Genomic DNA, 57,075 nt, shown 5'->3' with positions numbered 1-57,075 from the left:
ACCCACCGGTGACATCACCTCTGAGCACTTGATTCCGGCGAGCGCAACCGCCACCGCCGAACTTGCTGCCCGCGAACCCGGCATTTTTAGCGGGGTTGAGGTTTTCAAAGCTGCCTTTGAGATTTGCGAACAAGGCATCAGCGTCGACATGAAAATCAAAGATGGCGAAGCCTTTGTAGCGGGTCAGAGTTTGGCGATCGTTAGTGGTTCTGCCCGTGCGGTGCTGCGAGCAGAACGCATTGGCCTGAACTTTACCCAGCGCATGTGTGGCATTGCCACCCAGACCGCCCGCTATGTTGCAGCAGTTGCCGGCACCAAGGCCAAAATTCTCGACACCCGCAAGACCACTCCCCTGCTGCGTGAGTTTGAGCGCCAAGCGGTTCGCGATGGCGGCGGCACAAATCACCGTTTCTCGCTTTCAGATCAGGTTCTTGCCAAAGACAACCACCTTGCTGTGCTTACTGCCGGCGGCAAAGACCTCACCACCGAGTTGTTGCGCATTCGCAACGAGATTCCGGCGAGTGTGAAATTTGAGGTTGAGGTAGATCGAATCGACCAGATCGCTGCGGTGCTTGCCGGCGGCGTCGACATAATCATGCTCGATAACTTCACCTTGGATGAACTGCGCGAGGGCGTAGCCATGATTCAGGGCCGAGCCATAGTCGAAGCATCTGGCGGGGTAAACCTTCAGACCGTTGCTGAAATCGCAGCCACCGGAGTTGATGTCATCTCGGTTGGCGCGCTAACCCACAGCGTGCGTTCACTTGACCTGGGCCTCGACGTAAAGATCGACGCCTAAACCATGATCTACCTCGACCACGCAGCCACCACCCCGGTTAGACCCGAGGCGTTGCAAGCTGCTTGGCCTTGGCTAACCAGCGAGTTTGGCAACCCATCGAGCACCCACGAGTTGGGCTTTCGCGCCAATGAGGCCTTAGAGTCAGCTCGCGCTCAAGTGGCAAAGTGGCTTGACTGCCGCGCTAGCGAAGTTGTGTTCACCTCGGGCGGCACAGAGGGTGACAACCTAGCCATCAAGGGCCTGGCATTGGCCAACCCACGAGGTCGTCATCTGATTAGTGCGAGAACTGAACACGAGGCTGTGCTCGAGGCTCTCGACTATCTAGAACGCCAGCATGGTTTTGAAATAACCTGGCTGCCGGTTGCCGCCGATGGTGCGATTGCGCTTGCCGACCTAACCGCAGCCTTGCGACCCGACACAACTTTGGTAACACTCATGCTCGGCAACAACGAGGTTGGCACCGTTCACCCAATCGCGAGTTTTGCTGCAGCTGCCCATGAGGTGGGTGCGCTATTGCACACCGATGCAGTGCAGTGCGTTGGTTGGGTTGATTGTCGAATCTCGACGCTCGGCGTAGATGCGCTAACCATCTCGGGGCACAAATTTGGTGCGCCTAAAGGTTCTGGGGCGACGTTCATCCGTGCAAAATTTGGAGTCGAACCATTGATTCACGGTGGCGGCCAAGAAGCCGAGCGCAGATCAGGCACCGAGAATGTTGCTTGGGCGGTAGCTTTGGCGAGCGCACTTGCGCTGCACCCTTGGCCAAATGAAGCTGCCAAGCAGATCGCAGACCTTAGAGACACCTTTGCAGCGGAAGTGCTGAAGGCAGTGCCCTGCGCAGTTGCCACCGGCAGCATGACCAAGCGCCTGGCAAACATTGCAAGCTTTTGCTTTGAGGGCTTGAGCGGCGAGGCTATTTTGCTTGAGCTTGAACGCCGCTCGGTCATAGTTTCGAGCGGTTCAGCCTGTGCGGCCGGGAGCGATGAGCCATCACATGTTTTGACCGCAATGGGGTTTGCGGCCGAGATAGCCCAGACCGCAGTTCGATTTAGCCTGAGCCACCAAACCACTGAGGCTGAACTTGAATCAGCGCTCAAAGCCCTGGTTGAATCAGTCGCTGCGGTTGGTGGCACTAGTAAAATTGCAGAATGACCAAACGCAATCGCCCATGGGGTTATCAAGACGTAAACGAAGCTGCTGAACCAAACTGGCAGCTACACCCTGACACCCAGGCGATTCGCGGAGCCCTTGCTCGCACCGGTTTCGGCGAGACCAGCGAGGCGCTGTTTCTCAACTCTGGCTTCACCTACGATTCTGCTGAACAGGCCGAGGCTTCTTTCAAGGATGAAACCGAGCACTTTCTTTATTCACGCTTTGCCAACCCAACCGTTGCTCAGTTCGAAAATCGACTAGCAATTCTTGAGGGAGCCGAAGCCTGCTTCGCGACTGCTTCGGGTATGGCCGCGATGTTTGCATCCGTGGCATGTTTGGTCAAGTCTGGCGACCGCGTGGTGGCCTATGCCGCAATGTTTAGCTCTTGCTATGTGGTTTTGACCGAGATTCTGCCTAAGTGGGGCGTCAACACCGTCTTGGTTGAAGAGAACACCCCTGAGGCTTGGGCAAAGGCTCTAAGCGAGCCGACCACAGCTGTATTTATTGAATCGCCTAGCAACCCGCTGATGGAGATCACCGACATTCGCATGGTCAGCGATTTGGCTCACAAGGTTGGCGCAACCGTAATTGTTGACAACGTAATGGCATCGCCGGTTCTACAGAAGCCACTCGAGCTTGGCGCCGATGTGGTTATGTATTCAACCACCAAGCACATCGACGGCCAGGGCCGTGTTTTGGGTGGAGCAATTTTGGGTAGCCAAAAGTACATCACCGAGAGCGTGATTCCGTTCACTCGTCACACCGGCCCATCGATGAGCGCATTCAACGCTTGGGTAATGCTTAAGTCTCTAGAGACCATGAGCATGCGAGTTGAGCGCATGTCGAACACTGCAACCGCAATTGCTGAGCACTTCGAGAATCATGCGGCAATCAACCGAGTTGCTTACCCGTTCTTGAAGTCGCACGTTGGCTATGAGCTGGCTAAGCAGCAGATGAAGGGTGGCGGTTCAACCGTAGCCATCGACTTCAAGGGCGATAAAGCTGCCGTGTTCAGATTCATGAACGCGCTTCAGGTGATTGACATCTCAAACAACCTGGGCGACAGCAAATCGTTGATGACTCACCCGGCTTCGACTACTCACCGACGCCTGTCGGCTGAGATTCAGGCTGAGATGGGAATTACTCCGACAACTGTGCGCCTTTCGGTTGGCCTAGAGCACCCAGATGACCTGATCAAAGACATCGAGACTGCCCTAAAGGCAATCTAAATACTGCAAATTCGCGCTGGGTTGCCGGCCTTCTGGTCGGCTGGTTAGGCGATTGCCGCAATGCGAGAAATAGCCTCGCTGATGTTTTCGCGACTGGTTGCATAGTTGAATCGCACAAAGTGTTCATAACCTGCACCCAGGTCAGCGCCCGGCACAACAGCAACGCGCGCGTCATCGTGAATGCGCTTGGCTGGTTCAGTGCCTAGGTTCAAAGAAGTGACATCCCACCACGCTAGATAGCTGTTGTGAGCTTCAACCACTGTGACGCCGGGCAGCTTCGCCGCCACCTCAGACTTCATGAATTCAAAATTTCCCTGGATGGTCTCAAGCGCTGAATCAAGCCACTGCTCACCGTTAGTGAATGCCTCGGCCATAGCGAAGGCCCCGAGAATCGAGGTTCGCCAATGCATGTCTGGTGGCAAAACCGAAACCTTGGTTGCCATCGCTGCACTTTGGGTCACCAAAATCGCAGCCTTCAAGCCCGCAAGGTTCCATGACTTGCTCGCCGAGGTAATTACGATTCCGGTTGCTTCGGCATCTGCACCGCAGGCAAGATACGGTGTGAAGTCAACGCCGGCGTAAGTTAGCGGGCCGTGAATTTCATCGCTAATCACGATTACGTCATATTTGACCGCCAACGCGGCAATGGCAGTTAGCTCAGCGCGGCTGTAAACCTTGCCCAGCGGGTTGTGAGGGTGACAGAGCAAGTAGAACTTGGCGCCAGCCGCAAAGGCCTTCTCGAGCCCGTCAAGGTCAAGGCTCCAGTCGGTGCCGCTCTCAATCAAGGGCACATCAACCTGCGAAAGTTTGGTTTCGGCAATCCAACCAAAAAATGCGCTGTAAACCGGGGTGTTCACAACCACCTGGTCGCCTGGCTTGCCGAGAGCTCTAAAGACCTCAACGGCGGCAACGCCGACATCCGTGGCTAATTTGACCTGCTTGGCATCAACGGCCCAGCCCCAGCGCTTGGCGGCAAAGGCAACAAAACTCTCAGCAACCTCTGGCACCGGGCCAAGGTAACCAAGGTCTGAGCGATTGGTGAAGTCGACGATTACATCACGGATGCCTTCGGCGATCTGAAAATCCATCTCGGCAACGTGCATTGGCAAAACATCGGGCGCAAAGCGGCGCCACTTTGAGCTGTGACGCTGGCGCAATTCTTGGATGTTTGCTGCGATTACCTGTGAGTCAGACATAAGCCAATTATTGCAGTGGGTTTTGAAGGCTACGTTGAGTTACTAAATCAGTGGTCGACCCTGAACGTCGGTGACGCTTCGGGTTGCATAAAGAATGATGTCGATCAGCGCCCAAATGCCAAATCCACCAAAGGTGAGCAGCTTGCCTACGCCGAGGCCGATGTGACCGGTGTAGAAGCGGTCGACACCGAGCGTGCCCAGAAAAATTGAAAGCAACAGGGCGATGATGTATTCGCGCTGAGGAGGCAGTGACGCATCACCTGGAACAGAGGCGTCCGGGGCGATCGGCTGTGCTACAGCAGCTGTTGAAGGCTGGGATGCTGGCGCTGCAGCAACTATTGGTCGAGGGGTGCCACAGTTGGTGCAGAAGGCAGAATCAGCGATGTGCTGAGTACCACACTGGCCGCAAAAAGAAGGTGCGCTGCTTGTAGTCATGAATCCCCCAGTCTCAAGCCCTTTCGGGCGGAATTAGTTCAAATGTACAACAGCAAACCTGAAACTGAATTTGCGAGATAAAAAAGACCCCGCCTGCAGTTGCAGGGGGATCTTGGGTGGTGCACCCCCCGGGACTTGAACCCGGAACCCACTGATTAAGAGTCAGTTGCTCTGCCGATTGAGCTAGAGGTGCGAGTTGAACTTTTCAGCGCAACGAGAGTCAACATTACCACATCGAATAGACTGAAGACTATGTCTGATGAGAAAAAATTAGTTGCTGGCGACAAGGCTCCAAACTTTAGTGTTTTGAATCAAGATGGCAAAACAGTTTCACTCTCTGACTACGCAGGCCAAAAGGTTGTGCTCTATTTTTACCCGGCTGCATCGACCCCGGGCTGCACCAAAGAAGCCTGCGATTTCAACGACAACCTGAACCCGTTCAAGGCTGCAGGCTACACCGTGCTTGGAATTTCGCCTGACTCACCGGCAAAATTGCGCAAGTTTGCTGACAACCAAGAATTGAACTTTGACTTGCTAAGCGACCCAGAGCTTGATGTTCACAAGGCTTTCGGTGCCTACGGCGCCAAGAAGCTCTACGGCCGCGAATATGTGGGTGTGCTTCGCTCGACTTTTGCAATTGATGAGAAGGGTGAAGTCACCCTCGCGCTTTACAACGTGAAAGCCACCGGTCACGTAACCATGTTGCGTTCAAAGCTGGGCATCTAAACCCAAACGCTTTTATTCTGGGTCGACGCTCTTCATGGTGGCGGCGACAACATCCTTTTTAAAAAGAGTCACGATAACGGTCGCTGACGGAATGATAAGCCCCCAGCCGATGGCCTGGTTGCCAAATTGCCCGCTGAAGCTGCCGGTGGCTACGGCCAGTTGAATGAGCTGCCAAAAGAAAGCTGCGCTGCGAGCCCAACGCTTAGAGCGCCAAAGCGAGATGGCCACGAAAATCACCAGAGCGGCTGCCCCGGCAACCATTGCAAAAAGGGCAATCATGGTGTTGAAACTGCGACTTTGACCTTCAAGAATTCCTAAACCAAGCACTGCGGCAAGGTAGGCAACAAATAAACCTTCGGCAAACACCACAAGGATGACAAGCCAGAGGCCGGTTGGGCGCTTTTCTGCTGATTTAGTCATGTTTCCTCAATATTGGGTATTGCCAAACGGCGGTCGGTGTGAAACTATTTTCAAAGGAAAAGTTCGAGTGAAAACGCTTCTCTAGCGTAAATCACCAAAGCGAAAACGCTTTAATCTTCGTCTGGCAAGAGTGCCAAAAGGTTTACTAAAAAAAGGAATACCGCACGTATGAATATGCAGTGGCTAAACGAATCTCGTTGCCTTACCGAAGACCCAGAACTTTTCTTTCCGGTTGGCAACACCGGCCCTGCAGTAGACCAAATTGAACAGGCTAAGTCTGTTTGCCGTGAGTGTGGCGTAGCCACCCAGTGCCTCGAATATGCAATCAAAGAAAACCAAGACACTGGTGTTTGGGGCGGCCTTAGCGAAGATGAGCGCAAGTCACTAAAGCGCAAATATGCTCGTGCTCGTCGCGCCGGCTAAAGCCTAGAGAATTCAAAAACCCGCCTTGCAAATTGCAGGGCGGGTTTTTCTTTGGGTCAAAAACTAAAGCGGCAGCGAAATCACTACTCGAGCGCCACCATCACTTGGTGAAGACCAGAAAATTGTTCCCCGAAGTTCACCCTCAATTAGCGTTCGGATAATCTGTGTGCCCAATCCAGCGCCAACCTGGCCGCCTTCGAGACCCTTGCCGTTGTCAGAGACGGTGATGATCAGTTGTTTGGCGTTACGTTCGGCGTTGACGGCAACCACACCACTTCTGTCGGCCAAGCCGTGCTCAACCGCGTTGGTAATCACCTCGGTGAGGGCCACAGCAAGCGGTGTCGCTAGCTCACTCTTTAGCTGGCCGAACTTTCCGTCGAGTATGGTTCGCACCGAGGTGTTCATGCTCGAAGCAACCTCGGTGGCCAGCATCAAAATGCGGTCGAAAACCTCGTCGAAATTCACGTCTTGGTTGAGGCCTTCTGAAAGAGTGTCGTGCACCAGTGCAATTGCAGAAACGCGTCTCATCGCCTGCTGCAGTGACTCTTTAGCCTCTTGGCTCTTGCTTCGTCGAGCTTGAATTCGCAGCAAACTCGCTACGGTCTGCAGATTGTTCTTCACTCGGTGGTGAATTTCACGGATGGTAGCATCCTTGGTAATCAATTCGCGCTCTTGGCGACGCAACTCAGTTACATCGCGACAAAGCACAATTGCACCGGTTCGTTCGGCACCTTTGCGAAGCGGAATTGCGCGCACGGTCAATGTGACGTTGCGCGATTCCATGTCGGTGCGCCAAGGAGCGCGCCCGGTTAGAACCAACGGAAGCGATTCGTCAACGTTGCGATTTTTTAGAACTGGAGTCGAGGCGGTGGCCAGCGATTGACCTTCGAGCTCGCCTTTGATTCCAAGTCGGTTGAATGCCGAAAGACCGTTTGGGCTTGCAAAAGTGACCAAACCGTCAACGTCAAGACGCAAAAGGCCATCGTTCGCACGAGGTGCACCGCGGCGAGGGCCGGTTGGATTGCTGAAATCGGGATAGTTTCCTTCAGACATCATGGTCAACAATTCATAACCACAGGCCAAGTAATTCAACTGCAAGCGGTTAGGAACCTTAACCTCACTGAGGTTGGTGTGCCTGGTCACCACCGCGATAGGCGACTTTGATACCTCTTCAGACTTGGTCGAAAGTTTTCTGCGAACCGGAATCGCCGTGAGACGGGTGGTCAAACCATCTTCGGTTGAGGTAGTTCTGTCTTCGACAACTCGGCCATCTTCGAAAGCTGACTTGACCTGTTGGGCCCAGTCTTTTCGAATTTGCGAGCCAGTGATGTCTCGATAAAAAATTGTGGCATCGCTCGATGGTCGTGCGTGACCGGCGGCAATAAAGCCACCTTTTGAGTCAGGAATCCAAAGCACCAGGTCAGCAAAAACTAGGTCAGCAACAAGCTGCCAGTCAGCCATGAGCAACTGCAGCCACTCGATTTCAGCATGGCTGCTTTGCCCCTGATGGGCCTTTACTAATTCGCTAAGCGTAGACACCTAACCGAGTTTAGTCAGGCGTTTGTCTAAGTTTGATCGTTGGCCCAGCAACTGAGTTCTCGCAAACAACTCAATTGCCTGCTTGGCTGCCGAACCTCGTTTGGCTAGCGATATCGGCCGAGCATTTTTAAGTGCCAAGTCAAAAGCCGTTGAATCATCTGGGATGAAACCGTCGGGTGAAACTTGGCCCAGTCTGGCGAGAGTTTCAGAAATTTGCTGTTTGGCATTTGCACCAAGAACTGATGATCTAAGGCGATTCACGAGTGTATAAACCTCGCCTTTTGGTCGAAGGTCGGTTAGCTCGGGCAGCTGCTGAAGATAGCGCGAAATACCTACCTGATCGGCGATACAGATTCCAATAATTTGGTCGACCGTTTTCAAGACCGATTGGGTAAGTGCGTTTCGCTCCTGCCCACTCCCCTGTTGCCTCAGGCCGACCTCGAGGTTCGAAGCCAGATCGCAAATGATGAAATCAAATTCTTCACGAATACTCTCAAGCAAATTCTCAAAGCGCTCAGCCGAAACCTCAGGCCAGCGACTGGAAGAAGAGATGCCGGTCATCAGGCTGAATTCTTGGCTACCCACGGGCACTCGAACCGAGAATCTCTCAAGTTCAAATTGGTTGAATCGGTCTTGTGAAGCTATCCGGCATGCGGCCGCCAAACCTGCGGAGTGATCGACTAATCCAAGCATTAGCGCCAGGCTCGGCGAATAGATATCAGCGTCTATCAGCAGCACCCGTTGTTTGGCCGCGGCTAACTCGGCGGCCAGTCCAAGAGCGATAGATGACTTTCCGGCTGAACCGCCCGCAGACCAGATGCCAATAAGTTTGGCGCTAGCCATCGGCAAGTGTCGGTCGCAAAATAATAGAGAGCGCAGACTCATTCGCTATCGCCGCAAGCACGGGCGAAACCGCATCAGCCGGAACACTCAGTTCTACCTGAGCCACACCATTAGCCATCACTCCAGTGGGTTCGGTCACGTTTGAAACCTCAGCAGCGAGAATCAAAGCGTAAGGCGCGCCAAAGGTTCGGTCGACATTCTTTTCGGCCACCCAGACATCAACCGAATCACCGGGGCCAAGACCCTTGGGAAGAGCCATTGAGGGCGTGAAAACCACCGGCACCCTCGCGTCGATTGCCGTGCCAGCAACATTGCTCTTGGCAATTAATTGACCTTCACCAACCGGCACCAAAACGTATGCGCCATCTGGAAGGTCATTGGGTGCCAGGTATTCGCCCTGACTAACACCGAGGTTCATCTGCACACTTTTCAGTTGCCCCGATTCGATCTGAGCCCCGGCTGGCAAATCTACTGCCGCTACCATGACCGTCGTTGTCACCCGTTCAGACTGCAAGGTAAACCAGAGCAGGGCTGCAGCTGAGAGCATCATTAGCCCGGCAGCCAAAAATAGCCTGAATTTTCTGCCTCCGGCACGCAGGGCCACATTGTTTTTTCTCATGGCTTTAGTTCAGACCATTTGCAAAATCGCCACCGAAATTATCCACAGACTCAACTCTCAGCACTTCAAGGCCCTCAATCGGTAGCGCCAACTCTGTTGTTTCGGTCTGCACAAATAGAAGTTCATCCGAGTGTTTTATGAATTGCCCAGCATGCAAGGCAGCATCTCGCACCAAGGCCAACCGCCAACTTATCGGCCCAAACTTTGGCAAAAGATCGAGCATGGCATCGAGAGGGCGATTACTAAACCGAATCTTCGGCAACTCGGGCTGATCGCCGACCTTGAATTCCACGCTCGCTAGGCTGGCTGTTTTATAGACCACCCAGACCGGTCGAAACAGGTCCATTCCAGCGATGAAATCTTTGCCCAGCAGAGGTGCGATTAATTCTTCACGGATACCCCTTGCTGTCAAAACTTCTACTACCCGAACCTCGGCATCAACCGTCGCAGCGTTCTTTTGACACTGCTGGCTGTCGCTAGCTGCTGGTGGTTGAGCACTCAACTGCGCGGCATATTTGGCTTCAAGATCTTCGAAAACTGCATCAAGGTTCATTCGGCGATTTTGGTTCAAAAATGAACACTTTCGAAAAGTTATCCACAAGATACCTCAAACCATTGCGCACGGATGCCATCGAGCAATAGCGTCAGAATTCCTACAGGAGTTGTGGGTTCAAAAGGACGAAGGGGAAAGTCCATGGCAAGAGAGATTCCAAACCGGGGCGACCCGGAACGCAAAAAGCGCAATGTGCGCAATCTGATTGAGTCAGCAGAGTTTTTTGGTGCCCAATACACGGGCACAGCAGACCTGCCGAATCCAGAGCAAAGTCTTCAAATCTTGGCTACGGGGGTTGTCGAGGTTATTTCAGGTATGAGGCAGGTAGATCAACTGGCGCGGTTGCTGTCAGACGATGTCTATCAGCGGCTTTCTAAGCGTGCCATCGAAGCCCAGCAAAGCAGAGACGCAAAAGGGCAAAAGGCACATCATCAAATGTTTGCAGTACAAAAGATGATGAGCACCTCACCGCGCGACGGAGTAATCGAGTCGGTTGTAGTTCTAAACGGCCAAAAACGCTCTCGCGCAGTCAGCATTCGACTTGAAGGAATCAACCAGCGCTGGCGAGCCACCGCTTTATCGATCCTTTAATTTCTACTTACGAAAGAACGCGCTGCCCTGGCCACCAGTCTCAGGTTTTGAGTTGGTTGGGGCAGCGTTTTCATTTGCTGAATGCTCCTCTGGTGCGCCGTCTTCGTTCGGTGCGATGTAGGTTAGCTGCTCTGCGCTTGGGCGTGGAGTCTGCTTCACCTCAACCTCTAGGTTGAACAAGAAACCGGTGATTTCTTCTTTGATTGCACCCATCATCTGCTGGAACATGCCGTAGCCCTCGCGCTGGTATTCAACCAACGGGTCGCGCTGGGCCATGGCGCGAAGGCCAATTCCCTCTTTTAGGTAGTCCATTTCATAAAGGTGGTCGCGCCAACGGCGGTCAACAACTGAAAGCACCACTCGACGCTCCAGCTCACGCATTGCACCTTCACCAATGGTCGCGGTTCGAGCAGCGTAGGCGATTCGAAGGTCGCTGATGATTTCTTTGGTCAACCAAGCTGAAGTCAAGCGTGAACGGTTACCCGCCTCTGCCAAAACTTCTTGAATCTCTAGGCCGATTGGATAAATGGTCTTTAGTTCTGCCCAAAGAGCTTCTAGATCCCAGTCTTGACCTGCGTGGTCAGAAATGTGACCTTCAACAATTGCGGTGATTGCGTCAGACATGAACGATTCAACTCGTTCGCCGATGTCGTCACCTTCAAGAATGTGGCGTCGGTCGCTGTAGATAGCCTCGCGCTGACGGTTCAAAACATCGTCATACTTTAGAACGTTCTTGCGAACCTCAGCATTGCGACCCTCAACCTGTGATTGTGCACTGGCAATTGCACGGCTAACCACTTTTGATTCGATAGCCATGTCGTCAGGCACACCAGAGCGGTTCATCAGGGCGCTGGCAGCACCTGAGTTGAACAGACGCATTAGGTCGTCAGTCAGCGAAAGGTAGAAACGTGACTCACCGCGGTCACCCTGGCGACCGGCGCGGCCACGAAGCTGGTTGTCGATTCGACGTGACTCGTGGCGCTCGGTGCCCAGAACATAAAGACCGCCAACTTCAAGAACCTTTTCGGCCTCGACGCTAACTTCTTCTTTGATCTTGGCAAATTCGGTAGCCCAAGCCGCTTCGTACTCTTCTGGGGTTTCGTCGGCGTGAAGACCGCGCTTGTTCAAAGCCTCAACGGTCATGAATTCGGCGTTTCCACCAAGCATGATGTCAGTGCCTCGGCCAGCCATGTTGGTAGCCACGGTTACAGCGCCAAGGCGACCAGCCTGGGCCACGATAGCAGCCTCACGGGCGTGGTTTTTGGCATTCAATACTTCGTGACGAACTCCGGCCTTAGCCAAAAGCTTCGAAAGGTATTCACTCTTCTCAACGCTGGTGGTACCAACCAAAACCGGCTGGCCAGCCTTGTGGCGTTCGGTGATGTCGATTACCACCTGATTGAACTTGACCTCTTCGTTCTTATAGATCAAGTCAGGCTGGTCGATTCGAACCATTGAGCGGTTGGTCGGAATTGGCACAACACCCAGCTTGTAGGTGCTCATAAACTCAGCAGCTTCGGTCTCGGCGGTACCGGTCATGCCCGATAGCTTCTTGTAAAGACGGAAGTAGTTCTGCAGGGTCACGGTAGCCAAAGTCTGGTTTTCAGCCTTGACCTCAACGCCTTCTTTGGCCTCAATAGCCTGGTGAATACCCTCGTTGTAGCGACGACCAGCAAGGATGCGGCCAGTGTGCTCGTCAACGATCAGAACTTCGCCATTCATAACCACATAGTCTTTGTCGCGCTTGAACAAGGCTTTGGCCTTGATCGAGTTATTCAAGAATGAGATCAATGGAGTGTTAACCGACTCATAAAGGTTTGAGATACCGAGGTAGTCCTCAACCTTCTCAATTCCTGGCTCAAGAATTCCGACGGTGCGCTTCTTTTCATCAACTTCGTAGTCAATAACTGGCTGCAGTTTTTCAGCAATCTTTGAGAACTCGCCAAACCAACGGTTTGCCTCGCCTGAGGCCGGGCCAGAAATAATCAGCGGGGTACGGGCCTCATCGATCAGAATCGAGTCAACCTCATCGACAACTGCAAAGAAGTGGCCGCGCTGAACCATGTCAGACTGCTGCCAAGCCATGTTGTCGCGAAGGTAGTCGAAACCAAATTCATTGTTGGTTCCATAGGTGATGTCAGCAAGGTACTGCTCGCGACGCTCAGCTGGCTCCTGGCCAGAAATGATGCAACCGGTGGTCATTCCAAGAGCTCGGAACACGCGGCCCATTAGGTCACTCTGGTACGAGGCCAAGAAGTCGTTCACGGTAACCACGTGTACACCGCGGCCCGCGATGGCGTTTAGGTATGCCGGCAGGGTTGCAACCAGAGTCTTACCTTCACCGGTTCGCATCTCGGCAATGTTGCCAAGGTGCAGAGCAGCGCCACCCATTAGCTGTACGTCAAAGTGACGCAAACCCAGGGTGCGCTTTGATGCCTCACGAACGGCAGCGAATGCCTCAGGCAAAAGATCGTCGAGGCTTTCGCCCGCTGCATAACGCTCGCGCAAAACTTCAGTTTCGCCACGAAGCTCTTCGTCACTGAGGTGACTGAAGTCTTCTTCTAGGGCGTTTACGGCGTCAGCATAATTACGCAAACGGGCAAGGATGCGGCCCTCTCCAGCGCGAAGAAGTTTTTCGATGATTGATGCCAAAATTATGCTCCATACCGTTTGTTATTACTTCGTCAATCTTAGCCCGAGGGCCCAACCGGAGACCGGTTGGGCCCTGCAGTATGGCTAATTCTCAGTAAACGTTAGGAAAGGGTAATAACGCCGTAATTCCAGCCTTTGCGACGGTAAACCACGCTCGGCTTTGAAGTTTCTGAGTCTAGGAACAAGTAGAAATCGTGACCAATCAGCTCCATGTGATACAAAGCGTCATCGACAGTCATTGGGGTTCCCGCGAATTCTTTGCGGCGAATAACCACTGGGCTTTCACCCAGGTCTACCTCAGCTTCAGCCTGGTCAGCAACCTTCGCTTGACCAAGTAGCACGTCGGCGTCAACTGGTCGAATGTCGAGTTCGGCAAAGTCGTGTGCCGAAAGCTCGCTGGTGCCGATTGATCCGTGGTGACCGTGGTGAACTTTGCGACGGTCGGCTGCACGACGAAGTCTCTCGGTTAGTTTTCCGAATGCGATGTCAAAGGCAGCGAATTTATCTCCTGCGTGAGCCTCAGCGCGAACCACGTGGCCGGGTTCAAAAACTGTTAGCTCTACCTGATCTTCGGGGCCGGAGGTTCGGCTGTGATCGTGACGCGTCACCTTGATGTCAAAAGATTGAGCCTTGTGAGACAACTGCTCAACTTTGTGGGTGCGGTCTGCAATATATTCGCGGAATCGGTCTGAGACGCTTAGGTTTCTTGCCGAGATGTTAATTTCCATGATGACCTCCATCGTCGGGCGACATTGCCCGTGAAACAAAAGTTATACCCAAAATCAATTTCATGTTGCCAATTTTCGTTTTGTCTCAGCAAATGTGCAGAAAAATTTCACGGATGCCCCTGCCGCTTCACACGCCCGAGCAGCCTCAAGCAGGGTTGCGCCGGTGGTGCAAACATCATCTATCAGCACGACGGCCAAGCCTGCGAGGCTAAAGCGGCTTTGCATCGCTCCGGCAAGGTTTGCCGATCGCTCGGCAATATTTAGCCCAGATTGATCTAAAACCTCGCGTTGATAACGCAATGCGTTGACTAGGCCGACCGAGGTTCCAGACCTTCGCAATTCAGCCACCATGGGTGCAGCAATTTCGCGAGCTGGCTGAAAACCTCGCTTGAGTGAGGCTTCCCGTCTGCTTGGAACCGGAACCAGCACCAGGCGCTCTAGCGGCCCCAGATTCGCCGCTTTCAAACCAAAGAGAAACACTTGGCTCATCAAAGCGCTGAAGGAGCGAAAAATGCTGGTCTGCCCGTGTTCTTTGAACTGCTCAATCATGTTGGCCACCACGGCTGAATAGTCTGCGAGCGCAAAACCTGTCAGGCACGAGCGTTGCACCACAAGAGGCTCACTCGAATAACTCGATAGGCATGCCTCGCAAACCGGGCTTCCAGAGCGATCGCAAAGCGCGCAGCGGGTTGGCAAAAACATGTCGAGAAATTCATCCAAGAGATTCACAGTTCAAGACTGCTGAGAGTTCTCTGCAGTGAAGCCTTGGCGGCTAATCTGTGGAGAAGCTACATGCCCGGAAAATGCATGGCCAGAACATTTGAGCTGACCTTTGACCAGAACGCCGAGCGGTACTGGAAGAACTCGTTTTCATCGGTTTGAATGAAAAGCGAACTTACCGGGTTAGAACCGATGATGGCCTTGGCGTGCAACACCTGCGGCAAAGCGCGTGACAAACCACCAATGGTCAGAATCTTCGGCGTGGTGTATTCGCCAATGCCCTGGTCAAGAATCGCTAGCGAAGTTAGCCCCACCCAGCTGACCGAGGTGACACTTGAGATTTCGCCATAAGGCTTTACCGGTAGACCAAAACTAATTGGCTTGCCGAATTGGTCACGGATAATCGACATCACATAGAGGCGTCGGTTTGCACCGGTGCCAGCAATAACAGCTGCGCGACTACCCTCGGGGCTGATTGAGAATTGCGAACGCTCTAGGCCGTGCAGCCAACCAGATGCAAATTGCACCTGCTTGCCGAGCGAGTCAAAAACGAAAACCGGGCTATTGGCTGCACTTGGCATTGCCCAGGCAAAATTCTGACGGTCAATGGCTGGGGCCAAGAAGTCGGTTCCGGCAACTAGGCGATCGGTCTTGGCTCCAAGAATTCCGAATCTGCGGCTATAAATTCCGTCTGAGGTTCTAAGCAGCAGATACTTTTCGTCATCGGTGAGGGCAAACTCGGTGCTGTCTAGCTGCTGCAGAATCGGTTTGGCACCGATTACATCCGTGCTCGCACTCAAGTCGACGTGCTTGAGGTTGCCGTCAACCAAAACCACTGGGCTGGTTGAGCGAATCGCTGGTACCAAAGAATTAATGTCCTGGATGTCCTGAGGCGTCTGCTCAATCAAAACCTGAACGTTGTAGACGCTAGACAGGGGCAACAGGGTCTCACGAATCTGGGCCTCCATGTATGGGCGCTTGCCTACGGTGGCCTTTAGTGCAGCAGCACTTAGATCAACCGAGGCAAGACCTTGGTTCACCGTCACAGCGTTCACAGCCAATTCGGTGCCAGCTGGAATGGCAGAGGTGACCGCTGGCGCCAGCCAGGTGCTTGGACCGTTTAGCAGAGCATCAACAAGTCGTGTTGTGGTCGATGCTCTCGAAGGAAACCAGCGAACATCTGGAACCAGGTATTCAAATTCGTTGTCGTAGAAATACACCGAGTAACTTCTGAAGATAACCTCGAACACCGGCTCGATAACCACCGTTAGGTTCGGGGCAGATGAGATGCGCCATTGCCCATCTTCTTTGATGAATTTGAAGTTCAAGTATTCAGTTGAATTAGCCGGCAGCGACTCAAACTCGCCCTGGTCACCAATTTGAGCTGAAACCGAAATGCTGGCGCTGGCACTGTTGTCTGAGTTAACCGTTAGCAAACGACTTCCGGCTTGAATCAGAGTTCGCTGACTCGGCTTCCAGTTAGCACGAAGGTCTTCGCTCAAGAACTCGCGCGCTGTCGAATAATCGTTCTGCGGGCCAGTGCCGGCATTCAAGAAACCGGCAAGAATTTCATACTTGGTGGCATCTTCAACCGGCCCAGTCGGCGAGTAATACAAAAAGTCGCTCTCGAGAGCAGGCTGAAGGTCTTGGCCAGTTTTGATCAATCCGTTGGTTGGAATCTGTGCGCAACCGGTCAAAAACGAAACGGCTAGAACAGCAGCTAAAAATTGCTTCAGGTGCTTAAACATTTTTCACCGCAGCTTTCTTGCCCTTGCCCTTTGGTGGCAGAGGCAATGGTGATTGGGTGAAGACGGTGCCCTTGCGTCTAGGGAGGGTCAATCTAAAGCATGCGCCCTCTCCCGGCTTAGCCCACACCTGCAGCCAACCGTTGTGAAGATTGGTATCTTCTAGCGAGATTGCCAGACCGAGACCTGTTCCACCGGTGGTTCGCTTTCGCGCTGGGTCTGCACGCCAGAAGCGGTCAAACACTCGGTCTACCTCGGTTCGGGTCATGCCAATACCGTGGTCAGTCACGCTAACTGCGACTGCCGTTTCATTCATTCCAACGGCAACGTCAATTTGCTTACCTTCGCCATGCTCAATCGCATTAGCCAGAAGGTTTCTAAGCAGGCGTTCGATGCGGCGACCATCGATTTCAACGTCAACCTCGCCACTAGGAATCTCAATTGTGATTGCCGAACCCTTGCTGGCAGCAAGTGGTTCGATGCCAGCGATTGCCATGCCGACTACACCGTTTAGGTCTTGAACTTCAAGATCGGCTTCAACCGCACCGGCGTCATACCGAGAGATCTCAAGCAAGTCGTTCAACAAAACCTGAAAGCGATCGATCTGGTCATGCATCAACTCGGCAGAACGTTTGGCGGCGGGCTCGAGCTTCTCGCGACTGGCAAAAATTACCTCACCGGCCAACTTGATTGTGGTCAGAGGTGTGCGCAATTCGTGCGAGACATCTGAGACAAATCGCTGTTGCATTTTTGAAACGCTGGCTAGCTTGGTGATCTGCATCTGCAGGCTGTCGGTCATCTTGTTGAACGAGTGCCCAAGCACGGCAATAACGTCTTCACCGCGCTCAGGCAGGCGACGCTCGAGGTTTCCCTCAGAAATCTCTTCAGACACCTGAGCGGCAATCTGCACTGGCTTGACCAGCCAATTGGTAACGAAATAGGTAATCAAACCAATCATGAAGAGCAAGAAGACACCCGCGAAAACCAAGGTTCTCTGAACAAAATCAAGGGTGTCTTGTTCGCTTTGCAGGTCAAAGATTAGATAGAGCTCATAAGCCCCAGCTCGAGGTATCTGAATTTGCGCGCCAACCACAACACCGGGATGAGTAGCACCATCGATGGTCGAAACCGGAATCGACTGATAGGTCAGTCGGCCCTGAGAAGAACGAACTTCATCTTTGAAGTCATCGCTGATCAGGTTGACGTCAAGGTCGGTCGAAATTGGGCTCTGCAACACTAGGTCGTTGATTTGACCCGGGGTTCGAAGAATTGCTACCTGGCGAGTGTCGTTGGTATCGGTTGATTCAAGTTTCGGCACCACCGAGTTCAACATGGTTTGAAGTTCGACTTCTTCGGCAACCGTGGTGGCCGAGAAGGTGTTTTGAACCTCTACAACACCGGTGGCTGATTCATTTAGAACCTGCTTCAAACGAGTTTCATAGAGCCCATTACCGATTGAGTAAGAAAGAAAGCCGCCGATAATGAGCAAGGCAATGCCACTGAACACTACGGTCGAGAAAACCGCGCGAACCTGAAGAAAGCGACGGAACAAACCGAGCGCCCAATTGATGGCACCCCGAATAGTCAATTAGTTCGTGCCAGCCTTATAACCGATTCCGCGAACGGTGGTCACGATCTGTGGGTTGTCTGGGTCGATTTCAACCTTTGAACGCAAACGCTGAACGTGCACATTCACCAAACGGGTGTCAGCTTTGTACTGGTAACCCCAAACCATTTCGAGCAACATTTCGCGAGTGAATACCTGACGCGGCTTTAGTGCAAGGGTTAGCAACAGGTTGAACTCAAGCGGAGTTAGCGAAAGCTTTTCTGAACCGCGGCGAACCTCGTGACCGACAGTGTCGAGAGTCAATGGTCCGATGGTCACTGAACCCTCGTCGGTACTCTCACTTGCAAGCGGGCGCAGGCGCGCCTTGATGCGAGCAGTCAAAACGTTTGGTTCAAATGGCTTGACCACATAGTCATCGGCACCAGCTTCGAGGCCGCGAACAACATCTTCGCTTTCGGTCTTGGCGGTCAGCATGATGATTGGGGTGCCAGACACTGAGCGAATCTCGCCACAAACGGCAATGCCGTCTTTGCCCGGAAGCATTACATCCAAGAGAACTAGATCAGGAGCAATCTCGTTGAACTTGTCTAGGGCACCCGAGCCAGCATCGTGGTAGCTAACGTCAAAGCCCTCAGACTCGAGAACGATGCCAACCATTTCGCGAAGAGCATTGTCGTCATCGACAACCAAAATCTTGTGCGCCATGCTTTACCCCTGGTTCTAATTAGTAGCGGTAGTGATCAACCTTGAACGGACCATCGACAGAAACACCGATGTAGGCAGCCTGTTCAGGCGACAACTGAGTTAATTCAACACCAAGTGCGTCTAAGTGCAAACGCGCAACCTTTTCGTCAAGGGTCTTCGGCAAGATGTGAACGCCCAACGCATAGCTCTCGGTCTTGCCAAAAAGCTCAATTTGAGCCAACACCTGATTGGCGAATGAGGTGCTCATCACAAAGCTCGGGTGTCCGGTGGCGTTTCCGAGGTTCATCAATCGACCCTCGCTCAGAATAAGAACTGAACGACCATTAGGCAGTCGCCACTCGTGAACCTGCGGCTTGATTTCAATTTTTTCAACCCCTGGGATGCGGTTGATGCCGGCCATGTCTACCTCGTCGTCAAAGTGACCAACGTTGGCAACAATTGCCTGGTGCTTCATCTGAAGCAAGTGTTCTGGGCGAATGATCGCGGTGTTACCGGTAGCGGTCACAAAGATGTCGATGGTTTCGATGACCGACTCTAGCTTGGCAACTTGGAATCCATCCATGACTGCCTGCAGTGCACAGATTGGGTCAACCTCGCTCACAATCACGCGAGCACCCTGGCCGCGCATTGCCTCGGCTGAACCCTTGCCAACATCGCCATACCCGGCAACGAAAACGGTCTTGCCGCCCATCAGAGTGTCGGTTGCACGGTTTAGTCCGTCTGGCAGTGAGTGGCGAATGCCGTACTTGTTGTCGAACTTCGACTTGGTGACAGAGTCGTTCACATTGATGGCCGGGAACAAAAGTTCGCCTCGTTTGTGGAACTCGTAGAGGCGGTGAACGCCGGTGGTGGTCTCTTCAGTGACACCCTTTATCTCGCTCGCGATTCGAGTGAAGCGAGTTGGGTCAAAAACTAGCGACTTGCGCAGCAATTCAAGAATCACGCCATATTCTTCGCTGTCAGAAGCCGCGGTTGCCGGAACAGCTCCGGCGATTTCGAACTCGCGACCCTTGTGAACTAGAAGGGTTGCATCGCCACCATCGTCGAGAATCATGTTCGGGCCGGTGTAGCTCGCCCCTTCGGCAGCAGCTTCTGCTGACCAGTCAAAGATGCGGTCGGTGCACCACCAATACTCTTCAAGGCTTTCGCCCTTCCAAGCAAAAACCGGTGTGCCCTCAGGTGCGTCTGGGGTGCCGTTAAGCCCGACAACAACAGCTGCGGCAGCTTCATCCTGGGTTGAAAAAATGTTGCAAGAAGCCCAACGAACCTGAGCGCCAAGCGCAACCAAGGTTTCGATCAGCACCGCCGTCTGCACGGTCATGTGCAACGAACCAGTTATTCTCGCGCCCTTCAGCGGCTGACTAGGTGCAAATTCTGCACGGATAGCCATCAGGCCCGGCATCTCGTTTTCGGCTAGACGAATCTGGTGACGGCCGGCGGTAGCCAAGCCAAGGTCAGCAACTTTGAATTCGAAGGCGCGAGGTGACAAATTATTCTGCTTTCTGCTGGATGAGCCCGAGGACTTCATCACGAATCTGGATCATGTCGGCCTCATTTTTGGCTTCGACATTTAGACGTAGCAATGGCTCGGTGTTCGATGAACGAACGTTGAACCACCACCATGAACCAGCTTCGGCAGGCTTGCCTTGCGCTGTGATGCCGTCGAACTCGTCAAACTCGGCACGGCCGGCAAATGCCTGCTGAACGCGAGCCTTGGCGGCTGCAACATCAGAAACGGTCGAGTTAATCTCGCCGCTTAGGTAATAAGGGTTGTACTGCTTAGAAAATTCCGAAAGCGAAAGCTCTTGAGAACCAAATTCGGCAAGCACGTGCATTGCCGCCAGCATTCCGTTATCGGCACCCCAGAAGTCTCTGAAGTAGTAGTGAGCCGAGTGCTCGCCACCGAAGATTGCGTTGGTTGCTGCCATCTGGTCTTTAATCAACGAGTGACCGACCTTGGTCTTCACCGGCTTGGCACCGTCTTCAGCAATGACTTCTTCGACAACTCTTGAAGTTAGTAGGTTGTGAAGCACGGTAATCGGCGCACCCGGGTTCGTAGCCTTTTCGCGAGCAATTTCTCGACGAGCAACGATTGCTGCAACTGCCGATGGAGTAACTGGTTCACCCTTTTCGTCAACCACAAAACAACGGTCAGCATCGCCATCGAAAGCGAGGCCAATGTCGGCCTGGTGCTCAAGAACGGCCTTCTGAAGGTCGACCAAGTTTTTAGGGTCTAGCGGGTTGGCTTCGTGGTTCGGAAAGCTTCCGTCTAATTCGAAATACATCGGGATGATCTCGAGTGGCAGACGGCTCAAATCTGATGCGGTACCCAATACGGCTGGCACAGTCATGCCGCCCATGCCGTTGCCGGCATCAACCACTACCTTGAGTGGTCGAATGTTGTGAAGGTCAACCATCTCGCGCAGATAACTGGCGTACTGAACCAAGATGTGCAGGTCGCGGTAAGAACCAGGCTGGTCCACCTCTTCTATGCCGGTCTCAAGATAAACCGCAGCGCGGTCTCGGATGTTCGCCAAGCCGGTGTTCAGGCTTACTCCTCGAGCACCAGCGCGAGAGAACTTGATGCCGTTGTAGGTGGCCGGGTTGTGGCTTGCGGTGAACATGGCAGCCGGTGCGTTTAGAACACCAGAGGCAAAATATGACTCGTCGGTTGAACAAAGGCCGATCGAAACAACATTTGCTCCGCGAGCGCGAGCGCCCGTTGCAAATGCGTCAGCAAACTCAGGCGATGAATCGCGCATATCGTGGCCGACGACTACATCTTGGCCAGCAGCCTCAAGTTCATCTACAAAGCCTGCAGCTAGAGCTGCGACGATTTCTGGGGTCAGCTGAGAGCCAACCAATCCGCGCACGTCGTAGGTTTTTACGAGGGCATTCCAGTCGATTGACATGAAACTCCGTATCTATAAGGGCAGAACTTCTAGGATACCAATTCAATACACTGGAGGGCATGGTTGATAAGTCGCTGGGCAGAGGCAAGAGCCGTGATCGACATAGTCGAGGCATTCGCCAGCCACTGTTGAGCCCCCTATTTCGCAACGGGGCAAGAGGCCAGGGCTTTGAACAAATTGTGGCCAGCACCTGCGAGTTTTTGAAGAGCGCTTGGCCAGAACAGCTTTCGAATCTGAGTTACAAAATCTATGATGCACCAGCATTTAGCGAAGGCGTTGAGAGTGTTCGCCGTTGGTCGATTAGAAAAGACGCAACCCAAATCATCATCTATCGACTACCCATAGAGCGCATGGGTCATTTCAAGCGCAGCGAAAAACTTCACGAGCGCATGCACATCGAAGAATACGTTTTCACAGCTGCTGCAGCACTTATCGGCAAAGAGCCCTGGGAACTGATCCCTGGCGCTGACGAACGCTAAACCAAGCTAGCGAACGGTAACCGAAACCTTGCCGCCAGCATTTTTTTGATCAAGCACTGGGATGTTTGCAACCGCTCCATCAACATCAACAATCACCGTTGCATATCGAACAGAATCACCCGCGGTGAAACCGTAGTCACTGCCGCCAGTGAGTTTTTCTACCGAGACCTTGCCGGTGGTTTTGTCATAGATGCAGATCTTTGAAATTCCCGGGGCGGGGATCGAAATCATCCGGGCATTATTGAACCCCTCGGCCGCAGACAGCCAGGTGAAATCAGGGGTTCGACTTGCAACAACTCGCGAAAGGCGAACCGAGGCGATAACCGGCTGATCAGAATTGATTAGGGCAACATAGTCGCCGTCAACCAAACCGGTGAGCTTGAAGTCAACCACTGTTCCGCCGGGGACTTCTTCATGAATTACCGTGCCAAAAGTTTCAGCAGTCGCGCCCATAATTTGAGCGGTGAAGGTTGCCGGCTTGGTTCCCGGCACAAAAATTCTAAGGGTTGGGCGAAGGTCACCATAGCTGGCGTCAGACTTCACCAATCTGGTAACTAGCGCTGAACCACGAATAAACACGCCAGACACAACGGCGTCAACACTGGCATCAGGAGAAGGCGAAATAAAGTCAACACCCGCCGCCGCTAGCCCGTGAACCACGCGTTGCTGAACCCAGGCAGCAATGGCACCGCCGTGAGCCGAAATATGTGTGGTGAAAGTTGCGGTTTTAGGAATCAGACCAGCAAGTGGCAAAACAATGGATTGTCCGGCCGACACAGCAATTCCTTTGAGCCCTGGTGCGTCTACTGAGCCGCCCTCGCTAAAAATCTCGAGGTCTACAGTTGCATCGGTGGCGCCAGCGTTACGCAAAATCAAAAGCGCTTCGTGCCCGGTGGTGGTGTCGCCACCGTTAATCCACATCTCGCTCGATGGTCGCTGGCAAGCTGCCGCCGCCAAACCCGAGATCGTCGAGGTGTTAGCCAGTTGAATCTGATTAACGTTCAACAGAGTTGAACCTTGCTGGGCATCGCCGGTCGAATCGCTCACCGTATAAACGCCATCATTCGAAACTAATTCGGTAGAGCCAGCCTGGCTGTAGGCGCTAGAGATGATTGGTGAGCCAATTTGAACGAATGACCCAAGCTTTGTGCCAGAACTACCACCAGATTGATACACGCCACCGGGGCAAACCAAACTCAAATCTCGCGCCTTGACCTGCACTTCGGCCGCCGACTGTTTCACGCCAACATTTAATTCAAAACTCGGTGCAAGTATTGTGCCAGCGGTGAGTGCGGCAACCACTGATGCAAGGCCAAAAATCTGCTTAATCATTCTTCGCCAGCCTCAACAAAAATTTCACTCGCGCCAGCGGTGCGCTTGCGAGTTGATCCGGTTGGTAAGGCCAGCAAAATAAATACCAGTAGAACGGCAAATTGAATTCCCTTGGTTACCGACCAGAACTTGGTTTCATCCACCGCAGGCAGATCAGTTGCCGGATTCACCACTCGCCACAGTTGGCCAAATTCGGTACTACCGACGGCCTCGAGCTCTTTGATCGAGTTCAGACCGATCGCCAATTCAGCAACTGCAGAACCCGAAGAAGCCGGAACCAAGATGTAGCCCACCTGAGCCATTTTGAGCGCCAGGGCTAACTCAGTTCCGTTGGCTGACGCCAGGTTCGCAACCAAGGCCGAAAGTTCGGCAGTCTTGTTTGATTCCAAACTGTCTAGAGCAAACAAATAGTTATTGCTCAAATCATCCAGGCTCAAGCCACTGCCGTCTTGTAGCTCGGCCCTGAATAAAGACTGGCCTGACTCTTGAGTCTCGGCACTGATTACGAGCATCTTGAGCTGGCTGCCCTGCTGCTGTTCAGCTGCAACAATGGCTGGCACAACTCGGGCATCCGTGAATTTAATTTCAGGCTTGGTCACTGCCAAAAGCACCAGCGAAGGAACAATCGTGATTATTGCCAGCGTGCCCGCAAACCAACGTCGAGCCGCAATCGAACGCACCTGGTCAAGTGCAAGTGCCAGCATGGTTGCAAAACCAAGACCCGCGGCTGCCGTTAGTGCCGCCGAAGAACCTTGAACACCGAGGGGTTCAAAATAAACGCCCTGGATAAACCAAGCTAGCGCCAAGGCAGCCACCGAAAGCGACGAAATTACAAGCCCCGTCGCTAACCGTTTTTGCAATAGCGCTAAGAGCCCAATCAGAATCACAGGAACAATTGCCCAGCCAGAGAATTGCCCAATCAGTGGCAGCTCGAAGCCAAAGGTTGGCCCACCCAACACAAGCTGCCAAAAACCTACCGGCTGGCTATCGATGGCGAGCCCAGGCTGAGCAAGCGGAGCCAGCAGCCTTTGGTGGGTTAGGTGGAACAAGAATGTAGGGCCAAAAACAGCGGCCAGTGGCGCTGGAATCCAAACCAAGAAACCGATGCGGCGAATGCGAACCACAGCAACAACTGCCAACACCACCAACATGAAAACACCAAGGATGGGCGAACTCGCCCCGCCGATGAACATCAAAAGGCCGGCAATTGCAACCCATGACCAAGTCTGAGCTGCTGACTTAGCCGAAGCAGATTTACCCAAGTTGGTGATTCGAGCCAAGGCCAAAACAAACCAAGGAAGGCTTAGAACGGCAAAGAGAGTAGGCAGGTCAGCTTGATTTTGCGCCAAGGCAATCGAAGGCCACAGCGCAAATGCCAGCGCACTGAGAATTCTCACGGCCGCAGATTCAGTCACCAGTGCAACCACTCGCCAAGCCCCGATGAACGCCAGTGCCTTAGCTAAAAACAGAATCAAAACCAGTGCCAAAGATGGCGCCCAGAAGGTTATCGAACCAACCAGAGCTAGCACCCAAACGAACGGATCACTAGGGCCATAAAACCCGAAACCTAAATCTTGGTAACTGGCTCCGGCCTTCGAAAACAGCTCTAACCATGATGCACTTAGCGGGAGTGCCCCTTGCCCGGTCACAGCGATGTCGGTAGGAAAAAAGAAAAAACTCAGTGCGGTCAAAAGTGCGGCAACCCAGAGGCCGCCTCCGGCTCCAAAGCCGGTTGTGCTGACAGCCGAAGACCCTTCAAGCTCGCCACGTTCGAAAGCCTCGAGAGTTACTCGGGTCTGCTCAGCTTCGACCTGCGCTCGGGCTGCCGATCGCACCTGCAGCCAGCTAGCACGCAAGGGCAAGAACTTCTTAAAGGGAACCACGGCATGCGAATAAGCTTTGCGTCGGCTTAGCAACCTTGCCGGGCCGGTAACAAAACCCCAGGTGGCACCAGCGAGTTCAAGCCAGATGCGGTCGGGGCGTTTTTTCAGAATTCGCCAAAAGGCTCGAAACAAACCGAGGAGTGGCAACAACAGCCAATAAGTCAGTGCAGAAAGCAGCGGCGAATAAACCAACCTGAGATGAATCGCTGCCCGACGCTTAGCAGTGCGAGGCGAGGTTCTCAGCCACCTGCGCGGTCGCTCACCTTGAAGCGATAGGCCGGCGTGTGCCACTTTGGCATCAGGCACAACCACAACTCGGTGCCCAGCGGTGCGCACACGAATTGAGTAGTCAAGATCGGCAGCTAGTGCCGGCGCATTGGCGTCCAGGCCGCCAAGTTCATCAAATACGTCTAGGCGATAAAGCGCTCCGGCCGTGCCAACAGCCATCACGTCATCTACGTCATCGTGCTGCCCTTGGTCTAGCTCTCCGCTAACCAAAGAAAATAAATCACCAGATCTAGTTAGGGTCAGGCCCTGCTGCATCACAATCTTGGGGTTTGACCACTCGACCTGCTTTGGCCCGGCAACAGCTACCGATGGTGAAAGTTCAATTGCCCTTAGAAGATTTTCAAGCGCACTTACCTGAGGTGCGCTGTCGTCATGCAGCAACCAAAGCCAGCTGCTCTCAGGGTTTATTTCAGCTCGAGCCGAATTCAGAATTTCAGCTAGTCCAAGTTTTGTAGAAACTCGAAGAGGTGCATCAAAGCCAGCGTTCTTGGCTACTTCAGAAGGTTCATCCGAGTTAGAACTGTCGACAATAATCACTTGCTGCAGCGGCACGCTCTGCTGAGCAAGGGCTTTTAGGGTTGTCGCAAGATATTCCGGTTGATCGTGAGATACGACAACCGCGGTAACAAAAAGTTCCATGACCTGCGGCTAAACGCGCTTAGAACTAAGCGAGCTTCTTTAGCTTGCGACGCTCACGCTCAGAAAGGCCACCCCAGATACCGAAACGCTCGTCATTGGCAAGTGCATAGTCAAGGCACTGAGCCTTTACATCGCAACCTGTACAAATGCGCTTAGCATCGCGGGTTGAGCCACCCTTTTCAGGAAAGAATGCCTCAGGGTCGGTCTGTGCACAAAGTGCATCTGCCTGCCAGGCTAGTGGGTCACTTTCAGGATCTGAGTACGCCCCCGCGACACCTAGTCGGATTGGGTCGACGAACCAGTTTTCTGGAACACGATTACGACTATCCATTACTTTTTCCTTAACCGACTGCTCGAGCGAACGCGAAGAGTCTTTCAAATACTTCCTTGCATGTAATTACACTCTTGTCATTCGGTCTGTGTCAAGTTGAAAGTTGCAACCCTAAAGGCTGTATTTAGGCTTTATAACGGGGTTTACCCAGTGTTTAACGAACGCTGCCGAGCGCCAAATAGGCGGTTCCCGCACCAGCAAGGCTGAAAAGCTTCGCATCTGCCGACAAAAAGGCTGCTTCGCCTCGTTTTATAACAATTCGTTCATCCAAGCTCGAACTGATTGAAATTTCTCCAGCCGTGCAGAGCGCCACGCAATCCCCCGCCAAATTCAGATCGGCTAAAACTACGGTTCCGTCTAACTCGGCTCGATAAAGCATGAACTCATCAACTTCACACGGATAACTGGTCAGCCCGTTTGAGATCTCAATTGGCTTGACTAGAGGCAGTTCGCCGGCAACAAAATCAACGACTTTTTCGAGCTCGTCGATATCCAGGTGTTTGGTGGTTAGACCGCCTCGCAGCACGTTATCTGAAGATGCCATGACTTCGACACCGAGCCCACCGAGATAGGCATGGATGTTGCCTGCCGGCAAAAATAGTGCCTGCCCCGGTTCAAGATAAACCTGGTTCATCAGCATTGCGACCACCACGCCAGGGTCACCCGGGTACTGCAGATTCAGCTCTTCGGCCAAGCCGAATTGGGCTTCGTTCTCGGCAAGTGCCGCAAGTTCAGCGTTGTAGCCGTCTAGGTTTCCGCGGCGGTGAAGAATGTCTGAGAAAACCTTTTGCAAACCATTTGGCTCGGCCAGAAGATCGAGCCACCGCTTGCTCATACTCCTAAAACCGTCGCTAACGGCTGGGTGCTCAGCCAAATCAGCCAAGAAGAATTCGATTTGCTTGAGGGGCTTGAAACCACAGAGCGCTCTGAACTCGGTAAGAGCAACGATGACCTCAGGCTTGTGCTGGTCATCCTTGTAATTTCTGGCACTTGAATTCAGCGGTACGCCAGCAGCATTCTCGGCTTCGAAACCAAATCGCGCTTGTTCAGCGTTTGGGTGAGCTTGAATCGAAAGCGGGGCATCGGCCGCCAAAATTTTTAACAAGAACGAAAGTTGTTTTCCGCCCAGAGCTTCGCTGAGAGATTTATTTGGCTCATCAACTAGAAAAGCCGGTGAGCCAGGATGAGTGCCATACCAAATCTCAGCCATAGGCAACTGTGACTGAGGTAGCCCAAAGTAGTCAGAAATCAAGGTGCGCGAACCCCATGCATAGTCGCGTGCGACGTTGCCTATCTTCTGGAGCATCTTTTACCTTTCACCTGCGCAACTAAGCCTAACTTCGCGAGTGCGATTTAGACTTGAACCGGCACCCCTAAGAAAGTGGCAATGAACGCTCTTACCAAACCTATTCGCGTCGTCTTCAACACGCGCGAAAAAGGCTATAAGTCAAAGACTTGGCTTGCCTCGGGTGCTATCTTCACCTTGATGGCCGGCGATGCTGTTCGCTACTCAATTGGCTGGTGGGGTTGGGGATTTCTTCTCGGTGCCCTAGTTTTCGGCTTTGTAGCACTCATGGTCAGAAACCGATCAGAAGTAGTTCTAAGCGAAGTTCCTTGGCCACTCTGGGCGCTGCTCGGATACATGGTGCTCAGTTCAATTTGGTCGGCCTACGCAGCAGTCACGGTGCTGGCCTCAATTCTTCAAATCGCCACCACCGGATTCGGCTTCTTCTTAGCTGCACTGTTTAGCTGGCGTCACCTTCTGAGAATATTTGCCAACGTCATTCGCTTTATTTTGGCTACCTCCTTTCTCATGGAGTTCATCGCAGCTGCAATTTTGCATGGTCCAATCGCACCGATCTTCAAGAATTACCAGGGCGACGTTCCTCCGGCACCGGCGTTCTATTGGGTGCAGGGAAACCTGTTTAACGGCGACCGCATCCAGGGAATTGTAGGAAACTCAAACCTTCTCGCCTACGTGGCCATGATCGGGTTTGTGGTCTTCGCAATCGAATTTGCAATCATCGGCACCAAGCGCTGGGTTAACCTTCTGAGCATCTTGGCCGCAGTCTCGGCGATCTTGCTGGCCAAGTCTGCCGGCATCGGTTTTGCCATGGCAGCCATCGCAGTGTCGGCCGTCGTGTCAATTGCAGCAGAGGGTAAAGACCGCGATACTCGCCACCGCTATTACCGAGTTGCCTGGGCGAGTGCCGGAACGGTAGCAATTTTGGTTCTGGTGTTCCGAGCCGAAGTCTTTGAGTTTTTTGGCAAGAGCCCCGACATGACTGGCCGCAGTGGAATCTGGAAGCTCGTGCTAGGTCTGATTCAAGAGCGGCCTTGGCTCGGTTGGGGCTGGACAAGCCACTGGGTGCCAGGCGTGAAGCCTTTCGAAGGCCTAGTGGTAATCAATCACGTGCCTTATTACCAAGCGCATAATGCCTACCTTGATGTTTACCTTCAGCTAGGAATTATCGGCGCTCTACTTTTTGCAACGCTGCTGTTGCTAACTTTCATCAAGCTCTGGCGCCTTGCGGTGCGTCACACGGTTGCACTTTATCTATGGCCAGTTCTTGTTTTCGTAGGGCTTGTAGTTTGGAGCCTGACCGAAAGTCGCATGCTGATTGAAATCGGTTGGGTACTACTCAGCTTGTTCGCGATCAAAGTGAATGAGCCAGAAGAAAAACTTGAGCCCCGCGGGAGATCATCCAAGCGCCTCAGAATTTATTCGTTCACAAAGTTTTTCAAGCCGGCACAAAAGCCAGAAAAATAACTAGCGAATAATCAGCAGCTGACCAACACGGATGCTGTTGATGTTAGTCACAGTTGGGTTCAGCGCCTTGAGCTGAGTCACGGTCAGACCATATTTAGTTGCTATCGAAGAGAAAGTCTCACCGCTGGCAACCACGTGTGTGTTGGTCGGGGCTGGAGTAGCTGAAACCGTGCTGGCAATTGCAATCTTCGTTGCAAAATAAGGCCCAACTTTTACGGCCGGCAACACTCCCGCACCACGACCCTGGTATTGAGCGGTGGTCACTTGGGTGCGCTTGCCATCGTCTACCAGCCAAAGCTTTGATGGGTCAGTGGTTTGAATGTAGGTACCAACTTGAACCGTGCTCTTGGCCAGGCCTGCGCAGCCTTGGCTAGAAAGTGTTGCAGTGACGCCCGGATACTCTGCAGCCAGATCATCAGCGATTGGATAAAGAACTCCGGTGACTGCCAAATAAGTTTGGGTTCCACACTTGATTTTGACTCGGTTAAATGTGGCGGTGCGCGAGTAACCGGTCAACTTGCTCAGAGTGACTGACTTAGGTGAAACCAAACCTAGAAGCGCAGCTTGACCGGCACTTGGAATGCTGATCGCGCGACCCAGCGTGTCAATCAAGAAGCTTTCACCGGTGTCAGATGTTTTGACGAATGTTCCCGGTGTGTAAAGCGGCCCAGCTTCAGCAAACATCGCCATAACCGAAGGGTTCAAAGATTCAACACGGATGCTTGGCACCAAACCCTCAAATCTTGCCCGATCTGCGGTGGTAACCAAAAGACGCTTCTTGCCGTGATCGATCAAGAAGGTGTTGGTTGAATTAGTTGCCTTGGCAAAGGTGGTTGCTGCGATGGGTGCGGTGCTCGCTGTCGGAATGTCATCAATCACGGCCTGAGACATGACGGGCACCGAGGTCAAAAGCTGTGAGCCAACGGCAACCGGTCGCTTGCCATTGGCAGTGAGAATGAACTGGTTTCCGGCTTCGTTAGCAAATATTGGCTTTAATTTTTGGTCGCTCAATACTGGCGCGATTGCTGCTTCATTCATTTTTCCGGTCGATGCGGTGAACCAGTTCGATATTGTGAAATCAGCTTTAACTTCTGGCGATACTTCATAAACCTTGGTGCCGTCATAAAGCATGGTTCGACCAGTGCTGTTAGTGACAAAAGTTGAACCGGCACGGATGATCGGGTTACCCCAAGGGAGTTCTCCGAAGGCCGAGATTTTCACCTTTGAGAGCGCAGGCAGCGGGGTCGAAGCAATTGAGGCTTGGTCAAGAATTTGCCTCTTCTTGCCATCTTCGATCAAAAACTTGCTGCCGTCAGCGCCTGCGACATATTCGGTCATGGTGCCGCCGCTCGGAAGAGCTGAGAACTGAGAACTGGTTAGCCGAACTGCCTTAGTTGCGTCATAACCAAACTCGGCCACCTGGGCCACGTTGGTGAAGGCATATCTCTTGCTTCCATCAATGAAGTAATAGGTGGTGCTTCCTCGAACCAGGCGACTCATATTTCCCGAGTCGATGAATGAATTCAGGTAAGGCTCTGAAACGGTACCCACCGGCCCAAGCGATGCGTAGGCGGTGACCGCCTCGTCATCTGCGATCAAGTACTTCTTGTTCTCGACAATCAGATAGGTGCCGCTGGTCTCGCTTTTGAGCAAGAAACCGCCACCAACAGTGCTGCCAAACCAGTCGGTGTAGAAGCGCCAGAAATTGCGGTTGCCATAGGCACTGCAGTTGTCACCCTCGCCATAAAGGTTGTCTAGCGCAGGTTGGTTCGGAGTGTAAGGCGTGTAGTAATAAAGGGCTGCCGTTGCCTGGCTTTTCAATCTGAAGGTGCGATAACCGCAAGATGACATGTTGGCTTGATAGTCGCGCTTGATGTCGGTGCCAACTCGAAGATAGGTAAATGAGCCTCGAGGATCGCCGTACCACTGCAGCTGACCTGCGCCTTTATAAAGTTGCCAAAAGAAACCAGCATCAGCCTTAGAGCAACCGCTAGGGGTGTCAGGGCAACTCATTCCGAGAGCAAAGTCATACATGCGTTGGCTTGGGTTTGACGACTGAATCAAGCCCTGTTCTTTTTGCAGGGTGACGATCAGCACGCGCGGGTTTATGCCACAGGCCCGTGCAACGTAATAAATAATCTGCGCCGCGGTTTGGTCGGTTCTGGCTGGCATCGAAGCGCATCGACCAGACTCACCCGTTACCGCCTGGGTGTCCATCTTGAAATCTTTGATGCACTTTGGGCCAATCAAATTGTCGGCACAGGCGGCAGGTGCTTTGCTCACCAAAAATGCCTGAATCTGAGACGGATTCATCGTTCCAAAGTCATAAAAAACGCTGTCGCTGATGATTAGCCCTGGGTCAAATTGTGAAGCGACTGCAGCTTCTGATTTGGCCTCAGGCTCAGCTGCCATGAGCGCGGTTAAGCCGGTTGCAACCAACAGCGCGATGGCTATTAGTGCAACGACTTTCTTGAACCGCTTTTGCATTAGGGAACTGTGACCTCAACAGTTTGCGATGAGACCGAATACCCAGGCGATGCATAGCTAACCGTCAGCTTGGCGGCGCCCTTCGGTAATCCGGTCAATGGCAAATAAATCGGGTAGCACTGAGTTGAACTGGCATTTTCTTCTGCCTTAACAGTCAGCGTCTTGCTGGTGCTGCCACTAGAAAAATTGAGGGTGCACTGGCCACCGTTTTCGGCAACGTTGGTAACCTCAGCAATCACATAAACCGAGCTGCCGTCGGTTCCATAGTCGATGAATGAAACAGTTGCGGGCTTTAGGTCAACCGAAGGTGAGGGGGAAGCAGATTCGCTTGGGGTTTCAGAAGGCGTCGCCGTGGCACTTGCCGAAGGGCTCTGCGAATCACTCGGGCCCTCAGAGGTTCCCCAATTTGGATATAGCAGGGCGCAACCTGACAGCAGGGTAACTAGGCCTAGTGCAGTAGCTGCGGTTAAAACCTTTTTCATTACTGCTCCTTTTCTGGAGTCACAATCATTGCCGTTTTAATCGTTTCACGAATTGCTGTGAAATCTGGGTGAATCATGTCAAAGTCAGGCGGCACGATCGGCACAGATTTAATGCCTTTCGCGCGGGCTTTGGTTGCAAGATCAAGATAATTGGCCAGCATTCCGCTCGGAATATCGGTGCGAACCAATTTTTTGCCAGCAGAGGCAATCTCTTGGAACCTAGTCAGAATCGTCTTCGGGTCCATCTGTGCGAGCATCGCATCTTCGACCTCGTGCTGGCGACGCATGCGGTCATAGTCATTGGTTGAGTGACGCGAACGCGCATACCAGAGGGCATGGTAGCCATCCATGTGTTGTTGCCCTACTTCGATCCAGCCCTTTACATCTGAGAGATCGTCGGCTTGTCCACCGATTGGCAATCGCTGCTTCACATTGATGTCAATGCCGCCGAGTGCATCAATCAAGGTTGAGAATGCCGACATGTCTACCAACACATAAGACTGAATCTCTAAGCCGGTGACCCATTCAACTGCATCCCGGGTAGCCTCGGTGCCGGGGGTTGAACCCTGCTTTGTGGCATTCGGGTAAAGGTCAGCGTGATTGTCTTCAACATCCTTGTAAATGGCGTTGATTAGACACTCCAGGCCGCAGTCCCAACCGTTCGGATAAACCTCAAGCATTGGCGACCCTGCAGAAAAACTCACGTGCTGCATGTTGCGCGGAATGCCGACGTTAATGGCGTCACCAGTCTCGGCGTCGATGCTGATCACCGAAATACTGTCAGGGCGAATTCCGAAACGGTCAGCTCCGGCATCGGCACCAAGAAGCATGATGTTGAAGCGGCCATCCACCGGAGTGGTTAATCCGCCCTGATTGAAAATCGTGCCAATCAAATTTGACTGGACTCCAGCAAGGTTGCCCGCGTAGGCAAGCCCTGAAGTTCCAAGGGAGGCGGTTAGAAGAATTGCTGCAAGGGCTATCCAGCGTTCTCGACTGTAGAGGCGGCCTAACTTAAGTAGGCGGAGGGCATCCAGAGTCAGCACGGCAAAGATTGCAGCATAGGCAAAAAGAATTACAGCGAACAAACCCATGACAAACGGCACGGTCGCCAGCCAAAGCACCCAGGTTTTATTGATTAGCCCAAGGATGAGAAGCAAGAGCCCCAAGGCCCAGAGGCTTAGAGTCGCGGTCAAACCAAAGCGCGCGAGCTTTCGGTTTCCGGCAACGAGTTGCGCTGATCCAGGAACAATGAGAGCAAGCACAATTAGCCACCAGGCCCGGCGATTCATCTGCTCGGGGGTGGCTCGATCTAAGTTCTTGAATGGGCTGGCGGAACGCGGTTGCGCATTTCTCTGACTCAGCCTTTGGTTCAGATTTGAGATTTTAGCTTCGCATTCTTCTCAGCAACCTGGTGCTTTAGGTCCTCGCTAAAGGTAGCCATGGCATCTGAGATTTCTGGATCAAACGCACCGATAATTCGTGCGGCCAAAATTCCGGCGTTCTTGGCGCCGCCGATTGAAACTGTTGCTACTGGAATACCGGCAGGCATCTGAACGATCGATAGCAGTGAATCCATGCCATCAAGCTTTGCCAACGCAACTGGCACTCCAATAACCGGAAGGGTAGTGACCGAAGCCAACATTCCAGGCAGGTGAGCTGCGCCACCGGCACCGGCAATAATGACTTTGATTCCGCGACCGGCAGCTGCCTTACCCCACTCGATCATCTTTTCTGGAGTGCGGTGAGCCGAGAGCACTTCAACCTCAAAAGCGATGCCGAACTCTTTAAGAATTTGAGCGGCGTCAGACATGACCGACCAGTCTGAGTCTGAACCCATTACAACACCAACGATTGGTTGTACTGAAGATGATGCAGACATGGGGCTCCTAGCGATTCGGCGACCCCTAAATTTTACCGAATGGGGGTGATTTATCCCCGTAGCAAAACGGCTGCAGCACCTTTGGCTTCGGCGAGCGCGTGCGCAGCAGAATCGCCAATTACGGTGACGTGGCCCATCTTGCGGCCGGCTCGAGCCGACTTGCCGTAGGTGTGTACCTTAGCTTCGGGGTGAGCCGCAAGGGCAGATCCGTAGGCCTGAATGAAGTCATTCTTGTCGTCGACACCCAAAAGGTTCACCATCACCGCGTGCTTGGCATGTGGCTGGGTTGAACCAAGTGGCAAATCTAGAACCGCTCGGATGTGCTGTTCGAATTGGCTGGTAACCGAACCCTCAATGCTGAAATGGCCTGAGTTATGCGGGCGCATTGCCAACTCATTGATGAGAATTCTGCCATCGCGTGCTTCAAACATTTCAACTGAAAGCACTCCGGTGACGCCGAGGCCTTCTGCCACTGCCTTTGCAATCTCAGCAGTTGTGTCGAGTGTTGCCTTTGAAACCTCAGGCGCAGGGGCCAAGACCACCGAGCAGACACCATTTTCTTGCTGTGTCTCAACCAGCGGCCAAGCGAGAAATTCTCCTGATGGCCTGCGCGCACTCAGCTGCGCTAGCTCACGAACAAAGTCAACTTTTTCTTCAGCCAGCAAACTGCCACCAAAATTAGCCAGATTAGCCAACCAGTCGGCTGCATCCTCGGCCGAACGAACAACTCGAACGCCCTTGCCGTCGTAGCCGCCAATCGGAGTCTTCAAAATTGCTACGCCATCGTGGGCCTCAATAAAAGCACTAAGTGTTGCGGCATCTTGAATCTCAGCCCAGTCAGGCATTGGCATACCCAATGCACCAAGGCGCTTTCTCATGCTCAATTTATTCTGAGCAAACGCAAGTGCTTTGCTTGGCGGTTGCACCGATACGCCTTCTGCCTCTAGCGCCTCGAGCACAGCAAGCGGAACATGCTCGTGATCAAAGGTGATTACATCAACGGTCTTAGCGAATTCACGAACCACAGATAGCTGGTTGTAGTCGCCCACCTGGGTGGTTGCAAGAGCTGCAGACGAACCCTCGGCTTCAGCCAACACCTTGATGTTGATACCAAGGTTGATGGCCGGCGGGGTCATCATTCGGGCAAGCTGGCCGCCACCAATAACGCCTAGGCGCAGTTCAGTCATTCCGATTCCAATCCCTTTGGTTCTATATTGACGCAGCTAGGCGGTCAATTTCTACAGCAATCATCTTGGCTTTGGGCATATCAACCACGGTTTCTGTGCGGCCATCCTTGGTGAAGATCGTGAAGGCCCTTCCCTTGGCTAACTCAACCTGAGTAATCTGGCTGAGGCTGACCTCGAATCGTTTTTGCCCCATCAGACCCGAGCGGTAGATCACTCTTGAGGTGGTGACCTCGAGATAAGTGCTCAGGTAGCGAAGAACAGGAACTAACCAAAATAGAAATGCGACCGCACCCAAAATTGCGTATTCGCTGATCAGCTGCCACTGCTCGCTGAATCTATTAGCCAAGAATGCGAAAACCGCGGCGTCGAGCCCCAAAATGGCCGTGGGTACGAACAACTTGCCACCACGAGGGCGCAACTTAGCAATTCGTTGTTCTGCAAAAAAAGTCATTGTTCTAATTGTGTCTCAAGTGAACGATATCGCCAGCAGCCACTGGCATTACCTGATTTGCACCGTCTGGCAACAAAATCAAACGGCCACTGTCATCGATGCCAACCGCCTCGCCAATCACCTCTGAATCACCCGGCAAAATGGCCCTAACCTTGCGGTTCAGGGTTCCGCAGGTCTCGATCACACTAAAGCGAATTCCGCTCTTGACCGCGTCGCCAGAGGCACCAACAAATCTCGAATAATGACTCTTGAAGTTCACCAAGTAACGAGCCAGAACTTCATCCAGGTTCAAAGTGTGCGCCTTTTCAATGGCCAAGGATGTCGCATTCTCGATCGGAAGTTCTTCTTGAGTCTGCAAAACATTGAGTCCGGCACCGACCACTACACCGCTTAGATCTGGCACTAATTCGCTAAGAATTCCAGAAATTTTGCGTTCGTTGATCAAAACATCGTTGGGCCATTTGAGGGTTGGCTTGGTTGGAGCGATCAGATCAGAGACCGCCTCGGTCATCGCAAGACCGGCAATTAGCGGCAGCCAAGAAAACTTTGAGGCCGACATTCCGGTTGGCTTGAGCAAAATTGAAACGAACAGTGAACTACCCTCAGGAGCCAACCACTGTCTGCCCGAACGGCCGCGACCAGCATTCTGGTAGCCAGCCACGCGAACTGAAAAATCAGGAAGGCTCGCGGCTGTTGTAATCAGATCAGTATTGGTTGATCCCGTTTCGGCAACATATTCAAAATGAGCCGATTCTTGGCGACTGCGAGCAAAATCCATGTCTTCTAGGTTAGTCTCTGTAGATTTTGCACAGCCATTTCTGCAATTCGCAGTAGCAAACCTTCAAAGGATTCAAGCCAACTTCAAACTAGAGTGTGTTTTATGAGTTTTGAGAACACCTTCACGAGTGCAATTCGTCTCAACCCAGACATTGCTACCACCAAGGGCAAACTAGAAGACCTACGCACCCGCTACCACGAGGCAGTTACTGCCGCGGGCGAGAACGCAATTGCCAAGCAGCACGCTAAGGGCAAGAACACCGCCCGCGAGCGCATTGAGATGCTGCTCGACCCGGGCTCGTTCGTTGAGCTTGATGAATATGTTCGCCACCGCTCAACCGCTTTCGGCATGGATAAAAACCGTCCATACGGTGACGCAGTTGTTACCGGCGTTGGCACCATTAATGGTCGCCAGGTTGCACTCTTCTCACAAGACTTCACAATTTTTGGTGGCTCACTCGGCGAGGCTGCCGGCAACAAGATCATCAAGATCATGGACCTTGCTATTGCAACCGGTGTGCCAATGATCGGAATCCTTGACTCGGGAGGCGCCCGCATCCAAGAGGGTGTAATCGCTCTTGGCAAGTACGGTGAGATTTTCAAGCGCAACACCATGGCTTCGGGTGTGATCCCTCAGATCTCGATCATCATGGGCCCGGCTGCCGGCGGTGCGGTTTACTCACCTGCTCTGACTGACTTTGTAATCATGGTCGACAAGACCTCAAACATGTTCGTAACCGGCCCAGATGTCATCAAGACCGTTACTGGCGAAGACGTTGGCATGGAGGAGCTTGGTGGCGCACGCACCCACAACGAGCGATCAGGTGTTGCTCACTATCTAGCCGAAGACGAGTCTGACGCGATTGATTACGCCCGCGCATTGCTCAGCTACCTTCCTGAGAACAACTTGTCTGAAACCGTGGTCTACGCACCCGAAGGTGAACTAGAAGTCACCGATGCAGACCGCGCGCTTGACACCATCATCCCTGACTCACCAAACCAGCCTTATGACATGCACACAGTCATTGAGGGCATTGTCGATGGTGGCGAGTTCCTAGAGGTTCAGCCACTATTTGCTCCGAACATTCTCATTGGGTTTGCTCGTGTTGATGGTCGAAGCGTTGGCATTGTGGCTAACCAGCCTCAGGCTATGGCCGGAACCCTAAACATTGAGGCCGGCGAAAAAGCAGCTCGTTTCGTTCGATTCTGCGACGCCTTCTCGATTCCGATTCTTACCTTGGTCGACGTTCCTGGTTACCTTCCGGGCACCGACCAAGAATGGGCCGGCGTTATTCGTCGCGGAGCCAAGCTGCTCTACGCCTACGCCGAAGCAACTGTTCCTTTGGTAACCGTGATCACCCGCAAGGCCTACGGAGGCGCATACATCGTTATGGGCTCGAAGCAGCTTGGTGCTGACATCAACCTTGCTTGGCCAACTGCAGAAATCGCCGTTATGGGTGGTCAGGGCGCAGTCAACATCCTGTTCCGCGACCAGATTAAAAAAGCCGAAGAAGCCGGCATGGATGTCGCAGCCGTGCGCACCAAGCTTGCGGCTGAGTACACCTACAACGTGGCCTCACCATTCTTAGCTGCCGAGCGCGGTGAGCTCGACGGAATCATCGAGCCGTCAGCAACTCGCATCCAGGTAATTAAGGCACTGCGTGCACTTCGCACCAAGCGCTCAAACTTGCCACCTAAGAAGCACGGAAACATTCCACTGTAATGAGCGGCAAACACAGCGCCGAAGGCGGGCCTCACGAACTGCAAGATGCCTTGCAGGTAGTTTCTGGCGCCCCGACCGCTGAAGAGCTAGCCACAGTAATTGCAGTGCTTGAGGCCGTGCACGCCGAAGAAGCAGCAACAGCAACCGGTTATGAACGACCGCTTCAGTCATCGTGGTCTCGCAACGTTGCTCAACTGCGGCACCCGATCACGCCTGGGCCGGGTCAATGGCGCGGCGTGTATCGTTCGGGCCTTAACTAAACCGTTATTGCTGTCCCCATAAGAGGGGACAGCAAATCGCTCGCGGTCTCCCATCAGACAATCCATACTTGAAACATAAGGTTTCGGTCCAATTCAGGGGAATGACCAAAGACCTTGGGGTCAGGCGATAAACCTGATTGGGGAAAGAAAAGGCGAATCGAAAGATTCGTCTTTTCTTATTTAAGCGACAAAGCGCAGATCAGAGCTTGAGCCACAAATCGGGTGTAGCAACGCCAGGTCGGGTGGCTACCAAAGTTATGCGCCAGGTTTCACCTGCGGGAGCCCTGAGCGTTATGCGCCCCTCGGCTACGCCATCCATGGCAGTTGCCACCTGGTCAAGTAGCTCGGCGATTTCATCAGCTGTTGCTGAATCAAGACCGCCTTCATCGAGCACCATGACTTCAATGCCACGATTTCGGGCGGCGGTTACCGCCTCGCGAATTCGATCGTTCATCAGGCCGCGGCCGCGAATCTCATCTCGTAATGCCGATTCGAGCAAAAACATCTTCTTTTGGTCCGCAGAATCCAAAGGATTTTCAAGTCGCGCCAGCTGCCCAAGCGCTGGCAAAGCGGTGGCAAGTGCTGCAGCAATACGTTTTTTGTGTTCGTCGCGGGCTGCAGTAACAAATGCGGTTTTTGTGACGATAGCCAAAGTTTTGGCCTGAGCTTCTTCGGTGGCCTTCATGGCGCCCAAAACTCCTCGAGACATCAACGATCCGACCACTACGAAAATAATCGCACCAAAGATACCGGTGCTGTTGATAGCGCTCGGCCCACCCCACATGACCACCTGAAGCGTTACAGAAATCACCATCAAAACCGCGTGATGGGTGCGACCCCTAAATGCCGTGGCGGCGCCGAGGCTTGCAATAGCGCCCACGAACCAAGTGGCATAGGTGCCAACGTGCGAAACGTCGAGTTTGGCAAGCACGAGCGCTGGAACAGCAGCCGAGGCAACCACGTTTGCTCTTGCTTGCCAAATCGGCAATTCAACACTTTCGTAGAGCACTACCGATGCAACGATGCACACCACATAGATTGCCATGGCGACAAAAATTTCAAACGATGAACTGTAATCTTCGAGGCCAACCAGCGCAAGAAATACCGGATACAAGCCGAAAGCTGCGGCGGCCAAAACCACCATGCGGCGCGAAACTCTGATCATTTGGCAATCCAATCCAAAATGATTGCGGTTCCCCGGCCTGGGCCCGAGTCAATTCGAACCTTGCCACCGACAGACTCCACTCGGTTGATGATTGAAAGCCTTAGGCCAAGTCGTGTTTTAGGCACTCGAGAAACTCTGAATCCGCGGCCGTCATCCTTGATAACGATCTTTACCCCGTGCGGAGTTCCTTTCAACCGAACAACTGTTTCGGCGCCTGGCCCAGCATGTTGAATGGCGTTGGTGACTGCCTGAAAAGTTGCCTCAGTCAATGCCTCTGCTACATCACCTGGAACAGATAAGTCGCTTGCGCCTGATTCTTTGACCAAAACGCCAGCGAATACTGATCGAACCGAGTCCATGATTGCACCGAAGAAACTCCAAACGGTGATGGCATCTTCATTTTGGTAAGTTGACGACATGTCACTTTCAAGAGCACGAATCGCAGTTTTAGCTAGCGTACGCGCCTCAACAATTTCGTCATCAGTGCGAGCATTCGCCCCAACCAAAAGGGTGGTCAGAACCTTGTCATGAACCAATGAATCCACACGTGCTCGCTCTTGTTCAACCGCATCGATTGCAGCTCGCTCAACCTCGGCCCGCGAGGCCTCTTGGTTGGCTAGGTCGACCTTTTCAGCTTCAAATCGAAGCAGAAGCAGAAGAAGCGAAAAACAGCTACTGAAAAGCAAGGTGTAGACCGAGTCCTTCGCAGCCGAAAACGCCTCGGCCGATCCACCTTCGGCAGACTGGTAAATGAAATACCAAATCAAAGGCACACCAAAGAGATAAAAGCTGCCAAATGCAATCGGTAGCGAAAGCGCAGCAGTAATTGCCGCCGAACCAATTACCCACCAAACCCATGGATGAAAACCAGGTGGCAGTGCGCCAGCGTCAGCTACCTGCAGTTGCCAGAAGATCAGTATTAGGGCCGAGACTGCTGCATAGGTCAATTGCCCGGTTCTTGGGTTTTCGGTAAACCAAGCGCTGTAGACAACCGCCACCAAAGCTATTCCGTGCAGAGAAATTGCAACCAGGGCCCAGATGGTTCCCAAGACTGGCAACTGAGCAAAAGCATTCATGTAGATTTCGACGCTCGAAATCAGCAAACCAATCGAAAGTACCCTCGAGGTCACCTTAGTGATTCGAGTGACCGCAAAACTTTTATTTTTACGGGCGCGAAAGAGCTTCACTCTCATGGCTGACCCTCATCGATGATTCCGTCTTCAATGGCACGAAGAAGCAGATCCGTTTTTGACGAAGTAGGACGTCCAACACTCGAATACTTGATTCGAACGCGATCGATATATTCCTTGGCAGTGCTGTCAGAAATTTTCAATTCGTGCGCTACCTGCTTGAGTGCGAATCCAGAGGCATAAAGCGAAAGAACCTCACGTTCGCGTGGTGACAGGTTTGCTTCTTCTTTGAACGAGACGTCGGCATCAATCACCGCTGATGTCTCGGTGTTGTTTACCACTTGACCTGCCGCAACCTGCTTAATTGCCGAGACCAACTCATCCATGCTTTGTGATTTTCTCACCAACGCCGCCGCGCCAGCCTTCAGCGCTGCCGCAACCTGGTGTCTTTTGTCGGCGATGCTGAATACCAAAACCTGGGTTTGTGCAGCCAACAAAGCTTTCACGTTATCGGTGATGATCGAACCATCGGCTAGCGATAGATCCAGCACCACAACATCGCAACCAAGCACTTCGCGTTTGTCGATCAAATCACTAACGGTCGCTGCAGAACCGCAAAACCTGAGGCCATACTCCTCGCAGGCGCCTTTGAACGCAAAACGAATGGCATCGTGGTCATCGACGATAGCCACACAGATTTCTCGCTGTGACGGTGGCATCGATTACTTCTTTCGCACCAAACTTGCCACGGCTTCTACGTGGTGAGTGTGAGGGAACAGGTCGAAGGCGCGCAATTGCTTTAGTTCATAACCGCCGGCAATGAACTGCTTCAGGTCGCGAGCCAAAGCCACTGGGTCACAAGCCACATAGATGATGTGGTTTGGCCCGACTGCAAGCAACTGGTCAACAACCTTCGCGCCTGCACCTGCGCGAGGCGGGTCAAGCACAACAGTCGCGGCACTTGGGCTCGCAGGCTTGCCGCCTTTGTCGCGGTTTCCGACTTTCTCGTTCAAGAATCGCTCAACGGGTGCACAAACAGCTTTGACCTTTGAAAGATCTGAAAGGTTCAATGTCGCATCGTCAGTTGCCTGTCGGAATGACTCGACTGATGTCATTCGCAGGTCTTTACCAAACTTTCCGGCGAGAGCGCTGGTAAACAGGCCGACACCACCATAAAGGTCCAGGTTGTCAGCCTCCTTGTCGATTCCGACTGCAGCAACCATATCGATTACACATGCTGCAAGTACGTCTGCGGCTTTTTTGTGAACCTGCCAAAAACCGCCACCGCTGATTCTGAAGGTTCGACCAGCTGCGCGCTCAACGAGACGCTCATCGCCCTTTACCTTGTTGTCAATTCGCCACTGAACCTGGCCGGTGCTCGATGCAGAAACTTCGATTTTGCGAACATCTTGAAAGTTTTTGTTTTGCATTTCGAGTTCGCGAATCTCGTCTACCGCAAGAGGCAGGTCTCGCACCTTGATGACCTCGTGGCTGCGTTCACGATATGGACCTACAGTGCCGGCCTCATCCACGTGAAGTTGAACTCGGGTTCGATAGTGCAAGCCATTGGCCTCGTCATCGCCAGGGGCCGCTTCAACGGTCGGGCGAAGCTTGATTCCCGCCATGCGGTCAAGCGCCTCTTCGATGACATCCTCTTTTAGAGAACGCTGGCGAGCTAACTTGATGTGACCAAACTCGGCGCCACCGGCTCCGCCTGGGCCAGCCTGCTTCCAAAAATGAGTGACTCGATCTGGTGAGGCTACGAGAATTTCAGTTGGCTCAGCACGACAGAATGAACCGCCACGGTCTTCATAAACCACAGCCTTCACCTTTTCACCAGGCAACACGTGTGACACAAAAATCACTCTTCCGTCGTGGCGTGCAACAAAGATGCCGCCGTGGGCAACCTTTTCGATGGTTAGTTCAAGATTCTGGCCGACCCAGTTTGTAGTTTTACTCACCAGACAAGTGTGCCAGAGTATCGGTGTGACTCGTTTAGTTCTTGCATCTACTTCTCCCGCTCGCCTTGCCCTGCTGAGGGCCGGCGGAATCGACCCAATCACGATTTCTCCGGGAGTGGATGAAGATTCACTCACCGCAGAAGCTCTCGCCGATGGCCGCATTCAAAATACTGCAGACATGGTTCAGTTATTGGCCCGAGCCAAAGCTGAGGCAGTGATTCACCACCCGGATGCACAAAACGCGCTAATCATTGGCTGCGATTCATCCTTGGAATTTAACGGCGAGGCACTCGGCAAGCCCCACCAGGCAGAAATCGCAAGACAACGCTGGCTAGCCATGCGCGGTAAGTCTGGCTCCCTTTATTCAGGCCACTGGGTAATCGACAACAGGTCACCCGAATCGCCACAAACTCAGGTGGCTGTCGGCTCGGTTTCGAGTGCAATCGTTCATTTTGCAAATCTGAGTGAGCGAGAGATCGATGCCTATGTGCAAACCGGAGAACCTCTAAAAGTTGCTGGAGCATTCACCATCGACGGCCTTGGCGGGGCCTTCTTGAAGGCTATCGAGGGTGATGCACACACGGTGATTGGCCTATCGCTACCTACTCTTCGCGAGCTTGTTTTGAGTCTCGGCGTTGAATACACCTCGCTGTGGAACATCGACCGATAGTCAAAGCAGCCAACATGGCTCGACCTTTGCTAGTCGACTATGGCAACTTTCACAGTAGATTTGTAATTTTTTTGTGATTGATGGCCAATAAAAACCGGTTTTTAGCCAATAGGCTTGGGAATTATGACTTCATCTACGCAGAAGAAAATCACAAAAGTACTAATCGCTAACCGCGGTGAGATTGCCGTTCGCATTGCACGAGCTGCCAAGGATGCCGGAATTCTTTCGGTAGCCGTTTACGCTGACCAAGACCGCGATGCCATGCACGTGAAGCTTGCCGACGAGGCCTATGCCCTGCACGGCACCACCGGACCAGAAACCTACCTGGTAATTGACAAAATTTTGGGCGTAGCCAAAAAGTCAGGCGCCGACGCAGTTCACCCTGGATACGGATTCTTGGCAGAAAACGCTGCATTCGCACAGGCTGTAATTGATGCAGGCATGATTTGGATCGGCCCATCACCAAAGGCAATCGATCAACTTGGCGACAAGGTTTCTGCCCGTCACGTTGCTGAAAAAGCAGGCGCCCCGCTTGCCCCAGGAACCCTTGACCCAGTTTCTGGTGCTGAAGAAGTTCTCGAGTTTGTGGCGCAGCACGGTCTTCCGGTTGCTATCAAGGCAGCTTTCGGTGGCGGTGGCCGCGGAATCAAGGTGGCCTACAAAACTGAAGAAGTTGCCGAACTATTCGAGTCAGCTACCCGTGAAGCAATCGCCGCTTTCGGTCGCGGTGAATGCTTCGTTGAAAAATACCTAGAAAAGCCTCGCCACGTTGAAACCCAGTGTCTTGCCGATGCTTACGGCAACGTTGTTGTGGTTTCAACCCGCGACTGCTCACTTCAGCGTCGCCACCAAAAACTAGTCGAAGAAGCGCCGGCACCGTTCCTAACCGAAGAGCAGAACCGCCGCCTTTACGAATCATCCAAGGCCATTCTTAAAGAGGTTGGCTACCAAGGCGCCGGCACTTGTGAATTCTTGGTTGCCCAAGATGGAACGATCTCGTTCCTTGAGGTCAACACTCGCTTGCAGGTTGAGCACCCAGTTTCTGAAGAGGTCACTGGCCTTGACTTGGTTCGCGAGCAGTTCCGCCTCGCCGAGGGTGGTGTCTTGGATTATCCAGACCCTGTCGTGAAGGGCCACTCTTTTGAGTTCCGCATCAACGGCGAGGATGCTGGCCGCAACTTTATGCCGGCACCCGGACCAGTGCACGTTTTCAAGGCTCCATCTGGCCCAGGCGTTCGCGTTGACACCGGTGTTGGCGCTGGCGACGAGATTTCGGGTTCATTTGACTCGATGATTGCCAAGTTGATTGTTACCGGCGCAACTCGTGCCGAAGCACTTGCTCGTTCCCGTCGTGCGCTTGCTGAGATGGAAGTCGCCGGTCTACCAACCGTGCTTCCGTTCCACCGCAAAATCGTGAATGACCCTGCTTTTATTGGCGATCACAACACAAACACTTTCGGCATTTACACCCGCTGGATTGAAACCGAATGGGTCAACGACATTCCTGCATGGTCAGGTGTTGCAGAGCCTGCGGCCGATCTCGCTGAACGAAACAACGTTGTAGTCGAGGTTGACGGCAAGCGAATTGAAGTTTCACTTCCTAAGCGTTTGCTAGCCGCTGGCGCCTCTGTTGCTGGCCCTGCAGTTGCTGGCCATGCCCCAAAGCGCAAGTCTCACGGTTCAGCTTCTTCTAACAGCGGCGCTTCTGGCAACGCGTTGAAGGCACCTATGCAGTCAACAGTTGTCAAGATTGCCGTATCGGTTGGCGACTCGGTTCAAGAGGGCGACCTAGTAGTTGTGCTTGAAGCCATGAAGATGGAGCAGCCAATGAATGCTCACAAGACTGGCATCATCAAGTCAATCTCAGCTGTGGTCGGCGAGACCATCCCAGCTGGAACTGTGCTTCTAGAGTTCGAAGACTAAGTTTTCGGCTAGATATTTGGTCGGTGCAACGCGCGCGCTGCATCGCTGATGGTTCCAGACAGCGACGGATACACCGTAAAGGTCTTAGCCAGCTCATCAACGGTCAAGCGATTTTCAATTGCTACTGCGATTGAGTAGATCAGGTCTGATGCACGAGGTGCAACCACGACGCCACCGATTACTGTGCCACCGGTTGAGCAAACCAATTTGATGAAACCATCCTCGATGCCTTGCATCTTGGCTCTAGGGTTTGTGTTCAGCTGAATTTTCTCAACAAAACCTGAAACCTTGCCCTCGTTTAGTTCCTTCTCGCTCCAACCAACGGATGCGATTTCGGGAGCCGTAAAAACGTTTGAGGCCACGTTGCGCAACTCGGTTGGTGCAGACACGTCACCCATGGTGTGAAAGACCGCCGTGCGGCCCTGCATGGCGCTTACCGAAGCTAGCGGCAAGAAAGTGGTGCAGTCACCTACTGCGTAGACATTCGCGCGCGAGGTTCTGGCCACCTTGTTTACTTCTACGTGACCTGATTCGGTCAGCGATACGCCGGCCTCCTCAAGACCCAAGCCCTCGGTGTTTGGAATCGAGCCAACTGCAATGAGTGCGTGGCTACCCTTGATGACTTTGCCATCGGCGAGTGTGACTTCAACACCTTGGCCGGTGTTTACAACTTTGTCGGCGCGGGTGTTGTTATAGATGTTGATGCCGTTGCGACGGAACACGTGCTCAATCAAGTCGGCAGCATCGTCATCGTTACCTGGCAAAACTTTGTCGCGGCTTGAGATCAAAGTAACCTCGCTGCCAAGGGCGTTGTAAGCCGAAGCGAATTCTGCGCCGGTTACGCCAGAACCAACAACAATCATGTGCTCGGGCAATTCGGTCAGGTTATAAAGCTGAGTCCAAGTGAAGATTCGGTCCCCGTCTGGCATTGCATCAGGCAACCGACGCGGATGCGCTCCAACTGCAACGATGATGGTTTTAGCCTCCATGCGCTCCGAGCGACCATCCTCAATGGCGTCGACAACAACGTGGTGGTTTCCATCCAAGCGGGCAGTGCCGTTGATAACACGAACGCCAGCTGCCATCAAGGTCTCGAGCATGTCTGACGACTGGCTCGCTGCGAGGTCTAGAAGGCGCTGATTTACAACACCGAGATCGATTTCTACCTTTGGCTTGATGATCTGGCCGGCAAACGAAAACTTCACACCCAGAGTGGTTGCATGGCTCACACGTTGAGCGGCTTCAGCGGTAGCGATGAGAGTCTTTGAAGGCACGACATCGGTGAGTACCGCAGCTCCACCCACACCGTTGCGTTCTATCAGGGTCACTTGGGCACCGAGCTGAACTCCCGCTAGGGCTGCTTCATAGCCGCCAGGGCCTCCGCCAATAATTACGATGTGGTGTTTCTTTTTCTCTGCATTACTCACCTGACCATTCTGCCAGCACTACCCAGAACAATGGGCGCAATCGCTAAACTCTAGGCATGAACAGCGCAGTTGAACTAGCCACAGCGGCAGCCGAAATTATCCGTGAAAAATCGGGTGTCGAGCAGCACGAAATAGCTCTGGTTCTGGGTTCGGGTTGGGCAAAAGCTGCTGATTTAGTCGGCCAGACCGTTGCAACAATTTCGGCCGCTGACCTGCCGGGATTCCATGCGCCTGAGGTGCCAGGGCATGTGTCAACTATTCGTTCAATCAAGTTAGAGAGCGGCAAGTATGCGCTCGCCTTGGGCGCCCGCACTCACCTATACGAAGGCCGCGGTGTTGCAGCAGTAGTGCACGGCGTTCGCACGGCCGCAGCTGCAGGGGCCAAAACACTGGTTCTGACAAACGGAGCGGGAGGAATTAACTCCGCCTGGAAACCAGGCACACCGGTGCTAATTTCTGATCACATCAATCTGACTGGGCAAACGCCTCTCGAGGGCGCTCATTTTGTAGACATGAGCGAGGTTTATTCAAAGCGGTTGCGTGAACTTGCGCGCGAAATCGACTCAAACCTAGACGAGGGAATTTACTGTCAATTTCGCGGCCCACAGTATGAAACCCCGGCAGAAGTGCAGATGGCCAAGGCTATTGGTGGCGACATAGTCGGAATGTCAACCGCCCTCGAAGCAATCGCAGCAAGGTCAGTTGGCCTAGAGATTCTCGGACTTTCACTAATCACCAATTTGGCAGCCGGAATATCTACCTCCCCACTCAGCCACGATGAGGTCCTTCAAGCCGGGCGCGACGCCGAAAGCCGCATCAGCGAGTTACTAAGCACGATAATCAACAGGATTTAAGAATGAACCAGGATGCACTGCTTAGCGCAGCCCAAAGGTGGGCTGACCAAGACCCTGACCCGAGCACAAAATCCGAGCTTCAGAAGCTAATAGACAATCGAGACTTTCAGGAATTAGATTCTCGAATGTCGAAGCCCCTGAAATTTGGAACCGCGGGTTTGAGGGGTCAACTCGGTGCCGGATCAAACCGAATGAACCGCGTTTCGGTTGCGCAAGCTGCGGCTGGGCTCGCTGCCTACTTGAACGAGCACAAGGCAGCCGGCGAAAAACCGTCTGTGGTTATTGGTTTCGATGGTCGAATCAACAGCAAAGTGTTCGCTATCGATTCGGCACAGATCATGGCAGCGGCCGGCATCGAAACTTTTCTTTTCGCTGACTACACCCCCACCCCGGTGCTGGCCTTTGCAACCAAACACCTCGAGGCAAGCGCCGGCATCATGGTTACGGCTTCGCATAATCCACCACAAGATAACGGCTACAAGGTCTATCTCGGCGGCTCAAACGGCGGTTCTCAGATAACCTCTCCTACAGATTCACTGATCTCAGATGAAATAGCCCACATCGCCGAGAGCCGAACTTTTCAAGAAATCTCCAAGTCAGATGATTTCAAAATCTTGGATGAAGAACTCTTTAAGTCCTATGTAATCGCAGCACTTGAGGCCGCGGGCGGGCCTGCTAAAAATACCCGCCAAACAAAAATTGCCTACACTCCAATGCATGGAGTTGGCCTACTAACTATCAAGAACCTCTTCCATGCGGCGGGTTTTCCTGAGTTAATCGTCGTCGAATCACAGGCAATCCCCGATGGCAGATTCCCAACTTTGGCTTTTCCGAACCCCGAAGAACCAGGGGCCATGGATGAAGTTTTCGCAATTGCCCGCGAGTCAAATGCCAACCTAGCTATAGCTAACGACCCCGACGCCGATCGGCTCGCCATCGGAATTCCCGATTCGAATTCTGAGGCAGGCTGGCGCAGACTTACCGGCGATGAGATTGGGCTTATTCTCGGGAATCACCTTGCCAAAGAAGCGTTTGCTCTTGGCCGAAAAGGTAACCTGGCCAGTTCGATAGTCTCATCTGATGCTCTTGCCGAGGTTGCTAAAAAGTTCGGTCTTGGGTTCCAACAAACACTCACTGGTTTCAAGTGGATTGCTAAAGTACCCGACCTAATTTTTGGCTATGAAGAGGCCCTGGGCTACTGCATTGACCTGGGCAGCACCCCAGACAAAGACGGTATTTCTTCGGCATTACTCATGGCAAAGATTCACGCAGATTTGCTGGCTGAGGGCAAGAGCCTGGCCCAACATCTACAAGAGCTAAATGCCACTTATGGCTATTTCTTCACCGGGCAAATTTCAATGCGATTTAACGAAGTGGCTCAAATTGAAAGCATCATGCAGAAACTGCGAATAGAAGCTCCACTTGAAATTGCGGGTCAGTCAGTAAAACTTATTGATTTGAGAGTTGGCACCGAACAACTACCTGCCACGGATGCTCTCAAGTTTGAATTTTATGACCGTAGTCGAGTGATTATTCGTCCGTCGGGAACCGAGCCAAAACTCAAGTGTTACCTACAAACCGTTTCGAGCGAGCAAAACGTGGCTCAAGAAAAACTAGAAAAAATCACCGCAGCGATGAAAGTAATTTTGGCTTAGAGCAGGCTTTTAGAAAGCTTGTTGGTGATCTCTTCGAGGTCAAAAAAGTGCTCGATGGTGATGATTTCTGATGGCAGACCAGTCAGCAACCCAGCCAAATCAGGTGTTGTCAAAATTACTTGAGCGTCGCGAGATTCACGAGCTGTTTTCATGTCGGTGGCTTCGACAGTTGCGTCGATTCCCATCTGGCGCAGAACTTTCTCGGCATTCATCTTCAGCAGAACTGAAGTCCCGATACCCATTCCACACACAGCGATAATTTTCATAATTCCATTCTGCCTGATTGAGTCAGAGCAGGCTGCGGAGATGTTCGGAATCTCGCGCATTTAACAGGGAATTCACAAAAGATTCTTCTGACAGCGCAATTGCCAGGTCTTGCAGCAGGCCGAGATGAGAATCATGATCGACAGCACAGAACCCAAACACCAATCTCACTGGATCATTGGCCTTGTTTCCGAATTCAATTGGCTCGGCTAAAACCACCAAACTCATGCCGGTTTCAAGCACCAAATTTGATGGCTTGGAATGTGCCAAGGCAATACCCGGAGCGATGACTATGTATGGGCCATGCGAGTCAAGTACGTCGATCATTTCTTGCGTGTAGTCAGGGTGAACCCGACCACTCGCAACTAATAAATCGCCAGCAAGCTGTACGGCATGACTCCGATCAAGAGCCAAAGCTCCAACTTGGATGGAGTTCTCGCCGAAGGCAGCAGCCAAATTTGCGAAGCGCAATTTATCGCCCGGCTGCCTCAGCGTAGGCCTCTTGAATGACTTCAATGAGCTCTTCGCGATCATTGATTGGTTGAAAAGAGTGCTCAGCAGCATTAGTCATGAAGACTTCAAGATCCTCGATGCCATAGCCAAAGGCATCCACCAATAGCTCCATTTCGCGAGTCAGCGTAGTGCCACTCATCAGCCTGTTATCGGTGTTTACAGTGACGGCGAATCCAAGGTCATAGAAAACATCAAACGGGTGCTCGCGCATGGTGTCGCCGAGCATCGAAATAGCGCCGGTTTGAAGGTTTGACGATGGGCAAAGTTCTAGTGGAATTCCTCGGTCGTGAACCCACTCTGCCACCTGGCCCAAAACCACCATGTCGGTGTCTTCCTCGGTTCGACTGAACATGATGTCCTCGATCAAGCGAACGCCATGGCCAAGACGAAGTGCGCGACCGCTGACGATCGCATCACGAATGCTCTCGACACCGTCAGCCTCGCCTGCGTGAACAGTTACTGGCATCAATTCGGCAGCAAGATAGTCAAAAGCCAGCTTGTGTTTGGCCGGCATGAACCCAGCCTCAGCACCCGCGATGTCAAAACCAACCACGCCACCATCGCGCTGGCGAACGGCAAGCTCAGCGATTTCAAGAGCGCGATCAGCATGACGCATTGCTGTTATGACCTGACCGGTTCGAATGTAACCACCCTGCTTTTCAATCAGCGCGGCACCCTCTTCTAGACCATCTTGCACAGCTTCAACAGCCTCATCCAAGGTCAAGCCGTTTCGCAGGTGTTGTTCTGGGGCCCAGCGAACTTCACCATAAATAACACCGTCATTGGCAAGGTCAATCACGTATTCGCGCGCAATGCGAACCAAATTTTCACGGGTCTGCATCACTGCGGTCGTGACATCAAAGGTTTCCAGGTACTTTGGCAAAGATCCGCTGTTGGCTGCCTCGAAAAACCATTTCTTGAGCCCCGCGGCATCAGTGGCCGCAAGTTCAAGGCCAATTTCTGCAGCAAGTTCAAGAATTGTTTCTGGGCGCAATCCCCCATCTAGGTGATCGTGCAGCGAGATCTTCGGTAGATCGCGAATATCAAACTTTGCCATTGTGTTCTCTTTCTTGGCGCTTACTAGGGGCCGACGATCGTGCCGTCAGCGAATAACTTTTCAAGTCTTGAAATCTGGCCAGCAGCTCCGCTTGGCAACGCTTTAGTACTGAACACAAAATATCCGCCAGCCTTGCCCACTTTAGCGGCGGTGCCGGCAAACTCACCGGTGAGTGAAGTTTTTACTCCGTCGATGAGTAATTGTTCTGGTTGCATCTTTAGGTAAAGCCAAACAGCATCTTTCAATTCAGCAGCCGACAACTCACGGGTGGCTAAAACAACGTCGGCTGTTTCCAGCGCGTCTAGGTCTTTCGATACCAAAACCTCAACTGCTGCTGCATTGTCAACGTTGAATAAATCGACACCTTCCCTAAATCCATCGAGAATATTGGCCGATTCTCCGGTTTGGTTCTGGTGCCAAACCCCGACGGTTGAACTTGCCTTCATAGCCGCAAGATAACCAGCCTCGAACGCCGCCGACCACTCATCGAAATCCCAGAGTTCTAGGTTCGCCAATCCGCTTTCACCAGCATCGACCTGATCTTTTGTGGCCTCGGCATCCAACAACAAGAAGTCCACTTCAGGGTTAGCCTTGGCAACTGATTCGAAAGCAGCTTGTGAACCAACACCCGAACTAACAACAAGATTGCAGCCAGAAGTCACGAACTTACGAGCTTGGCGGCTAATCACAGATGATTTTGCACCCGATACCAACTCAGCCACTTGAATCTTGATGCCAAACTCGACCTGGGCTTGGTGCATCGAGATATCCAGAGCTTGGTTCAGCGTAGATTCCTCGAAGGTTGAAACTCCGGTCAAAAAACAGGCTTCGAAATCAACCGCGACAACCGACGGCTCGGGCTCACTCACGGCGCAGCCGGTAAGGGCTAAAACAAGTGCTATTGGGGCAAGTTGCTTGAGTAGCATTTACAGAACGTCCGAGTGTCCAGTTGCCTTCAGTGCGTCAACCAAGCTTTTCACACGCTGAGCGTGTTCCTTTGTGGTCACCAAAAGAGCATCCGGGGTATCGACCACGATGATGTCTTCGACACCGATGAGAGCAATGAGGCGATCCGTATCACTAACCAGAATTCCGCTTGATGAATCAGCCAAAACTTTGGCGTTTCCAAGTACGGCTAAATTTCCGCGGCGTCCCTGTGATTGCAGTTCAGCAATGGCGGCAAAGTCGCCAACGTCGTGCCAGGTGAAGTTCGCTGGAACAACAGCGACCAATCCGGCAGCGGCAGCAGGCTCGGCAACCGAGTAATCAATCGCCACTTTCTTGAGTTTTGGCCAAATCTGTTCCAAAGTTTTTTTGCGATCTTCGGTGTCCCAGGCATTTGCCAGTTCCATGATTGAGGCGTGAAGCTGAGGCTCAGACTTTTCTAATTGCTCCAAGAGCAGAGCTGCCGGCGCGATGAACATACCGGCGTTCCATAGATACTCGCCTGATTCAACGTACTTTCGAGCCTTGGCGATGTTTGGCTTTTCGACAAATTTGACTACATGCCTTGAATTCGGCGCCGCCGACAAACCAAGCAATTCGCCAGTTTTGATGTAGCCAAAGCCTACGGATGGCTCAGTCGGCTCAATACCAATGGTCACAATTTTGCCGGTTGCCGCGGCTTCAACCGCCTCCCGAACAGTCTCGCGAAACTTCTCATCCTCGTTGATCACGTGGTCTGCAGCGAATGATCCGATGATGACATCGGGTTCGCGCTTCATCAAAATTGCTGCCGCGAGCGCAATGGCCGCAGTCGAATCTTTTGGTGAAAGTTCCAAAACTAGGTTGTCGGTCGACAAGTCTTCAATTTGCTCCAAGACAGCAGACTTGTGAACTTTTCCTGTCACAACAAGGATGCGGTCTTTGCCGGCAAGCGGCGTCAGTCGATCCCAGGTGTCTTGCAAAAGGGTCTGGCCCGAACCGGTAAGGTCATGCAAAAACTTCGGAGCCGAGGCGCGCGAAAGCGGCCAGAGTCGGCTGCCGATGCCTCCGGCTGGAATGATGCTGAAGAATCGATCTTGGGGGTTTCGCTGATTGACCATAACAATCAAAACCCTAGTCCAAATAAGGGCAAAATCGGTTAGGGCGGCCAACCATTAGGCGTAGACTTAAAACGTTTTTCGCCGTCGAAAATATTGCCTAATCGGAGGATTCTCGTGCCATCAATGCCAGCAGGTACTTTGTATCGCGGAAAAGTTGGAATGTGGTCTTGGGTGTTGCATCGCATCACCGGAGTCGCAATTTTCTTCTTCTTACTTGTCCATGTGCTTGACACTGCTTTGGTGCGATTGAGCCCAGAAGCCTATAACGCTGTAATCGGCACCTATAAGACTCCTCTAATCGGACTTGCAGAGCTTGGCCTAGTGGCAGCAATTCTGTTCCACGCACTAAACGGCCTTCGCGTGATTTTGATCGATTTCTGGCGCAAGGGCGTCAAGTACCAGAACGTAATGTTCTGGATCGTAATTGGCATCGCCGCAGCCCTATTCTTGGGTTTCGCTCCGCGTCACCTTGATCACGTCTTCAACCTAGGTCTGTTCTAAGGGGTATCGAATGTCTGTAGTTATTGAACAACCTCGCAGCCCTCGGAGCCGCAAGCGCGCAAATCTTGAAAAGTATGGCTGGATGTACATGCGTGCATCAGGCGTGGTGCTTGTAGTCCTAATCTTCGGTCACCTTTTCGTAAACCTATTCCTCGGTGAAGGCATCAAGGCAATCGACTTTGCCTTTGTTGGCGGCAAGTGGTCTGACCCATTCTGGAAAGTTTGGGACCTACTAATGCTGTGGCTGGCTCTCATCCACGGAACCAACGGCATGCGCACGCTGGTTAACGACTACACCAGCAAGCCAAAAATCGCTAAGACCCTGAACATCTCACTTTGGGCAATCTGCGCGGTATTGGTCACCCTAGGAACCTTGGTGATTTTCACCTTCGATCCTTGCCCTGCAGGCGCAGCTGCCGAGCTTCTTCCATCGTTCTGTTCGGCTAAGTAGCTTCTAAGGAATTCATAAAGTGACCAACGCAACTCCAAAGGTTCACCACTACCAGTACGACGTTGTAATTGTTGGTGCCGGAGGCGCCGGCATGCGTGCAGCGATCGAAGCCGGCCCACACGCTAAGACTGCGGTTATTTCAAAACTGTTCCCAACTCGCTCCCACACTGGTGCGGCTCAGGGCGGTATGGCTGCGGCTCTCGCAAACGTTGAAGAAGACAGCTGGGAATGGCACACCTTCGACACTGTCAAGGGTGGCGACTACTTGGTTGACCAGGATGCTGCCGAGATTCTTGCAAAGGAATCAGTACAAGCAGTTATCGATCTAGAAAACATGGGCTTGCCGTTCAACCGCACCCCAGATGGCAAGATTGACCAGCGCCGATTCGGCGGGCACACTCGTGACCACGGTAAAGCGCCAGTTCGCCGTTCTTGCTATGCAGCCGACCGCACCGGTCACATGATTCTTCAAACTCTTTACCAAAACTGCGTAAAGCTTGGCATCGAGTTCTACAACGAGTTCTATGTTCTAGACCTAGTAATGACCAAGGTTGATGGCGAAGAGCGCCCTTCAGCCGTAGTTGCCTACGAACTTGCTACCGGCGAACTACACGTTTTCCAGGGCAAGAGCATCATCTTTGCTACTGGTGGTTTCGGCAAGATCTTCAAGACCACTTCGAACGCGCACACACTAACCGGTGACGGCGTTGGAATCATCTACCGCAAGGGTCTTCCGCTAGAAGACATGGAGTTCTACCAGTTCCACCCAACCGGCCTTGCAGGTCTGGGCATCTTGCTTTCTGAAGCCGCGCGCGGTGAGGGTGGAATTCTGCGCAACTCGTCTGGCGAACGATTCATGGAACGCTATGCGCCTACAATCAAAGACCTTGCTCCACGCGACATGGTTGCGCGTGCAATGGCTAACGAGGTTCGTGAAGGTCGCGGCGCAGGGCCTAACAAGGACTACGTCCTTCTAGACTTGACCCACCTTCCACCAGAGGTCATTGACGAGAAACTGCCTGACATCACAGAGTTTGCTCGCACCTATCTTGGCGTTGAGCCTTACACCGAACCTGTCCCGGTTTTCCCAACCGCTCACTACGCGATGGGTGGAATTCCAACTAACGTTCAGGCCGAAGTCTTGCGCGACAACAAGAAGGTTGTTCCAGGCCTTTATGCCGCCGGCGAATGTGCCTGTGTTTCAGTTCACGGCGCCAACCGCCTGGGCACAAACTCATTGCTAGACATCAACGTGTTCGGCAAGCGCGCCGGTATTGCCGCGGTTGAGTACGCAAAGAATGCCAAGCACGTTCCGGTTCCTGCTGATTCTGCCGACGAGGTCATCGCGATGATTGAGAAGGTTCGAAACTCAAAGGGCACCGAAAAGGTTGCTGTGCTTCGTAAAGAACTGCAAGACACCATGGATAAAAATGCCCAGGTTTACCGCACAGAAGATTCTCTCAACGAGGCTCTCGAGAAGATTGCTGAATTGCGAGTTCGCTACGAGAACATCTCAGTTCAAGATAAGGGCCAGCGATTCAACACCGATCTGCTTGAAGCAATCGAACTAGGATTCTTGCTCGATCTAGCTGAGGTACTTGCCTTTACATCACGCGAGCGTCGCGAGAGCCGTGGCGGCCACTTCCGTGAAGACTTCGCCACTCGTGATGACAAGAAGTTCATGGTGCACTCGATGGCTTACCTGACCAACAAGAAGGTCACCAAACCAGGCGAGAACATCAAGATCGACTGGAAACCAGTTACTGTCACTAACTACCAGCCAATGGAGCGTAAGTACTAATGACTGTTGCAGCCTCAACTCCAACCGCCTTTGAAGCTATGGGTGCGGTTCCATCGTTCCAAGTAACTCTGTTTGTGCGTCGCTACAACCCAGAAGATGGCCAAGAAGCACGTTGGCAAGACTTTGATGTTCAGGTCCACGGCACAGACCGTGTGCTTGACGCACTACACAAGATTAAGTGGGAGATGGATGGTTCACTAACCTTCCGTCGTTCCTGCGCACACGGTGTTTGTGGCTCAGATGCGATGCGAATCAACGGTCGCAACCGCCTGGCTTGCAAGACCTTGATCAAAGACCTAGACATCACTCAGCCAATTTATGTTGAGCCAATCAAGGGTCTAGAAGTTGAAAAAGACCTAGTGGTAGACATGAACCCGTTCTACCAGGCTTACCGTGACATCAAGCCGTTCTTGATCGCCAGCGACAACCCTGAAAAGGAACGCCTACAGAGCGCAGCTCAGCACTCAAAATTTGAGGACACCACCAAGTGCATCCTGTGTGCTGCTTGCACCACCTCATGCCCAGTGTTCTGGACAGACGGTCAGTACTTTGGCCCGGCGGCTATTGTCAATGCACACCGATTCATCTTTGATTCACGTGACGAGGCAGCCGACGTACGCATCGACATTCTCAACGACAAAGAGGGCGTTTGGCGCTGTCGCACCACCTTCAACTGCACCGAGGCTTGCCCTCGTGGCATCGAGGTCACCAAGGCCATTGCTGAGGTAAAGCAGGCAATCCTTAGAGGAAGACCCTAAATATCCTCGCCTATTGACGGATTAAGAAGAATAGCCCCGGACATAAGTCCGGGGCTATTCTTCTGCCAAATCCCCTTTTGTAGCGGAGCTCGCCTTCTAGTTTCCTAGACCCCCGGTTCGCTCCCAATAGTTGGCATGTCTTCAGCATAGAGAATAACGAACATTTTTAGTAGGTTAACCTACCAAATTGTTATCAATAGTTCACCTAACGCAAAAAGCCCACCGCAGGGGTGGGCTTTGATCTCTTCAGAAAGAGTTATGCATGTTAAACGACAATGGCCACCTCGAAAGGTGGCCATTGCCATAAATTAAGTCCGGCGGTGTCCTACTCTCCCACAAGGTCACCCTTGCAGTACCATCGGCGCTGGAGGTCTTAGC

53 protein-coding genes, 1 tRNA gene and 1 pseudogene (1 of these 55 only partly in view) are annotated in these 57,075 nt (G+C 52.7%); 18 read left to right on the top strand and 37 right to left on the bottom strand.

Translation table 11 applies throughout. The features are described 5' to 3' along the window. The 3 genes in view from nadC to metZ are tightly spaced (at most 3 nt apart) and all read left to right on the top strand, a layout consistent with a single transcriptional unit that may run on beyond the window. A protein-coding gene (gene nadC, locus Q0L26_RS04750; protein ID WP_296648115.1) for a carboxylating nicotinate-nucleotide diphosphorylase crosses the window boundary here: on the top strand, positions 1 to 799 show its 3' portion. 56 nt of this gene lie to the left of the window's left edge; 799 of the gene's 855 nt are visible here — the last part of the coding sequence; the start codon falls outside the window, past its left edge; the stop codon is at positions 797 to 799. A 3-nt stretch (positions 800 to 802) separates the two neighbouring features. Further along, positions 803 to 1,951 carry a cysteine desulfurase family protein gene (locus tag Q0L26_RS04745; RefSeq protein ID WP_296648113.1) on the top strand — a complete coding sequence of 383 codons (1,149 nt, stop codon included), beginning with the start codon at positions 803 to 805 and terminating at the stop codon, positions 1,949 to 1,951. Beyond that, positions 1,948 to 3,180: an O-succinylhomoserine sulfhydrylase gene (metZ, locus tag Q0L26_RS04740; RefSeq protein WP_296648109.1), complete on the top strand. Its 1,233-nt coding sequence runs from the start codon at positions 1,948 to 1,950 to the stop codon at positions 3,178 to 3,180. Before Q0L26_RS04745 ends, metZ begins: the two co-directional genes overlap by 4 nt. 44 nt (positions 3,181 to 3,224) lie before the next feature. Here metZ and Q0L26_RS04735 read toward each other — a convergent pair whose 3' ends face one another. From Q0L26_RS04735 to Q0L26_RS04725, 3 genes are all read right to left on the bottom strand, one after another. Continuing rightward, a complete protein-coding gene (locus tag Q0L26_RS04735; protein ID WP_296648106.1) occupies positions 3,225 to 4,376 on the bottom strand; it encodes an aminotransferase class I/II-fold pyridoxal phosphate-dependent enzyme in 1,152 nt (383 codons plus the stop codon). A gap of 42 nt (positions 4,377 to 4,418) precedes the next feature. Beyond that, the gene (locus Q0L26_RS04730) at positions 4,419 to 4,811 is read right to left on the bottom strand and encodes an NINE protein (protein ID WP_296648102.1); all 393 of its coding nucleotides are present in this window, start codon (positions 4,809 to 4,811) and stop codon (positions 4,419 to 4,421) included. 117 nt (positions 4,812 to 4,928) lie between these two features. Continuing rightward, positions 4,929 to 5,004 (bottom strand) — tRNA-Lys (locus Q0L26_RS04725). A 59-nt stretch (positions 5,005 to 5,063) separates the two neighbouring features. On the opposite strand from Q0L26_RS04725, the gene bcp reads away from it, so the two are divergent. Next, on the top strand, positions 5,064 to 5,537 hold the full coding sequence (bcp, locus tag Q0L26_RS04720) for a thioredoxin-dependent thiol peroxidase (protein WP_296648097.1): 474 nt from the start codon (positions 5,064 to 5,066) through the stop codon (positions 5,535 to 5,537). 12 nt (positions 5,538 to 5,549) lie between these two features. On the opposite strand, the gene Q0L26_RS04715 is transcribed toward bcp, so the two are convergent. Continuing rightward, positions 5,550 to 5,957: a hypothetical protein gene (locus tag Q0L26_RS04715; protein WP_296648094.1), complete on the bottom strand. Its 408-nt coding sequence runs from the start codon at positions 5,955 to 5,957 to the stop codon at positions 5,550 to 5,552. A gap of 174 nt (positions 5,958 to 6,131) precedes the next feature. Here Q0L26_RS04715 and Q0L26_RS04710 point away from each other — a divergent pair, with 174 nt between their 5' ends. Further along, positions 6,132 to 6,380, top strand: coding sequence for a WhiB family transcriptional regulator (locus Q0L26_RS04710; RefSeq protein WP_138276026.1), 249 nt, complete (start codon positions 6,132 to 6,134; stop codon positions 6,378 to 6,380). Positions 6,381 to 6,443: 63 nt separating this feature from the next. Here Q0L26_RS04710 and Q0L26_RS04705 read toward each other — a convergent pair whose 3' ends face one another. The 4 genes from Q0L26_RS04705 to Q0L26_RS04690 are packed head-to-tail and all read right to left on the bottom strand — an operon-like array spanning position 6,444 to position 9,934. Then, positions 6,444 to 7,919: a PAS domain-containing sensor histidine kinase gene (locus Q0L26_RS04705; protein WP_296648088.1), complete on the bottom strand. Its 1,476-nt coding sequence runs from the start codon at positions 7,917 to 7,919 to the stop codon at positions 6,444 to 6,446. After that, positions 7,920 to 8,762, bottom strand: a complete 843-nt coding sequence (locus Q0L26_RS04700; RefSeq protein ID WP_296648085.1) for a P-loop NTPase — start codon at positions 8,760 to 8,762, stop codon at positions 7,920 to 7,922. After that, positions 8,755 to 9,381, bottom strand: a complete 627-nt coding sequence (locus Q0L26_RS04695; protein ID WP_296648083.1) for an SAF domain-containing protein — start codon at positions 9,379 to 9,381, stop codon at positions 8,755 to 8,757. Before Q0L26_RS04695 ends, Q0L26_RS04700 begins: the two co-directional genes overlap by 8 nt. Positions 9,382 to 9,385: 4 nt before the next feature. Further along, entirely contained in the window at positions 9,386 to 9,934 is a 549-nt protein-coding gene (locus Q0L26_RS04690; RefSeq protein WP_296648080.1) for a hypothetical protein, read from the bottom strand. A 141-nt stretch (positions 9,935 to 10,075) separates the two neighbouring features. Here Q0L26_RS04690 and Q0L26_RS04685 point away from each other — a divergent pair, with 141 nt between their 5' ends. Beyond that, positions 10,076 to 10,525: an Rv3235 family protein gene (locus Q0L26_RS04685; RefSeq protein WP_296648078.1), complete on the top strand. Its 450-nt coding sequence runs from the start codon at positions 10,076 to 10,078 to the stop codon at positions 10,523 to 10,525. A 96-nt stretch (positions 10,526 to 10,621) separates the two neighbouring features. On the opposite strand, the pseudogene secA reads toward Q0L26_RS04685, so the two are convergent. From secA to Q0L26_RS04645, 8 genes and pseudogenes are all read right to left on the bottom strand, one after another. Further along, positions 10,622 to 13,177 (bottom strand): annotated as a pseudogene (gene secA, locus Q0L26_RS04680) (preprotein translocase subunit SecA); the annotation flags it as partial. A 101-nt stretch (positions 13,178 to 13,278) separates the two neighbouring features. Then, the gene (gene raiA, locus Q0L26_RS04675) at positions 13,279 to 13,905 is read right to left on the bottom strand and encodes a ribosome-associated translation inhibitor RaiA (protein WP_296648074.1); all 627 of its coding nucleotides are present in this window, start codon (positions 13,903 to 13,905) and stop codon (positions 13,279 to 13,281) included. Positions 13,906 to 13,965: 60 nt separating this feature from the next. Next, on the bottom strand, positions 13,966 to 14,625 hold the full coding sequence (locus tag Q0L26_RS04670) for a phosphoribosyltransferase family protein (protein ID WP_296648071.1): 660 nt from the start codon (positions 14,623 to 14,625) through the stop codon (positions 13,966 to 13,968). Positions 14,626 to 14,693: 68 nt separating this feature from the next. Next, complete coding sequence (locus tag Q0L26_RS04665; protein WP_296648068.1) at positions 14,694 to 16,373, bottom strand: LpqB family beta-propeller domain-containing protein; 1,680 nt, start codon at positions 16,371 to 16,373, stop codon at positions 14,694 to 14,696. Next, complete coding sequence (gene mtrB, locus Q0L26_RS04660) at positions 16,366 to 17,958, bottom strand: MtrAB system histidine kinase MtrB (RefSeq protein WP_296648065.1); 1,593 nt, start codon at positions 17,956 to 17,958, stop codon at positions 16,366 to 16,368. The genes Q0L26_RS04665 and mtrB overlap by 8 nt, the downstream gene beginning before the upstream one ends. Continuing rightward, entirely contained in the window at positions 17,959 to 18,642 is a 684-nt protein-coding gene (mtrA, locus tag Q0L26_RS04655; RefSeq protein WP_296648062.1) for an MtrAB system response regulator MtrA, read from the bottom strand. A gap of 19 nt (positions 18,643 to 18,661) precedes the next feature. Continuing rightward, positions 18,662 to 20,131, bottom strand: coding sequence for an adenosylhomocysteinase (gene ahcY, locus Q0L26_RS04650; protein WP_296648059.1), 1,470 nt, complete (start codon positions 20,129 to 20,131; stop codon positions 18,662 to 18,664). 1 nt (position 20,132) lies between these two features. Further along, the gene (locus Q0L26_RS04645; RefSeq protein ID WP_296648057.1) at positions 20,133 to 21,554 is read right to left on the bottom strand and encodes a phosphomannomutase/phosphoglucomutase; all 1,422 of its coding nucleotides are present in this window, start codon (positions 21,552 to 21,554) and stop codon (positions 20,133 to 20,135) included. A 59-nt stretch (positions 21,555 to 21,613) separates the two neighbouring features. Between Q0L26_RS04645 and Q0L26_RS04640 the strand changes: the two genes are divergently transcribed. Further along, positions 21,614 to 22,033, top strand: a complete 420-nt coding sequence (locus Q0L26_RS04640; protein WP_296648054.1) for a hypothetical protein — start codon at positions 21,614 to 21,616, stop codon at positions 22,031 to 22,033. A gap of 6 nt (positions 22,034 to 22,039) precedes the next feature. Here the strand turns inward: Q0L26_RS04640 and Q0L26_RS04635 are convergent, their stop codons facing one another. The 4 genes from Q0L26_RS04635 to manA all read right to left on the bottom strand — a co-directional run bounded on the left by Q0L26_RS04635 (position 22,040) and on the right by manA (position 27,812). Further along, a complete protein-coding gene (locus Q0L26_RS04635) occupies positions 22,040 to 23,365 on the bottom strand; it encodes a DUF5719 family protein (protein WP_296648049.1) in 1,326 nt (441 codons plus the stop codon). Further along, entirely contained in the window at positions 23,362 to 26,175 is a 2,814-nt protein-coding gene (locus Q0L26_RS04630) for a glycosyltransferase family 2 protein (RefSeq protein ID WP_296648046.1), read from the bottom strand. The genes Q0L26_RS04635 and Q0L26_RS04630 overlap by 4 nt, the downstream gene beginning before the upstream one ends. Positions 26,176 to 26,200: 25 nt before the next feature. Continuing rightward, positions 26,201 to 26,506, bottom strand: a complete 306-nt coding sequence (locus Q0L26_RS04625; protein ID WP_296648044.1) for a WhiB family transcriptional regulator — start codon at positions 26,504 to 26,506, stop codon at positions 26,201 to 26,203. A 154-nt stretch (positions 26,507 to 26,660) separates the two neighbouring features. Beyond that, a complete protein-coding gene (gene manA / locus Q0L26_RS04620; RefSeq protein WP_296648041.1) occupies positions 26,661 to 27,812 on the bottom strand; it encodes a mannose-6-phosphate isomerase, class I in 1,152 nt (383 codons plus the stop codon). A gap of 81 nt (positions 27,813 to 27,893) precedes the next feature. Between manA and Q0L26_RS04615 the strand changes: the two genes are divergently transcribed. After that, on the top strand, positions 27,894 to 29,276 hold the full coding sequence (locus Q0L26_RS04615) for an O-antigen ligase family protein (RefSeq protein ID WP_296648038.1): 1,383 nt from the start codon (positions 27,894 to 27,896) through the stop codon (positions 29,274 to 29,276). Here Q0L26_RS04615 and Q0L26_RS04610 read toward each other — a convergent pair whose 3' ends face one another. From Q0L26_RS04610 to Q0L26_RS04580, 7 genes are all read right to left on the bottom strand, one after another. After that, entirely contained in the window at positions 29,277 to 31,763 is a 2,487-nt protein-coding gene (locus tag Q0L26_RS04610) for a LysM domain-containing protein (RefSeq protein WP_296648036.1), read from the bottom strand. It abuts the gene before it with no gap. Next, complete coding sequence (locus Q0L26_RS04605) at positions 31,763 to 32,245, bottom strand: hypothetical protein (RefSeq protein ID WP_296648034.1); 483 nt, start codon at positions 32,243 to 32,245, stop codon at positions 31,763 to 31,765. The genes Q0L26_RS04610 and Q0L26_RS04605 overlap by 1 nt, the downstream gene beginning before the upstream one ends. Next, positions 32,245 to 33,534: an LCP family protein gene (locus Q0L26_RS04600; RefSeq protein WP_296648031.1), complete on the bottom strand. Its 1,290-nt coding sequence runs from the start codon at positions 33,532 to 33,534 to the stop codon at positions 32,245 to 32,247. Before Q0L26_RS04600 ends, Q0L26_RS04605 begins: the two co-directional genes overlap by 1 nt. A gap of 80 nt (positions 33,535 to 33,614) precedes the next feature. Further along, positions 33,615 to 34,124, bottom strand: coding sequence for a 5-(carboxyamino)imidazole ribonucleotide mutase (gene purE, locus Q0L26_RS04595; protein WP_296648028.1), 510 nt, complete (start codon positions 34,122 to 34,124; stop codon positions 33,615 to 33,617). 50 nt (positions 34,125 to 34,174) lie between these two features. Beyond that, positions 34,175 to 35,311: a 5-(carboxyamino)imidazole ribonucleotide synthase gene (locus tag Q0L26_RS04590; protein WP_296648025.1), complete on the bottom strand. Its 1,137-nt coding sequence runs from the start codon at positions 35,309 to 35,311 to the stop codon at positions 34,175 to 34,177. Positions 35,312 to 35,333: 22 nt separating this feature from the next. Further along, complete coding sequence (locus tag Q0L26_RS04585; RefSeq protein WP_296648022.1) at positions 35,334 to 35,762, bottom strand: PH domain-containing protein; 429 nt, start codon at positions 35,760 to 35,762, stop codon at positions 35,334 to 35,336. Positions 35,763 to 35,766: 4 nt separating this feature from the next. Then, positions 35,767 to 36,540, bottom strand: coding sequence for a biotin--[acetyl-CoA-carboxylase] ligase (locus tag Q0L26_RS04580; protein ID WP_296648018.1), 774 nt, complete (start codon positions 36,538 to 36,540; stop codon positions 35,767 to 35,769). A 102-nt stretch (positions 36,541 to 36,642) separates the two neighbouring features. Here Q0L26_RS04580 and Q0L26_RS04575 point away from each other — a divergent pair, with 102 nt between their 5' ends. Next, positions 36,643 to 38,262 (top strand): acyl-CoA carboxylase subunit beta, encoded by a 1,620-nt coding sequence (locus Q0L26_RS04575; protein ID WP_296648016.1) that lies wholly within the window; start codon positions 36,643 to 36,645, stop codon positions 38,260 to 38,262. Then, a complete protein-coding gene (locus tag Q0L26_RS04570; protein ID WP_296648013.1) occupies positions 38,262 to 38,522 on the top strand; it encodes an acyl-CoA carboxylase subunit epsilon in 261 nt (86 codons plus the stop codon). Before Q0L26_RS04575 ends, Q0L26_RS04570 begins: the two co-directional genes overlap by 1 nt. A gap of 199 nt (positions 38,523 to 38,721) precedes the next feature. Here Q0L26_RS04570 and Q0L26_RS04565 read toward each other — a convergent pair whose 3' ends face one another. Genes Q0L26_RS04565 through Q0L26_RS04550 form a run of 4 tightly spaced genes read right to left on the bottom strand, consistent with a single transcriptional unit; the run spans position 38,722 to position 42,778 of the window. Then, positions 38,722 to 39,687 (bottom strand): hypothetical protein, encoded by a 966-nt coding sequence (locus Q0L26_RS04565; protein WP_296648010.1) that lies wholly within the window; start codon positions 39,685 to 39,687, stop codon positions 38,722 to 38,724. Beyond that, the gene (locus Q0L26_RS04560; protein WP_296648008.1) at positions 39,684 to 40,817 is read right to left on the bottom strand and encodes an ATP-binding protein; all 1,134 of its coding nucleotides are present in this window, start codon (positions 40,815 to 40,817) and stop codon (positions 39,684 to 39,686) included. The genes Q0L26_RS04565 and Q0L26_RS04560 overlap by 4 nt, the downstream gene beginning before the upstream one ends. 59 nt (positions 40,818 to 40,876) lie before the next feature. Continuing rightward, on the bottom strand, positions 40,877 to 41,536 hold the full coding sequence (locus Q0L26_RS04555) for a response regulator transcription factor (RefSeq protein ID WP_296648005.1): 660 nt from the start codon (positions 41,534 to 41,536) through the stop codon (positions 40,877 to 40,879). Between the two features lie 3 nt (positions 41,537 to 41,539). Further along, positions 41,540 to 42,778: a TRAM domain-containing protein gene (locus Q0L26_RS04550; protein ID WP_296648003.1), complete on the bottom strand. Its 1,239-nt coding sequence runs from the start codon at positions 42,776 to 42,778 to the stop codon at positions 41,540 to 41,542. Between the two features lie 25 nt (positions 42,779 to 42,803). Here Q0L26_RS04550 and Q0L26_RS04545 point away from each other — a divergent pair, with 25 nt between their 5' ends. Both Q0L26_RS04545 and Q0L26_RS04540 read left to right on the top strand, forming a co-directional pair. Then, entirely contained in the window at positions 42,804 to 43,448 is a 645-nt protein-coding gene (locus Q0L26_RS04545; protein WP_296648000.1) for a nucleoside triphosphate pyrophosphatase, read from the top strand. A 123-nt stretch (positions 43,449 to 43,571) separates the two neighbouring features. Next, a complete protein-coding gene (locus Q0L26_RS04540) occupies positions 43,572 to 45,371 on the top strand; it encodes a biotin carboxylase N-terminal domain-containing protein (protein ID WP_296647998.1) in 1,800 nt (599 codons plus the stop codon). 8 nt (positions 45,372 to 45,379) lie between these two features. Here the strand turns inward: Q0L26_RS04540 and Q0L26_RS04535 are convergent, their stop codons facing one another. Beyond that, positions 45,380 to 46,798 carry an NAD(P)H-quinone dehydrogenase gene (locus Q0L26_RS04535; RefSeq protein ID WP_296647995.1) on the bottom strand — a complete coding sequence of 473 codons (1,419 nt, stop codon included), beginning with the start codon at positions 46,796 to 46,798 and terminating at the stop codon, positions 45,380 to 45,382. Between the two features lie 56 nt (positions 46,799 to 46,854). Between Q0L26_RS04535 and Q0L26_RS04530 the strand changes: the two genes are divergently transcribed. Beyond that, complete coding sequence (locus tag Q0L26_RS04530; protein ID WP_296647992.1) at positions 46,855 to 47,652, top strand: purine-nucleoside phosphorylase; 798 nt, start codon at positions 46,855 to 46,857, stop codon at positions 47,650 to 47,652. Between the two features lie 2 nt (positions 47,653 to 47,654). Further along, entirely contained in the window at positions 47,655 to 49,307 is a 1,653-nt protein-coding gene (locus Q0L26_RS04525; protein ID WP_296647990.1) for a phospho-sugar mutase, read from the top strand. On the opposite strand, the gene Q0L26_RS04520 is transcribed toward Q0L26_RS04525, so the two are convergent. From Q0L26_RS04520 to Q0L26_RS04500, 5 genes are read right to left on the bottom strand one after another with little or no spacing between them, the layout of a single operon-like run. Then, positions 49,304 to 49,573, bottom strand: coding sequence for a PTS sugar transporter subunit IIB (locus Q0L26_RS04520; protein ID WP_296647988.1), 270 nt, complete (start codon positions 49,571 to 49,573; stop codon positions 49,304 to 49,306). The genes Q0L26_RS04525 and Q0L26_RS04520 overlap by 4 nt on opposite strands. A gap of 22 nt (positions 49,574 to 49,595) precedes the next feature. Continuing rightward, positions 49,596 to 50,042 carry a PTS sugar transporter subunit IIA gene (locus Q0L26_RS04515; RefSeq protein ID WP_296647986.1) on the bottom strand — a complete coding sequence of 149 codons (447 nt, stop codon included), beginning with the start codon at positions 50,040 to 50,042 and terminating at the stop codon, positions 49,596 to 49,598. Between the two features lies 1 nt (position 50,043). Next, positions 50,044 to 51,141, bottom strand: coding sequence for an adenosine deaminase (locus Q0L26_RS04510; protein WP_296647983.1), 1,098 nt, complete (start codon positions 51,139 to 51,141; stop codon positions 50,044 to 50,046). A gap of 23 nt (positions 51,142 to 51,164) precedes the next feature. Continuing rightward, positions 51,165 to 52,067: a BMP family ABC transporter substrate-binding protein gene (locus tag Q0L26_RS04505; protein ID WP_296647981.1), complete on the bottom strand. Its 903-nt coding sequence runs from the start codon at positions 52,065 to 52,067 to the stop codon at positions 51,165 to 51,167. Beyond that, complete coding sequence (locus Q0L26_RS04500; protein ID WP_296647978.1) at positions 52,068 to 53,186, bottom strand: mannose-1-phosphate guanylyltransferase; 1,119 nt, start codon at positions 53,184 to 53,186, stop codon at positions 52,068 to 52,070. A gap of 123 nt (positions 53,187 to 53,309) precedes the next feature. Here Q0L26_RS04500 and sdhC point away from each other — a divergent pair, with 123 nt between their 5' ends. Genes sdhC through Q0L26_RS04480 form a run of 4 tightly spaced genes read left to right on the top strand, consistent with a single transcriptional unit; the run spans position 53,310 to position 56,697 of the window. Further along, positions 53,310 to 53,687 (top strand): succinate dehydrogenase, cytochrome b556 subunit, encoded by a 378-nt coding sequence (gene sdhC / locus Q0L26_RS04495; RefSeq protein ID WP_296648173.1) that lies wholly within the window; start codon positions 53,310 to 53,312, stop codon positions 53,685 to 53,687. A gap of 10 nt (positions 53,688 to 53,697) precedes the next feature. Continuing rightward, positions 53,698 to 54,138 carry a succinate dehydrogenase hydrophobic membrane anchor subunit gene (locus Q0L26_RS04490; protein WP_296647976.1) on the top strand — a complete coding sequence of 147 codons (441 nt, stop codon included), beginning with the start codon at positions 53,698 to 53,700 and terminating at the stop codon, positions 54,136 to 54,138. A 19-nt stretch (positions 54,139 to 54,157) separates the two neighbouring features. Beyond that, the gene (gene sdhA, locus Q0L26_RS04485; protein ID WP_296647973.1) at positions 54,158 to 55,939 is read left to right on the top strand and encodes a succinate dehydrogenase flavoprotein subunit; all 1,782 of its coding nucleotides are present in this window, start codon (positions 54,158 to 54,160) and stop codon (positions 55,937 to 55,939) included. Continuing rightward, entirely contained in the window at positions 55,939 to 56,697 is a 759-nt protein-coding gene (locus tag Q0L26_RS04480; RefSeq protein WP_296647971.1) for a succinate dehydrogenase iron-sulfur subunit, read from the top strand. Before sdhA ends, Q0L26_RS04480 begins: the two co-directional genes overlap by 1 nt. Positions 56,698 to 57,075: the final 378 nt, after the last annotated feature.

Origin of the sequence: Rhodoluna sp. (genome assembly GCF_024641065.1) — a bacterium.
Taxonomy (GTDB): domain Bacteria; phylum Actinomycetota; class Actinomycetes; order Actinomycetales; family Microbacteriaceae; genus Rhodoluna.
Note: the sequence above shows the minus strand (reverse complement) of the source record. Positions and strands in the feature narration are given on the sequence as shown.

Excerpts from the sequence above, each read along its gene's own strand:
- Q0L26_RS04745 (WP_296648113.1), top strand. The coding sequence starts at position 803 with ATGATCTACCTCGACCACGCAGCCACCACCCCGGTTAGACCCGAGGCG.
- metZ (WP_296648109.1), top strand. The coding sequence starts at position 1,948 with ATGACCAAACGCAATCGCCCATGGGGTTATCAAGACGTAAACGAAGCT.
- Q0L26_RS04735 (WP_296648106.1), bottom strand. The coding sequence starts at position 4,376 with ATGTCTGACTCACAGGTAATCGCAGCAAACATCCAAGAATTGCGCCAG.
- Q0L26_RS04730 (WP_296648102.1), bottom strand. The coding sequence starts at position 4,811 with ATGACTACAAGCAGCGCACCTTCTTTTTGCGGCCAGTGTGGTACTCAG.
- bcp (WP_296648097.1), top strand. The coding sequence starts at position 5,064 with ATGTCTGATGAGAAAAAATTAGTTGCTGGCGACAAGGCTCCAAACTTT.
- Q0L26_RS04715 (WP_296648094.1), bottom strand. The coding sequence starts at position 5,957 with ATGACTAAATCAGCAGAAAAGCGCCCAACCGGCCTCTGGCTTGTCATC.
- Q0L26_RS04710 (WP_138276026.1), top strand. The coding sequence starts at position 6,132 with ATGCAGTGGCTAAACGAATCTCGTTGCCTTACCGAAGACCCAGAACTT.
- Q0L26_RS04700 (WP_296648085.1), bottom strand. The coding sequence starts at position 8,762 with ATGGCTAGCGCCAAACTTATTGGCATCTGGTCTGCGGGCGGTTCAGCC.
- Q0L26_RS04695 (WP_296648083.1), bottom strand. The coding sequence starts at position 9,381 with ATGAGAAAAAACAATGTGGCCCTGCGTGCCGGAGGCAGAAAATTCAGG.
- Q0L26_RS04690 (WP_296648080.1), bottom strand. The coding sequence starts at position 9,934 with ATGAACCTTGATGCAGTTTTCGAAGATCTTGAAGCCAAATATGCCGCG.
- Q0L26_RS04685 (WP_296648078.1), top strand. The coding sequence starts at position 10,076 with ATGGCAAGAGAGATTCCAAACCGGGGCGACCCGGAACGCAAAAAGCGC.
- raiA (WP_296648074.1), bottom strand. The coding sequence starts at position 13,905 with ATGGAAATTAACATCTCGGCAAGAAACCTAAGCGTCTCAGACCGATTC.
- Q0L26_RS04665 (WP_296648068.1), bottom strand. The coding sequence starts at position 16,373 with ATGTTTAAGCACCTGAAGCAATTTTTAGCTGCTGTTCTAGCCGTTTCG.
- mtrA (WP_296648062.1), bottom strand. The coding sequence starts at position 18,642 with ATGGCGCACAAGATTTTGGTTGTCGATGACGACAATGCTCTTCGCGAA.
- Q0L26_RS04645 (WP_296648057.1), bottom strand. The coding sequence starts at position 21,554 with ATGTCAATCGACTGGAATGCCCTCGTAAAAACCTACGACGTGCGCGGA.
- Q0L26_RS04640 (WP_296648054.1), top strand. The coding sequence starts at position 21,614 with ATGGTTGATAAGTCGCTGGGCAGAGGCAAGAGCCGTGATCGACATAGT.
- Q0L26_RS04635 (WP_296648049.1), bottom strand. The coding sequence starts at position 23,365 with ATGATTAAGCAGATTTTTGGCCTTGCATCAGTGGTTGCCGCACTCACC.
- Q0L26_RS04630 (WP_296648046.1), bottom strand. The coding sequence starts at position 26,175 with ATGGAACTTTTTGTTACCGCGGTTGTCGTATCTCACGATCAACCGGAA.
- Q0L26_RS04625 (WP_296648044.1), bottom strand. The coding sequence starts at position 26,506 with ATGGATAGTCGTAATCGTGTTCCAGAAAACTGGTTCGTCGACCCAATC.
- manA (WP_296648041.1), bottom strand. The coding sequence starts at position 27,812 with ATGCTCCAGAAGATAGGCAACGTCGCACGCGACTATGCATGGGGTTCG.
- Q0L26_RS04615 (WP_296648038.1), top strand. The coding sequence starts at position 27,894 with ATGAACGCTCTTACCAAACCTATTCGCGTCGTCTTCAACACGCGCGAA.
- Q0L26_RS04610 (WP_296648036.1), bottom strand. The coding sequence starts at position 31,763 with ATGCAAAAGCGGTTCAAGAAAGTCGTTGCACTAATAGCCATCGCGCTG.
- Q0L26_RS04605 (WP_296648034.1), bottom strand. The coding sequence starts at position 32,245 with ATGAAAAAGGTTTTAACCGCAGCTACTGCACTAGGCCTAGTTACCCTG.
- Q0L26_RS04600 (WP_296648031.1), bottom strand. The coding sequence starts at position 33,534 with ATGAATCGCCGGGCCTGGTGGCTAATTGTGCTTGCTCTCATTGTTCCT.
- purE (WP_296648028.1), bottom strand. The coding sequence starts at position 34,124 with ATGTCTGCATCATCTTCAGTACAACCAATCGTTGGTGTTGTAATGGGT.
- Q0L26_RS04590 (WP_296648025.1), bottom strand. The coding sequence starts at position 35,311 with ATGACTGAACTGCGCCTAGGCGTTATTGGTGGCGGCCAGCTTGCCCGA.
- Q0L26_RS04585 (WP_296648022.1), bottom strand. The coding sequence starts at position 35,762 with ATGACTTTTTTTGCAGAACAACGAATTGCTAAGTTGCGCCCTCGTGGT.
- Q0L26_RS04580 (WP_296648018.1), bottom strand. The coding sequence starts at position 36,540 with ATGGATTTTGCTCGCAGTCGCCAAGAATCGGCTCATTTTGAATATGTT.
- Q0L26_RS04575 (WP_296648016.1), top strand. The coding sequence starts at position 36,643 with ATGAGTTTTGAGAACACCTTCACGAGTGCAATTCGTCTCAACCCAGAC.
- Q0L26_RS04570 (WP_296648013.1), top strand. The coding sequence starts at position 38,262 with ATGAGCGGCAAACACAGCGCCGAAGGCGGGCCTCACGAACTGCAAGAT.
- Q0L26_RS04565 (WP_296648010.1), bottom strand. The coding sequence starts at position 39,687 with ATGATCAGAGTTTCGCGCCGCATGGTGGTTTTGGCCGCCGCAGCTTTC.
- Q0L26_RS04555 (WP_296648005.1), bottom strand. The coding sequence starts at position 41,536 with ATGCCACCGTCACAGCGAGAAATCTGTGTGGCTATCGTCGATGACCAC.
- Q0L26_RS04540 (WP_296647998.1), top strand. The coding sequence starts at position 43,572 with ATGACTTCATCTACGCAGAAGAAAATCACAAAAGTACTAATCGCTAAC.
- Q0L26_RS04530 (WP_296647992.1), top strand. The coding sequence starts at position 46,855 with ATGAACAGCGCAGTTGAACTAGCCACAGCGGCAGCCGAAATTATCCGT.
- Q0L26_RS04525 (WP_296647990.1), top strand. The coding sequence starts at position 47,655 with ATGAACCAGGATGCACTGCTTAGCGCAGCCCAAAGGTGGGCTGACCAA.
- Q0L26_RS04520 (WP_296647988.1), bottom strand. The coding sequence starts at position 49,573 with ATGAAAATTATCGCTGTGTGTGGAATGGGTATCGGGACTTCAGTTCTG.
- Q0L26_RS04510 (WP_296647983.1), bottom strand. The coding sequence starts at position 51,141 with ATGGCAAAGTTTGATATTCGCGATCTACCGAAGATCTCGCTGCACGAT.
- Q0L26_RS04505 (WP_296647981.1), bottom strand. The coding sequence starts at position 52,067 with ATGCTACTCAAGCAACTTGCCCCAATAGCACTTGTTTTAGCCCTTACC.
- Q0L26_RS04500 (WP_296647978.1), bottom strand. The coding sequence starts at position 53,186 with ATGGTCAATCAGCGAAACCCCCAAGATCGATTCTTCAGCATCATTCCA.
- sdhC (WP_296648173.1), top strand. The coding sequence starts at position 53,310 with ATGCCAGCAGGTACTTTGTATCGCGGAAAAGTTGGAATGTGGTCTTGG.
- Q0L26_RS04490 (WP_296647976.1), top strand. The coding sequence starts at position 53,698 with ATGTCTGTAGTTATTGAACAACCTCGCAGCCCTCGGAGCCGCAAGCGC.
- Q0L26_RS04480 (WP_296647971.1), top strand. The coding sequence starts at position 55,939 with ATGACTGTTGCAGCCTCAACTCCAACCGCCTTTGAAGCTATGGGTGCG.